The sequence below is a fragment of the Bacteroides sp. 519 genome (assembly GCF_010500955.1).
Lineage (GTDB): Bacteria > Bacteroidota > Bacteroidia > Bacteroidales > Bacteroidaceae > Bacteroides.
The window spans coordinates 115343-161030 of the sequence record NZ_QVMJ01000002.1 but is presented as its reverse complement, the minus strand read 5'-3'; the positions used below and the strand labels follow the sequence as shown (position 1 = coordinate 161030).

Below are 45688 nucleotides of genomic sequence, written 5' to 3'. Positions count from 1 at the left end.
GGTCGTTGTAGACTACAACGTTGATAGGACGCAGGTGTACGCACAGAGATGTGTTTAGCCGAGCGTTACTAATTGCCCGGTCACTTTTTTTATTGGTTGAGTGATACTTTTGGTTTAGTTGAGAGTTGAGAGTTGAGAGTTGAGAGTTATGCTCCCTACTTTAAACCCAAGATGATCAACAAAACGCTATTCTATTTATTTTTTGCTTTACTTCGTGTCTACCTTCTACGGTTGACTGGGTTAATTGTTTTGACTGTTTGTGAGTTTATAAAACTCTCAACTCTCAACTCTCAACTCTCAACTGGATGAATTTTAGGTGACTATAGCACAAGGGTTCCACCTCTTCCCATTCCGAACAGAGAAGTTAAGCCTTGTCACGCCGATGGTACTGCATAATAGTGGGAGAGTAGGTAGTTGCCGTTTTTAGCAAGTCCCCTTTTGATCGAAAGATTGAAAGGGGACTTTTTACGGTTATTGTAACGTGCGAAAAGATGTTTGTTACATTAATAAAGGATGAATTTTTACTTCTAGGGCTATCTTTGTGATAAAATAATAAATGAATTAGTCATGAGTATCAAACAATTTATCTCGCTTACTATCCTTTTTGTATCTGCTATTTTAAAAGCCCAGAATCCCATTATTCAAACTTCCTACACTCCCGATCCGGCACCTATGGTGCATAGTGACACATTGTTTGTCTACACCGGGTGTGATGCTGATACGGCCAGTTATTTTGATATGAATAAGTGGCAAGTTTTTTCGACTGTTGATATGGTGAATTGGACAGATCACGGATCTCCTCTTAGCTACGAAGATTTTAAGTGGACAACCCCGAAAACTGCTTGGGCAGCTCAGTGTATAGAACGTAATGGTAAATTCTATTGGTATGTATGTTGCGAATATCCAGGTAACTGGCATGTAATAGGGGTGGCGGTTGCCGATTCTCCTACCGGACCCTTTAAAGATCCATTAGGGAAACCGTTGGTTTATACCGGAAAGGCAGGAGATATAGATCCTACAGTATACATTGATAATAACGGTCAGGCATACCTCTATTGGGGAAACGGAAAAGTATGCTATGTGAAGTTAAACAACGACATGATTTCTTATGACAAAGAAATTGGTATTGTTGAATTAGAAATGAACAAAGAACAGTTTGAATACTTGGAACGTAATGACCCATATCGTGCCAACACCCTTTTCGAAGAAGGCCCATGGTTGTATAAACGCAACAACCAATATTATATGATTTATGCTGCTGGAGGAATCCCAGAGTATATAGCCTACTCAACAGCATCATCCATTACAGGACCGTGGAAATACAGAGGTGTAATAATGAATAAGGAACACGAAAACCTCGCATTCACCAATCATCCGGGAATCGTAGATTACAAAGGAAAATCGTATTTCTTCTATCACAATCAAAGTCTTTCGAATCACGGGTTTAGACGTTCAACCTGTGTCGAAGAATTTAATTTTAACGCCGACGGTACATTTCCCGAAATTAAACCTACTGGCAAAGGAGTGTCTCCGATAACCACTCTAAATCCCTACAAATTGACCGAAGCCGAAACTATTGCATGGAGCGAAGGGGTGAAAACCCAACAAACCGAAAAAGCCGGGAAAGTTTATGTAACCTCAATACACAACGGTGATTACATTAAGGTTCGTAACGTTGACTTCAAACAAGGTGCAAAAACAGTTGAAATTACTGCTGCTTCGCTTAGGGAAGGAAAAATAGAGATTTATCTTGATAGTTTAGGAGGTCCATTGTTAGGAATCTGTGAAATACGCAATACTGGAGGCTGGCTTAACTGGAATACTTTTTCGTCTGAGGTGGCTTCGAAAGGAGGTATTCATGATCTATTCTTTGTATTCAAAGGTGGAGAAGGAGAGTTATTTAATCTTGATAGTTGGTTGTTTACAGCTAGTAACACAGCCAATCTCACAATCAAAAAGAAATCTCACAACCCCGTGGTATGGGCCGACATACCCGACATTTCGATGATTCGCGTAGGCGAAACCTATTATATGAGTAGCACTACCATGCATATGAATCCGGGAGTTCCTATCATGAAATCGAAAAACCTCATAGATTGGGAAATTGTAAGTTATGCCTACAATACTTTGGGAGATATGGATGAATTTGAACTACAGAATGAAAAGAACGCATATGGAGGTGGTACTTGGGCAAGCAGTATGCGTTATCATGACGGACTTTTTTATGTTTCTACCTTCTCGAACAACAGTAATTTGAATTATCTTTTCTATACAGATGATCCTGAAAATACCCCATGGAAGATGAAGTCATATAAACCTAAAATTCATGATCATTCTCTATTTTTTGATGATGATAAAATTTATATGTTAAGTTGTGGTGGTAATGTTTCTATTAGAGAAGTAAAAGAAGATTTTACCGGAATCATAGAAGAAACAACCAGATTACTGATTGAAAATGCCGATATAATTACAGGTAAAGAGAGAGGACTTCCTGCCGAAGGTGCACAGATATTTAAAGTAGACGGAAGATATTATATATTTTTGATAAGTTGGCCAAAAGGTGGTATGCGTACTGTTTTATTGTATCGTGCCGACCATATTATGGGACCATATGAAGGGAAAGTAGTGCTCGAAAACAAAGGAATAGCTCAAGGTGGATTTATTGACACTCCGGATGGTAAATGGTATGGATATTTTTTTCGCGATCGTGGTGCTGTAGGACGCATACCTTATATTGTTCCTATGAAGTGGGAAGACGGTTGGCCGGTTTTTGGTGATAATGGTATTGTGCCCGATTTGTTGGATATTGAAGCACAACAACCTACAATCCCAGCTTGTGTAGCCTCTGATGAATTTTCAAGAAAACCAAACGAACCTGATTTGCCACTTGTGTGGCAGTGGAATCATAATCCGGATAATACTTATTGGTCTGTTAACGAGCGGCCTGGATATTTACGTTTGACCACCTTTCGTTTAGACAAAAACTTTACTGAAGCTAAAAACACTTTAACACAACGAACTTTTGGCCCTATGTGTTCAGGAGAAGTTTCTATGGATGTAAGTAAAATGAAAGATGGAGATTTTGCCGGTCTTGGTTTGTTACAGGAAAAATACGGAATTGTTGGAGTTAAAGTAAAGAATGGGCAAAAATATATTTTTGCAGGAAATACACAAAATAGTGATGTGACTTATGAAGAGTTGGAAACGGTTCCGTTCAACAGCAATGAGGTTTACTTTAAAGTACAAGCAAACTTCAAAGATCAAGCCGATAAGGCTAATTTTTATTATAGCTTGAATGGAAAGGAATGGATCAATATAGGAAATTCTTTACAGATGGTTTATACACTTTCGCATTTTATGGGTTATCGCTTTGCTTTATTTAATTATGCAACCGAACAAGCAGGTGGATCGGTAGATTTTAACTATTTCAGAGTTGAATAGTAGCTAATAATTTCCTGTTTTTGAGAAGTGGTCGTCGTTTTGTGTAAATAACAAAACGATGACCATTTTTTTGTTATACCATCCAGTAATAATACGTGTGTAAGTATTTGATTATTAATGTGTTTTTAATATTGAATGTAACGTATACAAAAATAAATGAAACATTTATTTAAAAGCTGTTGCCATAGAAAAGATATCTGTAACATGAATAAAATATATGTTCTTTTGGGGCGATTATCTTTGCAAGAAATGTTTTCCGGGGTGGAAAGCAGTATTTGCAAAAAGAAGAGAATATTTATTAATATCTTAAACTAATGGAAAATGGAAAATGGAAAAAAGCAAATTCTAAAAATTCCTTATTTGTTATTGCTGATGTTGTTTTGTTGTCAGGCAGCATTTGCACAGAAAGGGATAATTGTAAAAGGATTGGTTGTTGATGGTAATGGAGAATCTATTATTGGTGCATCCATAGTTGTAAAAGGCAATACTTCGATGGGAACAATTTCTGATTTCGATGGAAAATTTGAATTGGCCATACCCACTGAAGAGGCTATGCTTGTTGTTTCATACATTGGTATGGTACCACAGGAAATAAAAGCTAATTCTGAGAGTTTAATAAAGGTTGTTTTAAAAGACGACTCGCAACAATTGGAAGAAGTAGTAGTGGTAGGTTATGGGCAACAAAAGAAAGCCAGTGTGGTAGGAGCTATTACACAAACCACAGGTAAAGTACTTGAACGGGCAGCAGGTATCACCGACATCGGTGCTGCATTAACAGGTAATCTTCCAGGTGTTATCACTACACAATCATCGGGTATGCCGGGTGAAGAGGAACCACAAATCGTGATTCGTGGATCCAGTTCGTGGAATGGAAGTGACCCGTTAGTGCTTGTAGATGGTATAGAACGTCCAATGAGCAGTGTAGACATGGCTTCTGTACAGAGCCTCTCAGTATTGAAAGATGCCTCTGCAACTGCGGTTTATGGTGTGAAGGGTGCTAATGGTGTAATCCTTATTACAACCAAGCGGGGTGCCGAAGGTAAAGCACAAATTAATGTATCGGCAAATGCCATCATGAAGGTGCCATCAAAGTTGCCCAATAAACTCGATTCTTATGATGCCTACATGGCACGAAACATGGCGATAGAACATGAGTTAAGCCTTAATCCCAACTCATGGGATTACATTAGGTCGCAAGGATTCATCGAAAATTTTCGAAACCAAACCACATTGGAGCAAAGAGAACGTTATCCTAACGTGGATTGGCAGAAAGAGTTGTTTAAAGACTACACAATGTCGTACAATGCCAACGTAAACGTAAATGGTGGAACAAAATTTGTGAAATATTTTGCATCTATGGACTATGTGAAAGAGGGCGACTTGTTTCGTATATTCGACAACGGACGTGACTATAATTCTGGATATGGATACAACCGCGTAAACGTGCGTAGCAATCTAGATTTTCAGATTACAAAGACCACTGTGTTTAAAGTGAGCTTGTCTGGATCTAACGGACAACAGAAAACCCCTTATCTTAACTCTACCTACAACTCTTCATCAGACTGGGGGGTAGCTCAGCAATGGGCGGGTGCCTACAACATTGCACCCGATGTTTTTCTTCCACAATATAGTGATGGGTCATGGGGATATTTACCTGGTAGTACAAACGTAACAAACTCAGCACAAAATGTTTCCATTGGCGGTACTATGAAGTCTACCACCACCCGCGTCACTACCGACTTTGTGTTGGAACAAGATCTTAGCTTCATCACTAAAGGCCTTAACCTGCGTGGAATGATTGCATGGGACAACACCTTTGTAGAGTGGAAGCGTGGTATCAACGACCTTTATAATGACCCTCAGCTAAAATGGATTGATCCTATTACAGGCGAAGTGAGCTATAAACAAGCATATGAGGCAAACAACCGTTTCGACTTTATGCAAGGCGTGATGTGGAATGTGGAGGGCGGTGAAGTGAAAGATTGGGTTACTCAGCGCAACTTGAACTATCAAATGCAGCTCAACTGGGCGCGAACCTTTGGAAAACATAATGTTACAGGCATGGGATTGTTCAGCCGTCAAGAAACGGCTATCGGTAGCATGGTGCCCAACTATCGCGAAGACTGGGCTTTTCGTACCACCTACAACTTTTCCGATAAGTACTTTATAGAGTATAATGGCGCATACAATGGTTCCGAGAAGTTTAACTCAGAGAATCGCTTTGCTTTTTTCAACTCTGGTGCTGTAGGTTGGATGGTTAGTGAAGAGTCGTTCATGAAGTTCCTCACAGAACCTAGAATCCTGGATATGCTGAAACTGCGTGCTTCCTACGGTGAGATTGGCGATGATAATGTAAGCACTCGTTGGTTATATATGAACCAATGGGCATACGGTGGTAAATCTGCTCTCGATGTAAATAATGGAGAGAGCCCCTATACTTGGTATCGCGAAGCATCAGTGGGCAACAAAGATGTACATTGGGAAAAGGTGAAGAAGTTTAATTTCGGTCTCGACTACTCTTTCCTCGATGGTTTGCTTGCCGGTAGTATAGAGATATTTCGCGATAAGCGTACCGACATATTGGTAGGTGGTAGCAATCGCTCTGTTCCTTCTTACTTTGGCCAGGCTGCCGTGACCGCCAATCTGGGTAAAGTAAACACACGTGGGTATGAACTAGAACTCCGTTTTAACAAAACATTCAACAACGAGATGCGTGTATGGGCAAACTTCAACATGACTCATGCCCAAAACGAGATTTTGGTAAAAGATGATGCTCCGTTGTTACCCGGATATCGCAAAGAAGCAGGATATTCTATTGGTCAGAACCATTCTTATATAGATAAAGGTTTCTTAGGTTCATACGATGAAATATATGGTAGTCCTAAACATGATAGCAATGACAATCAGAAGTTGCCGGGTGATTACTACATTGTTGATTTTAATGGTGATGGTGTGGTAGATGCCAACGATTCGGCTCCTTATGGCTATTCAAGCACTCCTCAAAACACCTACAATGCTACCTTGGGATATGAATGGAAAGGATTCAGTTGCTTCGTTCAGTTTTATGGCGTGAACAATGTGACACGCGAAGTGACACTTACCAGTTTTGGCAATCAATTGAACACTGTTTATGATATGGGGTCATGGTGGTCCAAAGCCGGTAACTCTGCCGATGTGATTACTCCCCGCTGGTTGAGCACGCCCAATGGAACTTACAGCCGAGGTACGCAATACCTGTTTGATGGATCGTTCATCCGTTTGAAGAATGTCGAGGTGGCATATACCTTCAACAACGCTTTTACAAAACGCATGGGAATATCTAACCTGAAACTCTTTGTTAGTGGTAATAACTTGTGGGTATGGTCGCGTATGCCTGATGACCGCGAATCTAACTTCGCAGGTGCGGGTGGACAGGGTGCTTACCCCACCATGAAGCGTGTGAACTTTGGTATTAAATTCACTTTATAATTTAAAGAAGCAATGAAGAAAATATATAGAACTCTTATATACGGTGCGGTAGCAGCATGTTTGTCGCTAAGCTCTACTTCGTGTACCGACTATTTAGACAAAGAGGCAGACTCTACCGTATCGGAAGAAGAAGCATTCAAGAACTTCACCAACTTTCAAGGATTCATTGAGGAGATATACAATTGTATTCCCGATAAAGAGAAGAACAATTATTGTACTACCTTTAACTGGGGAGATGATGAGATTATGAATACAGGTATGGGAGATGGTCATCTAACGCATCAGATAGATTTAGGAAACTTCCGCGCTTGGTCTACCAACGGACAGTGTTGGTTATACCGTGATGGTAGTGACCCTACAGCAAAGGACAAGTTTAAACATTCTTTGTGGCCACACGCTTGGTATTGCATCCGCAAAGCCAACTTAGGACTTGCCAATCTGAGCCTTCTTAAAGAGGCTACTGAAGAAGAAAGAAAAATCATCGAAGGACAGCTTTACTTTTTCCGTGCTTGGTGGCACGAAGAGTTGATGCAATTCTTTGGAGGTTTACCTTATGTGGACAAAGTACTCTCTTCTACCGGTTCGCTCACCCTACCACGTCTTAGTTTCCAAGAGTGTGCTGATCGTTGTGCCGAAGACTTCCGCAAAGCAGCCAATTTATTGCCCATCAACTGGGATAATACCACTGTTGGTAAAAATACGCTGGGCAAGAACGACTTCCGCATCAATAAAATCATGGCATTGGGCTACCTGGGTAAAGTTTGCCTGTGGGCTGCTAGTCCGCTGATGGAACATGGCGCACAGTTGGGCGGAACTCAAACATATAACTACAATACTGATTATGCAAAGAAGGCTGCCGAAGCCCTGGGCGAATTGCTTGCGCTGGTCGAAAGCGGTCAAACCCAATATGCATTGGCAGAGTTTAAGTACGATGACATCTACAATCATGTGAAGTCTGCATCGGCATCTACTTGCTTCTCAGATATATTCTATACCTATCAGCAAGGATGGAAAATACCGGGCACATGCGAAGCCATCTTCCGTGGTCCTTCCGAAGACTATAATGGTAGTAACTGGAATTTCACCAAGCTGTGGGGCCCCAAGATTAATAACTTGGTAGAACACGATAACGTAATCCATCAACCTACGGCTAACTATGTAAACTTCTATGGCATGGCAAATGGCTTGCCATTGACGGATCCCAACTCTGGATTCGACCCATCGCAACCATTCAAAGATCGCGATCCACGCTTTTATCACGACATCGTTTTCGATGGATTCAAATATGTGAATACCACCATTGATGTGTCTAATGTAGATGCCCCTCTACAATATTGTACACTCTCTTCCGGAGGGCAGATGAGAAGTACTTCGCAAGCTAGTCGTACGGGATATTTCACTCAGAAACTGGTGCCTCACATAGCTAACAAATACGACTTGGCCTACAACTGGGGTGGCAATCTTCATGTTAACCTGCCCTATATGCGTTTGGCAGACATCTACTTGATGTATGCCGAAGCTGGTGCTGCTGCGGGTGGATCATCTTATAAATCGACTAATTTTGATAAAACCGCTGAAGAGGCAATCAATACACTGCGCCAACGTTGTGGTGTAGGTGCTGTAGATGCAGCTTACACAGTTAGTAAACAAAGCTTTATGGACGAAGTACGCCGCGAACGTGCTGTAGAACTGGCTTTCGAAGGTTTTCGATTCAACGACTTGCAACGCTGGTTGCTCTTAACCGAGTATCCTTACAACACGAAGACATCTCAAGAATTTACTCGCTTAGAGAACGATAGTTTCTTTAAGGAGAACGACCCAAGAGATGCACGCATTGCAGAATGGAAAGAAGAAGTTATTCTGAAAAGAGTGTTCGGCACGAAGCATTATTGGTTTCCATTGCTCGACAATGATGTGTATCTGTATCCGGAGTTTGCACAGAATCCGGGATGGTAATCTGAATGTCTAAAATATAAAATGATTGTACAATGAAACATATACAAAAAAGATTCCTGTTGTTTGCTGTTGCTGCCGTTTCTATTTTGCTGCCGGCAGTAGCTCAGAATCTGGAGGAACAAACAATAGACTCATTGGCCACCAGCAATGAAGAAGTACAAGTGGCTTTTCGCAAAGTAGCGGAAGGTAACATCTTGGGTGGCGTGTCGGTAGTGAATGTAGAAGAACTCACCAAGAAGAATTACAACACGTATAGCATAGACAATATGCAAGGATACATTGGCGGTTGGAACGGTAACTCGCTTTGGGCTATGGATGAGTATCTTGCTATGGTAGACGGTGTGCCACGCGATTTGAATAATGTGAAGCCCGACGAAATAGAAACCATTACTTTTTTGAAAGGTGCGCAAGCAGTAGTGCTCTATGGTAGCCGTGCCGCCAAAGGGGTGGTTTTAGTTACTACCAAACGAGGTAAAATCTCTCCATTAAAAGTAGATGTACGTGCCAATACAGGTTGGAGTGTGTTGAAGGCGTATCCCGAATATCTAGGTTCGGCCGAATACATGACGCTCTACAACGAAGCACTAGCCAATGATGGGTTGGCTGCTAAGTATAATGCCGAAGAGATATACAATTATGGATTAGGAACGAACTCCTATCGCTACTCTAATCTCAATTTCTACTCTTCCGATTTCATCAAGAAGGCCTACAATCGTTCGGATGTTACAGCAGAGATTTCGGGCGGAAATGAGCGTGCACGCTTTTATACCAACGTGAGCTACAACAATGAAGGGAGCCCATTGAATTTTGGCGAAGCCAAAAAGACTCGTGCCGATCGCTTTAATGTGCGTGGTAATGTAGATTTGAAGTTGAACGATTTCATTACTGCATATGTAAATGGTAATGTCTCTTTTTATAATGCAAATGCTTCAGCAGGTGGTAACTACTGGCAATTGGCCTCTACATTCCGCCCCAATCGTGTATCTCCATTGGTGCCGTTAAGTGCCATTGACTCTAATGCTACTGCTGCATGGGAACTGATTGCCAACTCTAATAACATTATTGATGGACAATACTTTTTGGGTGGTACGCAAGAGGACTTAACAAATGTATTTGCTGATTATTATGCCGCAGGAAAAACGAAATATACGAGCCGTCAGTTTCAGTTTGATGCTGGTGTGAACATTGATTTAGAGAAGGTGTTAAAAGGATTATCTTTCCACACTCAGTTTGCGGTAGATTACGCAACCTCCTACAACACCTCTTACGATAATGAGTATGCAACCTATATTCCTACGTGGTCTAACTACAACGGTCAGGATGTTATTGTGGGACTGAAGAAAAGCGATACAAACGATAAAAAGTCGGGTGTGCAGAATATTTCGGGAAGTGCAAGTAATCAAACAATTGCTTTCAATGCACATTTCGATTACAACCGTACCTTTAATAACTCTCACAATGTAAGTGCTATCTTTGTTGCCAATGGATATCAGCAATCTAAATCAAAAGAGTATCATAGCACAAGCAATGTAAACTTAGGTTTGCAAGCATCATACAATTATGAACAGAAGTACTTTGCAGAGTTTGGTGGATCGGTTATTCACTCGGCAAAACTTGCCGAAGGGCATCGTCAGGCTTTTTCTCCATCCATCAGCTTAGGCTGGAACATGGCTAAAGAATCCTTCATGGAAGATTCTGCTTTTGACAAACTGATGTTGAACGTAAGCGGTAGTATCCTACACACCGACTTGGGCATCAACGACTATTACATGTATGCCAAGTCATTTAACCAGTCTGATGGTTCTTGGTGGGGATGGTACGATGGTCAGTCTATTCATGCCACCAATTCCAAAAGAGGTGAAAACCTGGATTTAACTTTTTTGAAACGCAAAGAGTTTTCGGCCAACATAAAAGCTTCGCTTTGGAACAAGATGCTGACTGCTGATGCTTCTTTCTTTATGAACACCATCGAAGGAAAGCTTATTACTCCCAACAATCTGTTTCCAAGTTACTTCTTTACTTATTGGCCTGAGGCTACATTCCTTCCTCACATAAACTACGATAATGACAAACGTGTGGGTTTTGACTTTGCTCTTAACTACAACAAACGTTTTGGCGAAGTAGATTTCTCGGCAGGTGTAAGCGGTACCTACTACACCACCAAAGCTAGTAAGCGCGATGATAGCGGCTTTGCCGATGCTTATCAAAACCGTCAAGGAAAAGCTATCGATGGCATTTGGGGTTACGAGTGTTTGGGTTTCTTCGAAAGCCCTGAAGATGTGGCAAATTCACCCGAACAGAAATTGGGAGGAACAGTGAAACAAGGCGACTTGAAATATAAAGACCAGAATGGTGATGAAGTTATCGACTCCAAAGACCAAATTTATTTAGGTCGTGGAGGTTGGTATGGCAATCCGCTTACACTAGGCGTAAACCTTACAGCCAAATACAAAGGATTTACGTTGTTTGTATTGGGTACAGGCGGTTTTGGCGGCAAGGCCATCAAGAACGATGCTGAGGACACAAACTATTGGTGGATATCAGGTCAAGACAAATATTCTAAGGAGGTGCGCGGACGCTGGACACCCGCAACAGCCGCAACAGCCACTTATCCTCGCCTCACTACCGAAGGTGGTGCAAATAACTTCACAAACTCTGATTTTTGGATTTATTCAACCAATAGATTCAATCTTGCTAAAGTGCAACTCACTTATGACTTCCCAACTAAGATGTTAAGAAAAACCATCATCAATGGTCTCTCTGCATACATCAGTGGTTCTAACTTACTAACGATTGCGAAAGAACGCGAGATTTTGGAAATGAATGTAGGCACTGCTCCACAAACTCGTTTCTATAATCTAGGTGTTAAAGTAACTTTCTAATCTTATAATAAACGAATTGAAATATGAAAAAGATACTACTCAAATTATTGGCTTTCACCCCGTTATTGGTGGCTTGTGATGATTTGTTTTCGCCCGCTCCCGAAAATATTCGCGACATTGAGTCTATGTACGAAGAGCCAAGCTATGCACAAGGTTTCTTGGCGAATGCATATCTTTTACTTCCATATCAAGCTATGCCTGGCAGCGATTTGGCAACAGATGATGCAGTGACGAATGAAAACGATAACAATTACTTGAAGATGGCTACCGGAGCATGGGCTTCAAATAGCGATCCTATGAGCCAATGGCAAGGACGCTACAATGCCATTCAGTATGTAAACATTGTACTCGAAAGTTGCGATAAAATAGCTTGGGCTACCGAAGAACCACTCCGCACAATGTTCAACGATCACTTTAAAGGTGAGTGTTATGCTATGCGTGCCCTGCACATGTATTATTTGTTGCAGGCTCATGGTGGGCGTGATGCTAGCGGAGCTCTGCTAGGTGTACCCATTCACCTTACATCCGAAGATAAGAGCTCTGACTTCAATCAACCTCGCGAAACTTTTCAGAAGTGTGTAGAGCAGATTATGTTTGATATTGATAATGCATTGGAATTGTTGCCCTACGTATGCAATGATGTTGCTACGGATAGTGAAATTCCTGCAAAATACCAAGCCATGGGTGCAACAATGGCAGGATATAACAGAGCTTTCGGTAGCCACATGAAAGGTAAGATTGACGGACGTGTGGTAGAGGCTCTTCGTGCACAGGTATCATTGCTAGCTGCCAGCCCGGCCTATAACGACGCTTCGGGTGTGACGTGGGCGCAAGCTGCCGATAATGCAGCAACGGTACTCAACCGCATTGGAGGCATAGCAGGAATGGACCAAGATGGTTGGAAATGGTTTGCTAACACATCAGAGATAGGCAACCTAAATGCTGGTGCTAATCCTGCAGAAATAATTTGGCGTGGCAACATTACCGACGATAAAGATTGGGAAACGAGCAACTATCCCCCTTCTCTGTATGGTAATGGACGCGTTAATCCTACTCAAAATCTGGTAGATGCTTTCCCGATGGCCAATGGTTATCCTATTACCGATGTAGCTGCTGGATATAGCAGTGATGATCCTTATACAGGACGCGACCCAAGATTGGATGCATACATTGTGCTTAATGGTAGCAAAATGGGTTCAACTAATGGTGAAATTATAACAGGAACGTATGGAACAAATAGCGATGTAGTGAACAAAGAGGGTAATAAATCTACTCGTACTGGTTATTACATGCGCAAACTGCTTCGTCCTGATATTAACTTAAATCCGCAAAGTTCCACTACTCAGAAACATTATGTGGCCCGTATTCGCTATACTGAGATATTTTTGGCATATGCCGAGGCAGCTAACGAGGCTTGGGGACCAACAGGAACAGGCTCGCATGCTTATAGTGCCTACGATGTAATTAAGGCTATCCGTCAGCGTGCAGGCGTTGGAACAGACAATGATGATTCTTATCTTGAATCAATTAAGAATGATACCAACAAGATGCGCGAACTTATCCGCAACGAACGCCGCCTTGAACTTTGTTTTGAGAACTTCCGTTTCTGGGATTTGCGTCGTTGGAAGGTGGATTTGACCAAACTCAACGAAACTGCTCGTGGCATGCAAATTAGTAAAAATGCTGATGGTACGTTGAAGTATACCGAAATGCCGAAAGTAGAGGAACGTAGCTACAAAGATTATATGTATTATGGCCCTATACCTTACAGTGAAACACTGAAATGGAGCAAACTGCAACAAAATCAGGGTTGGTAAATATATTAAGATACAAACAAATGAAAGATATGAAACTGATTAAATTGTTATCTATATTATCGGCAGGAGTTGTGACTTTAATGAATACTTCCTGTGAAAATCAAGATATTTCGTTTCCCGACTATGAAGGTGGAACTTCGGTCTACTTTGCGTATCAATATCCCGTACGTACTATTGTGCTGGGCGAAGACGAGTACGATACAACGCTCGACAATCAGCATAAGTGCAAGATTTATGCAACAATGGGAGGATCGTACAATGGTGCTAAAATTAATGTAGACATCAAAGTAGATAATACACTTTGCGATCATCTATACTTCTCTGATGGAAGTTTGGTGCAAGCAATGCCTTCAAACTATTATTCATTGGTAAGCAACACGATTGCTTACAATGGTGATGTGAAGGGTGGGGTAGAAGTACAGCTCACTGATGCGTTTTTTGCAGATGAGGCTGCTTTGAAGAATACATACGTTATCCCTGTGGTAATGACCAATATGACCGGAGCCGACCATATTCTTACCGGCACTCCGCTGTTTGACGGTGATAATCCTTTGCGCACAAACACTGAGTATTGGAGTGTGAAGCCTATGGACTATGTGCTCTACTGCGTGAAGTATATCAATAAATATCATGCTTATTATTTGCGTAGAGGCGAAGATAAAATCACTGAGAACGGAACTACTACTACCGTTGTTCGCCAGCAACCAACGGTGGAAGAAGACGAAGTATGTGGCACTACTACTCATTCTTTAAACTCTGTAATATTTCCGGTAAGCACCATCCTTGCCGATGGTAAGAAGTTGACTTGTGATTTGATTTTAACATTCGGCGAAAATGATGAATGTACAATAACTTCGGGTACGCCGGGCTATATAGTAAGTGGAAGTGGCAAGTATGTAGAGAAAGCAGAGAAGAAGGCTTGGGGCAATAAAGACCGTGATGCACTTTATTTGGATTATAAGATTGACTTTGGTATGAAACAATACGAAACGAAAGACACACTTGTGTGGCAACGTCGTGGAGTTACATCAGAAGAGTTCTCTCCTACCTATAAGGAATAATATTAAAATCAGAAATGAACATGAAAAACTATATTGGAAAAATACTGTTGGCTTGGGCAATATTTGCACTGGCTGCTTGTGCCGATGATAATTTCGTCGAATATAAGACTGATAAACCTGAGAGTATAGCTCAGTATGAATATCTCAATGCCTACGATGCTTTGAAAACTTATATAGACCGCAGCGTCAATCCCAACTTTAAGTTGGGAGCTGGTGTTTCGGTGAGCGATTTTCTTAAGAAAGAGCAAGTATATGGCCTGACCCTCTCTAACTTCAACGAAGTGACCGCCGGCAATGCCATGAAGTATGCCTCGTGTGTGGCCGACAATGGTTCGATGGACTTCTCTGAGGTGAACAAATTTGTAGATGCAGCTCAATCGGCCGGATTAACCATTTATGGGCATACTTTGTTATGGCATGCCCAACAAAACAACACCTACCTTAATGGTCTTATTGCCAATAAGGAAATTGAAGTAGATCCCAATGATGCTAATAAGGCTCTGCACATCAATACACCAGAAGCAAAAGATAAACCTTGGGATTGGGAAATATATTATAATTTATCAACTCCTTTAACCGCAGGTGTTGAATACACTATAAGCATGCGTGCCAAAGCTTCTACCCCGGTAGAAATACCTTTTTGGCCGGGTGATGGAACAAACACACAATACTTGTCGCCTTTTATAATTGATACAGAGTGGAGCGAAACTTCTGTTACTTTTACGGCAGAGCATGCTTTGACTATTATGCGCTTTTGTTTCGGTACATTTGGAGGCGATTTGTTTTTTGACGATCTTTCTCTGAAAGCCACTGGAACTAACAATAATTTAATTGCAAATACATCTTTCGATGAAGAGACTTTAACCAATTGGAGCAAACCGGATTGGCTTTCTTTTACGTTTGCAATTGAAAGTATGGCTGCCGGACCATCTACTTGGTGGACAAACTTGCTCAGTAACAGCGATTGTGAGGGTGATGATGTTTCTTGTTTTTACGTAACCGAAAAAACGGTTGGTCCTAAAGCTGCCACGTTTGGCGTTGCTGGTACGGGGGCAGATGGCGTAGGAAGAGCCATTGTAGTGCAATCGGATGATAATCCGGTTAATGCTTGGGATACTCAGTTTTTCGTAAAAGTTCCTCTCACACTTCAGAAAGGAGATGCCTATCGTTTCAGTATGAAGGTCAGAGCTGAAAAAAATGCAACTTTAGAGTCGCAGGCACACAATAATCCGGGAGGATATTTGCATTGGTCAATGGTGGGCAGTCCTGATGTAACAACCCAATGGAAAGAATACACCAAAACAGGTGTTGTTAGTGGTGAACAAGACGGTATGAATACCATTGCGTTTAATCTTTCTATATTGCAAGAAGCCAATACATACTATTTTGATGATATCTCTTTTGAAATAGAAGAATCGGGAAATACTATTCCGTTGACTCCTGAAGAGAAATCCGAAGTACTTACCACTGCTTTGGAAACTTGGATTAAGGGTATGATGGAAGCATGTGGCGATTATGTTACTGCATGGGATGTAGTAAATGAGGCTGTTTCGGGAGGCGATTTTGATGGTGATGGTATATACGACTTGCAATCGGTTAAAAATGTATCGGAAGAAGATGCTAAAAACAATTTCTACTGGCAGGATTACCTTGGTAACGAGGAATTTGTTCGACTTGCCGTTAAGTTTACAAGACAGCATGGCCCGCAGAATATGCAACTTTTTGTTAACGACTATAATCTGGAGTCGGATTGGGACGACAATGGGAAACTGAAAAGTCTCATCAAGTGGATAGAACGTTGGGAAGCCGACGGAGTTACCCGAATTGATGGTATTGGTAGCCAAATGCATGTGTCTTGTTACATGAATCCGGATACTCAGCAAAGCAAAGAAAACCACATAGTGAAAATGTTTGAACTACTCAAAACATCGGGAAAACTGATAAAGATTTCCGAATTGGATATGGGACTTGTAGATGTTGAAGGTAACAATGTATTGACCGAAAATGTTACCGAAGAACAGCACAAGGCTATGGCCAACTTCTATAAGTTTATCATACAGAAGTATTTTGAGATTATACCATCAAGCCAACAATATGGTATTACTCAATGGGCTGTTACAGATAGTCCGGCCAACTCAGGTTGGAGAGGTGGAGAACCAATAGGACTTTGGGATTTAAATTACAGTCGCAAGCATACCTATGCTGGATTTGCTGATGGATTATCAGGAAAGTAATTAAAAAGTTATCAATCATAAGGTCACCCCGAAAGGGGTGATTGCTTATCAATCGTAACTGTTGACTATACTTTATATGGAAATACGGAATAAACAATAAAAACGAATTATGATAAGGTTTTTAAATATGCTATTAATGTGTGTTGTTTTATTTGCATCCTGCTCTGATGACAATGTACCACCCGTCGACCCCGATCCGCCCATTGATCCTGATCCGCCTACCGATGTAATAACATTACCCTTGTTAAGTGTAGAAGGTCGTTACCTGAAAAATACCAAAGGTGAGATTGTGAACCTACATGGCTTTACACAAACCTACAGCCCGTTTTTTAATAACAACGGATGGAACAACTATGATGTGCAAGGCTGTCTGAGTTACAATAAACGTATGGTCGACGGAATCCAGACAGCAGGTTGGAAGTTCAACTTCGTTCGTTTGCACATGGATCCCTACTGGACCGACGATCCCACTCAGACCTCTGTGCGTTACGAAGGTCACGAACGTTTCTCGGAGTCCCGTTTTCGTAAATATCTCGACGAAGTGTTTGTGCCTATGGCCGAATACTTCATTTCAAAAGGCATGTATGTGGTGTTGCGTCCGCCCGGAGTAGCACCTGCGCACGACCCTTATAAAGGGATAGAAGTGGGCGACACCTATCAACAATTTCTGCTGAAGGTGTGGGATATTGTGTCGCAGCACAAAACGTTAAAGAATAATTCGGGAATTATGTTCGAACTGGCCAACGAGCCGGTAAATATTAAAGGCACAGATGGCGTTTGGGGTAGCTCGAGCGATGCCTGCTTTGAGGCTGCGAAGATTTACTTTCAAGTCATTGTCGATAAAATACGCAGCAACTGCAACAACATCATTTGGGTGCCCGGGCTTGCATACCAATCGTCTTATGCAGGTTATGCCACTCACCGTATAGAAGGAAGCAACATAGGTTTTGCTGTACACTGCTATCCGGGATGGTTTGGCAGCGATGCCGAGCAAGACAGCGGCGAAGGAATAGGCACGTCGACAGGCAGTGGATACGAAGCTTTTCAGCGAGGATGGGATGCACAGGTAGGTCCCGTGGCGGCTTTTGCTCCTATCATGGTGACCGAGATAGATTGGGCACCGCTGAAGTACAATGCCACTTGGGGCAAGAGCATTACCGGAACAGCAGGAGCTGAGGGTTTTGGTGCCAACTTCAAATATATAGCCGACAATTCGGGCAATGTGTCTTGGTTGTTCTTTACAACAAGGTCGGATCAACTGGCAGCATTTAAAGATGTACCGGGCATCCCCGGAGCATATACCTTCTTGAACGACCCCGAAGCATGTCCGTGGGCCATGTATCACTGGTTTAAGGAATATGCCGATGGCGAGGTGATAAATGGCGAATTGGATAAAATAGAATTGGTGGGTATAACCGGCAATGAGATTTCCATACTTACAGGCGGCGACCGCTATCTGGTGGTAAAAGCCACTTATACCGACGGTTTCACCAAGCATGTTACCACCCAAGCCACAATCACCAGTTCCGACCCCGCAGTAGTACAGGTAGAGGCAAACGGAAGGATTATAGCTTTAAAAGATGGAAACAGTACACTGACCGTAGCTTACCGCTCGACCTCAGGGGTGAGCAAGGAAATGTCTTTAGGAGTCAAAGCCACTACCTTTCCGCTGACCAGTGGTACATTTAATCCTTCGATATGGGAAAAAGGAACATTCGATGAAGATACACGCACATTGATTACCGGTATGTACGGTTTTGGCGGTTGGCAATACAGTAACGGAGCCGATTTATCGGGCTACCACTATTTGATTGCAGAACTTGATAACGACAATCAAAGTGCTGTTTCGTTCCGCCTTTTCGACGAGAATAATTACTGGTTTCAGCCAGCCGAGTATGATTTCGGTAATTCGAGGCGAGTAGTAGTCGATCTCAATAATATGTACAAGAAAGTCAACGGTCAACAGGTAAAATTAAACCAGTCGCATATCTATATTATTGGTTTTTGGTCTACAGGCGGAAAACCAATTGTTGTTAAAGATGTTTATCTTTCAAACAATAGTACTAATTAAGGTAGAAAGAATCCTGCATTCTCTGTGAAGAGTGTGCAGGAACCATTCAGTGTCATCGAATCGGCACTCTTGTGCCACCAGCTTGGCACTGCTGTGCCATCGGCTTGGCACAAATGCATTGACAGAAGATAGTTTTTTTCTTCATAAGTAACATTCAAAAATAAAATATATATGTATAAAATTAAATCTTTACCTCTGCACATACAACAATCAGTTATTCTTTTAATCTGGTTTTCTCTCTCTTGTTCCCTCTCTGTGGTAGGAAAGAATAAACCAGTTTTTTCACAATTCACTTATCAAGGCAATGAACAGGTATATGCCAACAATCCTTTAAAACCCAATGAGTTCTATAACCCCATTTTACAAGGATGCTACCCCGACCCGGCTATTACCCGTAAGGGCGATGACTACTATTTGGTATGTTCTACATTCGCTATGTTTCCTGGGGTTCCTATCTTTCATTCTAAAGATCTCGTTAATTGGACACAAATAGGACATGTTCTTGACCGAAAATCCCAGTTGAAGGTTCATGATACACCAATTAACCTAGGTGTATTTGCACCTGATATTAAATACAATCCATACAACGATACATTTTATATGATTACCACTCAGTTTGCTGGAGGATTTGGTAACATTGTAGTAAAAACAAAAGATCCGTTGCAAGGATGGAGCGACCCATACAAATTGAATTTTAACGGAATAGATCCTTCAATTTTCTTTGATGATAATGGCAAAGCTTATGTAGCTCATAATGATGCTCCCGATCAGGGGAAAGAGCTATACGATGGTCATCGCGTAATTAAAGTATGGGAATACGACCTAGAAAAAGATCAAGTAATTGCCGGAACCGATCGTATTGTAGTGAATGGTGGTGTAGACCTTGTTCAGAAACCTATTTGGATCGAAGCTCCACATATCTACAAAAAAAATGGGAAATACTACCTGATGTGCGCCGAAGGCGGAACAGGCGGCTGGCACAGCGAAGTAATTTTTATAAGCGATCATGCACAAGGACCATATACGCCAGCCCCAAGCAATCCTATCCTTACACAACGCTATTTCCCAGAAAACCGCTCAAATAAAGTAAATTGGACCGGACATGCCGACCTGGTAGAAGGTCCCGATGGTAAGTACTATGGAGTATTTCTGGGTATTCGCCCCAACGAAAAAAATCGTGTAAACATTGGCCGGGAAACATTTATCTTACCTGTTGACTGGAGCGGTACTTTTCCGGTTTTCGAAAATGGTCTGGTACCAATGTCGCCTAAATTGAAAATGCCTGAAGGAGTAGAAAACAAAACCGGTAAAGACGGATTCTTCCCAAATGGAAACTTTACTTTTACAGATAACTTTACTGGTGGCAATTTGGATTTTCGTTGGATTGGACTAAGAGGCCCACGCGAAGATTTTATGGAAATCACCAACAGCGGAATCAAGATACATCCTTTTGCAACCAACATCAAAGAAGTAAAACCTACTTCCACTCTTTTCCTACGTCAGCAGCACCACACTTTTACCACCACAGTAACAATGGATTATACTCCCCGTTCAGAAAAAGAATTGGCGGGTTTGGTTTGCTACCAGAGCGAGATATTCAATTATGTATTTGGCATTACCAAAACCGGGAAAGAATATTATATTGTACTTCAACGAACAGAAGGCGAGGGGAGAGGCCCCAGTAAAAAGGCTGTTTCTACCATTATTGCTTCAGAAAAGATTGATATCAGCAAACCCGTAAAGCTACAAGTTACAGCCGAGGGAGATGACTATCGATTCAACTATGCCGCAAACGGTGGCGATTTTAAGAATCTGGGTGGCACTGTATCGGGAGATATACTTTCAACCGATGTTGCCGGAGGATTTACTGGAACATTAATTGGTTTACACGCTACCTTATCTAATGATATTCACCCCAATGCATACACCACACCTCTGGGTTTCGATGCCCGGAAAGCAGATGTTTCCTATGGCGTGATGGAGCAAATCACTTATTATTCAACGGTTTCGGAAGATGAGAGGAATGCTAATGTTATTCTGCCCCCTAACTACACCAAAAGTAGAAAGTATCCTGTATTATATCTGCTTCATGGTATTGGAGGCAATGAATACGAATGGTTGGGTGGAAACCCCAACGAAGTAGTAAACAATCTGGTAGCCGAAGGCAAGGCCAAAGAAATGATTATTGTAATCCCTAACATCCGTGTTCGTCATAAAAATGTAACAGCAGCTCCGGAATTCTTCTCAGTAGAACATTTCCGCGAGTTCGACAAGTTTCTTCCTGAACTGCGCGATAATCTGAAACCCTATATCGAAAAGCATTATTCAGTAATGTCTGGGCGAGAAAATCAGGCTGTAGCTGGCTTGTCAATGGGTGGGCGCTCTGCATTACATGTAGGCATAAACCTGATAGAAGACTTTGCCTATATCGGAGCACTTACCCCGGCAATAGGAGTTTTACCTTATGATATGGAAGAAGGACTATTTACAAAAAGCACATTAAAAATACCTGCCAAATATAAAAAGAATACACTGATTATGATCCAAAAAGGAGGCAATGATGGTGTTGTAAAAGAATGGCCATTGGAGTATAGCAAGACATTACAGAAAAATGGTATTGAGCATATTTATTACACAACTGCCGGTGGGCACGATTTTAATGTATGGAAGAAAGGGTTGTATAATTTTGTAGAGAGGATATTTTAGGTTGACTAAAAAGAACGTCATTCTGAACGAAGTGAAGAATCTGTAAGAGCTACCGTAGCCCTTGAAGATTCTTCACTTCGTTCAGAATGACTTTTTTCAGTGAGCCTTGATATCGTTAATTTATTCTTTTGATTAGGATATTATTTAAGTTTTGTTTTCTTTTGTACTACGAAAACACTGATGAAAAACATGAGAAATGCGTTAACCTTTTTATTTATCCTTTTTTCCCTGTTTTGCAAAGGACAAGCTCATAAGCTTTTTACTACAGACATGGAGTTATCCAGTAGCTTGATTAATCAACTGTATCAGGATCAGAACGGATTTATTTGGATTGCAACCGAAGATGGACTGAACCGTTACGATGGAGCTAAATTTACCATATATAAAAACGAACCGGATAACGAACACTCACTCTCGCATAATTACGTTCGTGTAATGTTCGAAGACAGCAAAGGACATTTATACATTGGAACATACATTGGTATACAAATGTATAATCCGGATACGGATAACTTTACCCCACTGGCCCGATGGGATAATGGAGAAATATTTGAAAGTAATATAATGGACATTATAGAACGGCAAGATGGGAGTGTATGGGTATCGGGCAATAATCTTTGTACACTCACAATTAAAGGTAATGAACTTATTGTTACAAGGGTAGATATACCAGTTCAGATTTCCAGAGATATGATTGAAGATAAATCCCTCAATGTTTGGATAACAATGGGAGAAGAGGGAGTTTACAAACTCGATACCAATAATAACTTATCAAAATACCTACCCAAAGACAACGGATCTATTTCTTGTATTTGCGAAGACGCAGAAGGCGAGGTTTATGTAGGAAGTCTGGGAAAAGGCTTACTCAAATACGATAAAGAAACAGATGATTTTGTTCCTGTCTATGCTAAGAATAAAAAGCTACCCATTAAAACGCTCTATCCCGATGGGCAAAATGAATTACTGATAGGTACCGACGGGCAGGGAATGGCTGTATATAATGATAAAAGAAAAGAAATATCGGAATATCACTTCGATAGTGGTTATTTCGATCCTAAAAACTCGAAAATACATGGCATATTAAAAGATAATGCAGGCAATCTGTGGCTGGCAGTTTACCAAAAAGGAGTATTTATGATTCCTCCGAAGGCTAATAGTTTTAAATATATGGGACATAAATCTATTAACCGGAATATAATAGGCTCTAACTGTATTACATCACTTTGCAAAGACCATAATAATATATTATGGGTTGGAACAGATAACGATGGAATTTATGGAATCACTGAACAAGGCCGGCAATTGCATCATTATTCTTATTCGGAAAACCCAAACTCGGTTCCTCCAACTATTATAAAACTGTATGAAGATTCTGAGCAGAATTTATGGCTCGGATCGTTTATAAACGGTATGGGTAAGCTAGACAGGAAAACAGGAAACTGCACATACCAACATGATTTAGTAGATAAAAACGGTAATAACATTCAACGGGTGTACGATTTTGCCGAAGATAAGAATAAACGCCTCTGGATAGCTACCATGGGAGCTGGCTTGTTTTACTACGACTTAGCAAAAAAACAATTTGTATATAGCGATGCAGCCAATACAAATGTAAATTCCTGGATATGTTGTTTGTTTTACTCTAACGACAATAAACTATATGTAGGTAGTTACGATGGAGTAAACTGTATTGATTTGGATACATATGATTTTAAAAACCTGAAATTATTTTCCAGTCACCTTATTTATTCTATTTACGAAGACAAGGATGGAGTTATCTGGATGGGGAGTGCTCAGGGATTATGTAAATGGGATAAAACAACCGGAGAAACTACCAAATTTACTACAGCCAACGGATTACCAAGTAATACCATATATGCAATAGAAGAAAGCGACGATGATTTTTTATGGCTCAGCACCAATGCCGGACTTTCTATGTTACGGAAAAAAAACAACCAGTTTGTGAATTATTATGTTGGTGACGGATTGCAAGGAAACGAATTCTATAAAAATGCTTCTCTCAAAGATTCTAAAGGGATAATCTGGTTTGGTGGAACAAATGGAATAACCTACTTTAACCCCCGCGAAATTACCAATCCGGCAAAGAAGTGGGATGTACGCATTACAGAATTCTTTTTGCACAACAGGCCGGTTCGGAAAGGAATGAAATCGGGAAAATACAATATAATTGATAGTCCGGTTTTCAATGCCGATGAGTTTCATTTATCACACAACGACAATGTATTTACCATTGAGTTTGCTCCTGTAGAATTGAATGCCCCTGAACGCATTACCTATCAATACTCTATGAATGGAGATCAGTGGATAAGTCTGCCCAAAGGAAGTAATCGCATATCTTTCAGTGATCTGGTGCCCGGCACTTACGACTTCAGGATAAAAGCCAAGGATTATACAATGGATTCTGATATTAAAAAAGTACTCATACACATTTATCCGGCATGGTATGCTTCCTGGTGGGCAAAAGTTATCTACTTTTTAATCTTGGTAACAATTATACTGGTGGTTATTTTACAAATACGGCACCGATACAGAATGAAGCATGAAATGTTGCAACACATACACGCCGAGCAGATAAATGAAGCAAAACTACAATTCTTTATAAACATATCGCACGAAATACGTACTCCAATGTCGCTTATTATCAGTCCGTTACAAAAACTGATTAAAACAGATGATGATGGTGACCGGCAGAAAACGTATAATATCATATACCGCAATGCCGAACGTATATTGCATCTGGTTAATCAACTCATGGATATGCGTAAAATAGATAAAGGACAAATGACATTGAAATTCAGGGAAACCAACATCATTCCTTTTATAGAAGATTTGTGTCAAACCTTTGCCCAACCAGCTGTAAACAAGAACATAGAGTTGCAGTTTCATCATGAAATGCAAAAACTGGATATGTGGGTAGATCCTGATAACTTCGATAAAATAATACTCAATATACTCTCTAACGCGCTAAAGTTCACTCCGAATGGAGGGAAAATAGATATTGATTTGCAAAAGGGCAAGGACCAAACTATTGAAATTATTGTTTCGGATACCGGACCCGGTATTGACAACAGTGAGAAAGAACACATATTTGAACGTTTCTATCAGGTTTTAAATAACAAGCAAAATGCTAAAGGAGGTACAGGAATAGGGCTTCACCTTACTCGTTCGCTGGTCGAGTTGCATCATGGAGAAATTGTAGTTGAAAACAATGATGAAGGTCCGGGATGTCGTTTCATTATCCGGTTGCCGTCCGGAAAACAACATTTACGCCCCGAAGAGCTGGACAATGCCCAGAATAGGGTGCCCGATTACATTGTTGAAACACCAGTTTTGCCAGTAGTTAATGTAGATGTTGACAGCGAAAAAAAGAAAGTAAAGGCAAAAAACAAGAGTCGGATATTGGTGGTTGAAGATGACGAAGAAATCCGTCAATACATTTGTCGGGAGTTTGCTAGCCTGTTTCATGTAATGGAATGCTGTAATGGTAAAGAAGCACTATCTGTAATATTTAAGAAAAAAATCGATCTGGTTATCAGCGATATTATGATGCCCGAAATGGATGGATTGACTCTGTGTAAAAAGATAAAGCAGAATGTAAACCTGAATCATATACCGGTTATCCTCCTGACGGCCAGAAGCAGAGAAGAAGATAATATAGAAGGATTAGACATCGGAGCCGATGCTTATATAACCAAACCGTTTAATATTGATATTTTGCAAAAAACAGCAGAGAACCTTATCAATACGCGGAATAAACTACGGCAGGTATACAGCGGACAGCAGTTGCAGGAAGATAAGATACAGAAAATAGAAGTTAAATCGCCCGATGAAAAACTGTTGGAACGGGTTATGAAAGTGATAAATGAAAATATAGGTAATCCTGGCCTCACTGTTGAAATGATAACAGAAAAAGTGGGGATAAGTCGTGTACATCTGCATCGTAAGCTAAAAGAATTAACCAATCAATCTACGCGTGATTTTATTCGTAACATACGTTTAAAAGAAGCTGCCCGGTTGTTATCGGAAAAACAACACACCATTGGCGAAATAGCAGAGCTAACAGGGTTTGCCGATCCCAATAATTTTTCAACTTCATTCAAGGAGTTATATGGTATACCACCAACTGTGTATATGAAAGAACAATTGGATAAAAATGAATCTTAATTATACTTATTTTAAGTTTATTTTATACCTTTGCACCGCACTTATATCTATAATTTAAAGCAAATTGATTATGAAAATGAAATTATTCTTGGCAGCAGTGGCTGTGGTATTCTCTATGACAGTTGTATCTTGTGGTGGAAATACTCAAAAAGCAGCAACTACAGAGACAGAAACAAGAACAGAACAAGCACCTTGCGCTAAAGATTCAAAAGAATGTTGCAAGGCAGACTCTACAGAATGCAGCAAAGCAGATTCTACTGCATGTTGCAAAAACGACTCAACTGCTTGCACAAAGGAAGCTGCTTGCTCAAAAAAAGAAGCTAAAGAATGTTGCGCAGAAAAAACAGCTGAATAACATTAATCTTTAGATTAAGAAAAAGGGGAATAATGCTATAAAAAGTATTATTCCCTTTATTTTTTATCGTTTATTGAAATATATTCTATTCTTCTGTAACAATACTCAATAATCAACGTCTTAGAAATATAATCGAAGACTGATCAAACATTTATGGATGCTGAAACATTTAAAAGAACGTTTCTACCTTTTCACCGGAAGCTTTATTTCGTGGCCTATAGGTTACTCGAAAACGAAGCCGATGCCGAAGATCTGGTGCAGGAAGCCTATCTGAAGATGTGGAATAAACGAGATGGATTAACCATCATCAGCAATCCGGAAGCATTTACCATACGATTGGTGAAAAACATGTGTTATGATATTCTTCGTTCCGGAAAATCAATACTGAACCGGCAAACGGTTGAGTTAGGAGAAGTAAACGAAATCACAAATTCTGATACACTTGAATCGCGTGATGAAGTAAGGATAGTAAAGAATATAATAGCAGAATTACCAGATAAACAGCAAAAAATAGTGATTTTGCGTGATATCAAAGAATGCTCATACGAAGAAATAGAACAGATCACCGGACTGAGTTCCGTAAATGTGCGGGTATTACTATCAAGAGCCAGAAAAAAAATAAGAGAAGAATATAATAAACTTAGTAGTTATGAAAGTCGGGGAAATTGAAAAATTGCTGGAAGAGTTTTACGAAGGTAAAACTACAGAAGAACAAGAAGAGGCGCTGAGAGAATACTTCGAAACAGAAGAAGTTCCCGAACAATTTAAGCTTGACCAAAAGATATTTGTTGATTACGGAAAAGTAACCAAAGTAGATGTACCTCTCGGACTGGAAAGCAAACTCATTAAGTTGATTGATGAAAAGGCAGCAGAAGAAAAACGGTTTATGGTTAAAAACAAAACCGTATTTAATTGGAAAAGAGTTGGTAGCATAGCAGCAGGTGTACTGTTGATTGTTGGGTTGGCCTATGGTATTATGCATCTTCGCAATGGGCATCCTAAAGATACCTTTACCAATCCGCAGGACGCATACGAAGCAATGCAGGCTGCTTTATACGAAATCTCCTCTAACCTGAACGATGGCATGGCCCAGTTGATAGAAGTACGTCAGGATGTGAACAATATAAGTCAGGAAATAATAGAAGAAATACAATAATTAATCAGGTTATGAAAAAAAACATACTCATTTTATTTGCTTTAGCTGTTCTTTGCCCCTTACTGGCGAAGGCACAAAGCAATATTTTTGATAAATACAATGATAAGTCTAATGTATCTTCAGTGTACATATCAAAAACAATGCTCGAAATGCAACCTAAAATTTATACCAAAGATGTAAATATAAGCAAGGTTGCCGGACAGTTGGAAGCAGTTTATATTGTTTCTACTATGGACAATGTTGTAAGGCGCGGCATGCGGAGCGATCTCGACGATTTTGTAAAGAAGGGTAAATATGAAGTTCTCATGAAACAAAAAGGAATCCACTCTTCTTCCTCCTTCTATGTGAAGAAGAAAGGCGATAAAGTAAAAGAACTCATCATGATTACCGATGCTACTAACAAACTAAGTTATGTTCACCTGGTAGGTGATATGACTCTCAAAGATATTCAGCAGCTAACCAGCTCTCAAAGAATAAGCTATCACCTATCCACACCTTACTATGAAGATATTCTAAATAACGTTCAAAACTTAGACCTGTCATGGATTGATGATCTTGGAAATGAGATTATGAACCAGGTGAGTATGAAACTCGCCGGAGTGAGTATCACATTCTAAATTTCATCTCCTTTAATACCAAGAGCTTGCATCAATGGAAAGGCCAACACCTCCCATTGGTGCTTTTTTATTGCTTCGGGTTTGTTCATTCCAAACAAAACAACCTCTTTTTTACAATTCTCTAAAGCAGCCAGCACTTCATTACTATATTGGTTTTCGAAAGGAATAAGAACGATTTTCCGAACATCTTGCGAATCGCAAATAAGTTCCAGCAGATTCATAAAAAGTTCTTCCTGGGTAACAACCCCTTCCGGCGAAATACTTGTAAACTGAAACTCGCCCAAGTTGTTCTTAAATGCCACATTGTTAAGTTCGTTCTTGAAATGCGAAGGATTACAGTGCACAAGTTTCTGTGTATTGTTATCGTGAGTCAGAATAACCATAATCTCTTTCTCGCCATCCGCAATGGAAGCATCTAAAGCTAGGAAAGTTATAAACTGGTCCAGATTAATATCAGGCAATTCCCGGTTTAGTTGTTTACCAAAATAAGCTTTGATATCAGTAAGCACATGATTCAGGAAATCACTGTCGATAAGAAATACGGTTTCCGGGAATTTAATTTTCTCTTCCATTGTTATAGTTAAATTTGAGCTTCAAAGATACAAGTCTTTTTCCAATTCTGTCTAAAATAATGACTTTTTGTCTTCTTTTTTATAGTTATATCTGTTAATTTGTCCGCAATTTCCAAATGGCAAATCTTTTGAGCCTGTTATATTGTTAATATAATAATTAAATAGAATCAGATATGAACTTTAACAATTTTACAATTAAATCACAAGAAGCCGTACAGGAAGCTATCAATCTTGCTCAAACCAGAGGTCAGCAAGCTATTGAAACCGCACATGTACTGTATGGTGTAATGAAAGTTGGCGAAAATGTAACTAACTTTATTTTTCAGAAATTAGGCATGAATGCCAATCAGATTTCTGTTGTACTTGATAAGCAGATTGATTCATTCCCTAAAGTATCGGGAGATGGAAGCCCGTATTTAACACGTGAAACCAACGACGTTTTTCAGAAAGCAAATCAGTATGCAAAAGAAATGGGCGACGAATATGTATCGCTCGAACATTTGTTGCTGGCATTGCTCACTGTAAAGAGTACAGTATCAACCATACTGAAAGATGCCGGGATGAACGAAAAAGAGCTTCGTGCTGCCATTACCGAATTAAGAAAGGGTGAAAAAGTAACCTCACAATCCAGTGAAGATACCTATCAAAGTTTGGAGAAATATGCCGTTAATCTGAATGAGTCTGCCCGCACAGGCAAACTCGATCCGGTAATAGGTCGTGATGAAGAAATACGCCGGGTGTTACAGATATTGAGTCGCCGTACCAAAAACAACCCTATCTTAATAGGCGAACCAGGTACTGGTAAAACAGCAATTGTAGAGGGACTTGCTCATCGTATTCTGCGTGGTGATGTACCCGAAAATCTGAAAAACAAGCAAATATATTCTTTGGATATGGGTGCTTTGGTAGCCGGTGCCAAATATAAAGGCGAGTTTGAGGAGCGATTGAAGTCTGTTATCAACGAGGTGCAAAAGTCTGATGGACATATCATTTTATTTATCGACGAAATACATACTTTGGTAGGAGCCGGAAAAGGTGAAGGTGCAATGGATGCCGCTAACATATTGAAACCTGCATTGGCACGCGGAGAACTGCGGGCTATTGGGGCTACAACGTTAGACGAGTATCAAAAGTATTTTGAAAAAGACAAAGCACTTGAACGTCGTTTCCAAGCAGTTATGGTGAACGAGCCCGACACAATGAGCACCATCTCTATATTGCGTGGACTGAAGGAGAGATACGAAACTCACCATAAAGTACGTATCAAAGACGATGCTATTATTGCAGCTGTAGAGTTGAGTAACCGTTATATTACCGATCGGTTTTTGCCGGATAAAGCCATCGACCTGATGGATGAGGCTGCTGCCAAACTGCGTATGGAAGTAGACTCCGTTCCCGAAGGCTTGGATGAAATAACGCGTAAAATAACTCAGCTGGAAATTGAACGCGAAGCCATTAAAAGAGAAAAGGATGAAGTAAAACTTCAGCAACTCAATAAAGAAATAGCTGAGTTGAAGGAGCAGGAAAACTCATTGAAAGCCAAATGGCAGAGTGAGAAAACCTTGGTTAATAAGATTCAGCAGAATAAGAGTGAAATTGAAAACCTCAAGTTCGAAGCCGAAAAAGCCGAACGCGAAGGCGATTATGGAAAAGTAGCCGAAATTCGTTATGGTAAGTTGCAGCAATTAGATCAGGAAATAGACCAAACCCAACAGGAGTTATATGCGCTTCAGGGAGATGCTGCTATGATAAAAGAAGAAGTAGATGCCGAAGATATTGCCGACGTGGTATCTCGCTGGACGGGTATTCCGGTAAACAAGATGCTTCAAAGTGAGAAAGATAAGCTTTTGAATCTTGAAGAGGAATTGCACAGAAGAGTAATCGGTCAGGATGAAGCCATTGAAGCTGTATCCGATGCGGTGCGTCGTAGTCGTGCCGGTTTGCAAGATCCTAAACGTCCTATCGGCTCGTTTATCTTTCTGGGAACCACCGGAGTTGGTAAAACCGAGTTAGCTAAGGCATTGGCCGAATTCTTGTTTGACGACGAAACCATGATGACGCGTATCGACATGAGTGAATATCAGGAGAAACATTCCGTATCGCGTCTTGTTGGAGCACCTCCGGGATATGTAGGTTACGATGAAGGGGGACAGTTGACGGAAGCAATCCGCAGGAAACCTTACTCGGTTGTTTTGTTCGATGAAATAGAAAAGGCACATCCGGATGTGTTTAATATCCTCTTGCAAGTGTTAGACGATGGAAGGCTGACTGATAACAAGGGGCGTGTAGTAAATTTCAAGAATACAATTATCATCATGACCTCTAATATGGGAAGTTCCTATATCCAGAGCCAGATGGAAAAACTAAATGGTGCAAACAAAGAGGAAATCATTGAAGAAACCAAGAATGAAGTGATGAATATGTTGAAGAAAACCATTCGTCCCGAATTCTTGAACCGTATTGATGAAACCATCATGTTTTTGCCATTAACAGAAACAGATATCCGTAAGATTGTGGTTCTTCAGATTGAAGGAGTACAGCAAATGTTGGCAAATAATGGAGTTGTACTTGAGTTAACCGATGCTGCTATTGAGTTTATTTCAAAGGCAGGTTACGATCCGGAATTTGGAGCCCGTCCGGTTAAGAGGGCCATACAGAGATATCTGTTGAATGATTTATCGAAAAAACTTCTTGCACAGGAAGTAGATAGGAATAAACCGATTGTGGTAGATGCAACAGAAGATAATTTGGTTTTCAAAAATTGATAGAAGGGTAAAATAATTCAAAACAAAAGAATTTTATTCTTAGCTTTGCAGTAAACTCTGCCAGTCTTAAAAAAGAGTGGCAGAGTTTTTTCTTACCAATAAGAAAACGATAATAAATGAAACACATACTTATCTTATTTTTTGTCTGTATGACGAGTTGTAATCTATTGTGTGCACAAGGAAGTGACGATCTTTTGAAATTGGGTTTTGTAAAACCAGTCAGTTATCTTATTAATGGAGTAGAATGTGTTCAATTCATACAAAGTATGTTTTTAGATTTGCCTTATCGTGCTATTAACAAAAAGTCTAACGCACTTGATGATTTATATCACATCAACATAAATTATATAAATAACAATGAGATTCATTACTACAGATTTGCTATGAGTGTTGAAAAAAAGGCAAAGAGAATAGTTGAAGGGAAATTGGATAATATTGATATAGGATTTAGTAATGTTAGCGAAAGGTTTTTGGATATTGAAAATTCGACTGGAGATATAAAAATAGGACTCAAAAATAACATAATAACAGCCAACTTCATATTCTCTGGAGGAGAATACTCAGGAAATCATAAGATTATTTGGGAAAACTATAAACTAAATCACCAAGTGTTTTTGAAAGTTGGCGAACAATGGGAAATTCAGATTAGAAATAACGAGAACAACGATGAATGTATGTTCGATGTTTTTCCGGATAAAGGTTTTACACTCGTTCAAAAAAATAGAGTTGAAACATTTGCCAAAAACCGTGATGTTATTCCAGAAACAGATAATTCATTGCCAATATATACAGAGACAGCATTTACATTTATCACTGAAAAAGCAGGAAAATACAAATTGAATATAAACAATGGCATTGAATTATTTACTACCGAGATAACAGTAGTGGAATAATTCTAACTTCCTAAAACTTCCAAGATTTCCTAACTTTGGTTATCACACAGAAAATGTTTTTTCGCGATTTTGCTGTCACTGCTATCACTAGTGTGTTTAATCTACTGTAAATTAGTTGTTTATACTAGTGATAGATGCAGTGATAGTAAAATTTATCTACCACTGCTATCACTAACTGGATATTTGTAATTAGCTATCAATGAGGTTGTTGCAAAATTGTCTTGATGAATTTTGTTAGTTGCAATTTCTAAGTATGCCGCATGGTTCAACCGGAACGGTTGTTAATCTTGGTAGCCCGTTGCTTTAGCTTCGGGATCACAAGATCGCATAAATGCATGCCGAAGGTATGTTATCTTGAAGTTCGTGCTATATAGACCGAGTGTCCATTGCTATATAGACTGAGGGACCATTGCTATATAGACCAAGGTTGCCCTACTATATAGCACCGATTAAACTAGATTATTCTGTAGAAAACTCTGGACTATCTGACCGAAGAGTATAGACTATTCTACCGAAAAGTACCCTCTATTATCGAAAGCAATTTTATCCCGGTAGGATAACGGTTTTGTCCCGGTAGGATGAAGCCTTTATCCCGGTAGGAGAAACCGTTTATCCCGGTAGGACAAAGCCTCTATCCCGGTAGGATAAATTCTGTTTTGAATAAAAAAATAGCCACGGATTGCACGAATGACGCGGATTTTAAAACGGATAAATTAATAAATCCGTGTTTTAAAATCCGCGTCATCCGCGCAATCCGTGGCTAAAAAATATAAACCGAATACTTATTCAGCTGTTTTTTCTTCTTCTTTTACCTCTTCTTCTTTCGTTTCGAAATCAGTAATTCCGTTTGTAATTAGGATATTATACCAGGAGATAAGTTTCTTGATATCAGTAGGATAAACTTTATCGCGATCAAAATTAGGTAGCACCTCTGCTAAATAAGCGCGGAGTTGATCGGGTGTGGATTTCTTTACATCAAGAGAAATCAGTTCTCCGTTTTCTTTTTCTTTAATAGAATTCAGCACATCTTTCAAAGGCACTTCATCCTCTTCGGTGTACATAGCAATATCTCCTAACGAAATAATTTTTTCATGGCTGTAAGCAGGAAAACGTTTTTTTTCGGATGATATTGATTCAACAATAAGCATATTCTTTCCTTGCGAAACGAGCTTATACAATCCCGGTTTACCGGAAATAGACAAAATAGTCTTCAGCATAGTGTGTTTAATTTAATTTTATTCAATTTCGGGGGCAAAAGTAACATTAGCTATTCAATCGTGCAATGTAAAACGACCAAAAATTACTTTCTTAAACAATAATTAAAGTCTTTAGTAAATTAAGTATCTGCGGAATAAGTGGAGTTTTGTTATCATTTACAATAACATAGTCGGCCATTTTTCTTTTTTCTTCATCATCCATTTGCGACTTAATACGTTGTATAACAGCCTCTTTGTTTGCCGAATCTCTTTTCATTGCACGTTCAACACGAATGTCGAGAGGGGCATAAACCATAACAATCTTATCAACTTCGTTAGCAAATCCTGCTTCGATAAGAATAGCTGCTTCCATGGCAATAACCGGATGGGCGGATAACCTTTTTGCCCAATGACGAAAATCTTCCTTTACCTGCGGATGAATAATTCCATTAATTATGTGGGCATGCTCCCGATTGCCGAACAGGTAATTTGCCAACAAAGGCTTATTTAATTCGTTGTTAATATAAATATCTTTTCCAAGTAAAGATGTAAGCTGGCTGCGTATGTTAGCATCACTAACTGTTAATCTTTTAGCTTCAATATCAGATATATATACAGGTACACCCATATTATTCAGAAGCTTTGAAACAATAGTCTTTCCGCTTCCTATACCGCCGGTAATACCTAGTTTAATGCTCATTATTTTGATACCTGTTCAATTAGGAAGTCAATTTGTGGAGGAGTTATGCGGATAACGCTTAACCCTTCGGGCAGATTATTCAACTCAACAGTATATTTATCAGTTCCCAGTTGAATAAGGTCTTTGTAGGAGATATTAATTGATAGGAAATCGCCGGTAACCTCTTTATACCGACTGATACCAAGTTTGAAAGTAACCTGTACTTTCGAAGGAAAAGTCCGGAGTACTTTATCGGCTGGGAAATTAATTCCATAAATAGGTACTTCTACAGTTTTTTCTGTATATATATCCACCGGTAAGGTAAGTTTGGTTGTGTTTGGAAGAAATTTGGCTCCATGTATCGAAATAAGCGGTGCATCTGTTTTCAGTGTATCTGATATATCTTCCAGAAACACCTCTTCTATATAAGCAGCTTTAATTGTATCTAATATAGAAGATGGAGCATATACTATAACCGAATCAGGCGAAAAAATAGTATCGGTAATATAATACTCTCTTCCTGCAACAGCCCTACCGTTGAATTTTACAGGTACCGATTTAGCAATTCCTGTTGCGTAAATATATTCAAGTGTATCCGGATTTATTGATAACAGCCGGGTCGATGCATTTAATTGCCGTTGTATCTCTCTCTCGTATTCGGGCGCCAACACACGTACGCGGTTGTTTGTGCCACGGTAATCATTGTAATCAAGAGTAACAGGAAAGAAATTTTTGCTTAATCTATAGTTTAATAATACTGTACCTTTATCTTTTACTTTTATGTGCAGTTCTGATGTGGGTTCGGAGGTTATTACTATATTGTCGGGTACATTTTTCAGTTGCACAGGAACAGTAATTTCTGTTTCGTATTCATCATTAAGGGTCTGTAGTAACCAGAAGGCCCCGGCTACAAAGAAGAAAAACAGAAAAATTAAAAACTCCCTGCCTTTTGTACTTTCCAGGGAGTCCTTAATGTTTTGATATACATTTCTAAGTGTATATATAACTTTCCTACGATCAATCATAGGGACATATTTTTATTATTTTCCAGCTGGTGTTGAGGGTGTGTCGGTACTAGCTAAAATTGAGCTTTTTTCAATCTTAATACGAACATTGTCAGCTATTTCAAGAATAACAAAATCTTCTTTTATATCTTTAATCTTTCCATGAATGCCACCGGCAGTTACTACTTTTTGGTTAACTTCGAGTGATTTACGGAAATTTGCGATTTCTTTTTGCTTCTTGTTTTGTGGACGAATCATGAAGAAATACATAATTGCAAACATCGCAATTAACATTATCCACATCATACTTCCTCCTCCTGGAGCAGGTTGTGCACCTGTTTGTAAAAGTACCGTTAATAGATTCATAATTTTAAATTTTAAATTAATTTTTTGTTAGTTTGCCTTCTTTTTTGAGCTGATTTACAATACCATCTAAGGTGCCATTTATAAAGCCACCGCTTTTTGCTGTGCTATAAAGCTTTGCTATCTCAACATACTCATTTAACGAAACGCTAATCGGAATGTTTGGAAAACTCAGGATTTCGGCCAAGGCACATTGCATAATAACAACATCCATAAATGCAATTCTGTCCAGATCCCAGTTTTTAGTATTTTCAGCAATCAGGTGTCGGTAATAATCCGAGTTCAGGATAGATCGACGGAATAACCGGCGAGCAAATTCTTTATCTTCATCGTCTTTAAATTCGGGTAACAAAGGTTGGTTTGCTCCTTTTTTCTGTTCAAATTTCTTTATTGTTTTAAGCACAAAGGTATCAACAATCTCTTTATCGTCGTTCCAATATAAACTCTGATCTTCTAAAAGTTGGTCGAGCGATTCGTTATTAAAGATTATAGTTTTATATAGCTTTCTCCAAAGTTCTCTGTCGTCGGCATAGCTAGATTCCGGCGAATCCATATATTCTTTATATATATCGGAGTCGATAATCTTTTCGTAGGTTTCTTTTATAAAGTCTTGGTTGTTATCCCAACTTTTCTTTTGATTGGTAATAAACTCGTCCAGTTGCTTATTAACTTCCAGTTGCGCAATGAACTTGTTTTCGATAAATTTCATGTTGGGAGATAACTCTTCTTTAGTGGGTGCGAGTTTAGCCTTTGCCGTTTCGATGCGTTTTTGGGCATAATTTGTGATGGTAATCATCAACATGAGTAAATAGTTGTAGAGGTCGTAGGCTTTCGAGAGGCTGAAGAATAATTCTTTTTCTGCAGAATCCAGATTTTTACTTCCATTTTGATAGTAAGCATACACTATTTGTATGATCTTAAGACGAATAAGAACTCGGTTAATCATAATCCTGAATAAAACTGTTATAATCTGGCACAAAAGTAGGTATTTTAAATGATTTTCAAGGAATAAATCACATTTTTTATGTCACATTTTCAATATCTTTCTTTTTTCTTTTGACAGTTTAAAAAAAATATCCAAATTTGAGGCCGATTTATCAAACAAACCAATCGATATGGAAGATTTTAAGAAGAAAAATGGAATAGACGCAGCTGATAAAGAAATCGTGTTTTCCAAATCAATTAAGGCCGGCAAGCGTATTTATTACCTGGATGTGAAAAAAAACCGCAAGGATGAATTGTTTTTGGCCATCACCGAAAGCAAGAAAATAGTGTCGGGCGAAGGAGAAACATCACAGGTAAGCTTTGAAAAACACAAGATTTTTTTGTATAAAGAAGACTTTGAGAAATTTGTGAACGGGTTAAATGAAACAATTGCTTTTATTTCAGAAAAACAGCCAATGAGTAATGATTTCAGGGAAAAAGAACAAGAAGCATTGGCAGTTGCACTTGCCGGGGTAGAAAGTGAAAGCGTTTTGAAAAACGAAATAGATATTGATATAGATTTTGAATAGAATCAAGAATAAAGTAGTAAGAATTAAGAAGTAAGAATTATACGCGTTTTAACTACTAGCTACTAACTTCTAACTACTAACTACTAAAAAAACTTTGATAATATAAAAGAAAGCGGTACCTTTGTGCCGCTTTTTTGCAACATGGCGATGAATACCGCATCGTGTGATGGTGAATTAAGCAAAACTTAATTTAGAGTAACACAAAAAATTAAAAAATGAAATCAATTGAAGTTAAAGGAACTGCAAGAACTATTGCAGAACGTTCTTCGGAACAAGCAAGAGCATTGAAATCTATCCGTAAAGAGAAAAGTGTACCTTGTGTAATTTATGGTGGAAAAGAAAATATCCACTTCACTGTAACAAACGATAATCTTCGTAACCTTATTTACACTCCGGATATTTATCTTGTAAACTTGGATATTGATGGCAAAAAAATAACTGCTATCCTTAAAGATATTCAGTTCCACCCAGTGAAAGATACTATTTTGCATGTAGACTTCCTTGAAGTTTTCGATAATAAACCAATCGTAATTGAAGTACCTGTTAAATTAGAAGGTTTGGCAGAAGGTGTGAAAGCAGGGGGTAAATTAACACTGCAATCGCGTAAGCTAAAAGTAAAAGCTTTATATGCTCACGTTCCTGAACAATTAACTGTTAATGTAGCAAGCTTGGGCTTAGGTAAATCAATTCAAGTTAAAGAACTTTCTTTCGATAACCTGGAACTTTTGAATGCTAAAGACAGTGTAGTATGTACAGTTAAGTTGACTCGTGCTGCTAGAGGTCTTGCTGCTGCCGCTGCCGCTGCTAAGAAATAATAGTATAGAATTTAGAATTAAGTAGTAAGAAATAAGTATCTATGCAGATTATGCTAGATGGAATTATTACTGACTTTTTAATTCTGACTCTTTAAAAAAATATGAAATACTTGATTGTTGGATTGGGTAATATTGGTCCGGAGTACCATGAAACCCGTCACAATATAGGATTTATGGTATTGGACGCCCTTGCAAAGGCGTCCAATATTGTTTTTAGCGATAAACGTTATGGCTTTGTTGCCGATATGCCTTTAAAAGGCCGACGGCTAATTTTGCTGAAACCATCAACGTTTATGAACCTCAGTGGAAACGCTGTACGCTATTATATGCAAAAGGAGCAAATACCTTTAGAAAATGTATTAGTTATTGTAGATGATATAGCTTTGCCTTTTGGACGGTTACAACTAAAACCCAGAGGTAGTGATGCCGGACATAACGGCTTGAAACACATCGCTGCAATTTTAGGAACACAAGAATATTCCCGGTTGCGTTTTGGTATTGGGAGTGATTATCCGAGAGGTTTTCAGGTGCAATATGTATTGAGCCCTTTTGAAATAGAAGAACAGAAGTCAATGCCCGAACGTTTGGAAACTGCTGGCGAAATTATCAAGAGTTTCTGTTTGGCAGGGATTGATATAACAATGAATAAGTATAACAAGAAATAGTATTGAGTTATGAGTTATGAGTTTTGAGTTGCCATGCGGCATCGTAAACTCATAACTCATAACTCAATACTCATAACTCAATACTTTTATGGAAGCAAGAATAGATAAATGGCTATGGGCAGCACGTATTTTTAAAACCCGTACAATAGCTGCCGAAGCTTGCAAGAAAGGACGAATATCTCTTAACGGTATGCAGGTAAAGCCTGCACGTATGATAAAAGTAGATGATATAATTCAAGTTAAAAAGCCACCTATTACCTATTCATTTAAAGTACTTCAAGCTATTGAGAAGAGGGTAGGAGCAAAGCTTGTTCCTGAAGTAATGGAAAATGTTACTCCTCCCGATCAATACGAATTACTAGAAATGAGTAAAGTAAGCGGATTTGTAGATCGTGCCCGTGGAATGGGACGTCCTACTAAAAAAGATCGCAGGGAACTCGAAGATTTTACATCTCCGGAATTTATGGATGATTTTAACTTCGAATTCGACTTTGAGGAGTAAGTAATGAGTAATGAGTAATGAGTTATGAGTTTTGAGTAATGAGTTTTGAGTTGCCCTGCGGCATCGTAACTCAAAACTCACCACTCACTACTCAAAACTCACTACTCATTACTCACAACTCACTACTTATTTTTTCGATCATCTCTTGGTATTCTGTGTCGGTAAGATAAACTTTACCGGGATTCATTTGGAAGGTGCCACCATAATCAGGACCATCTACATATTTAGGCACAAGATGAAAATGAAGGTGTGACAGCTTGTCCGAATATGCTCCATAGTTTATCTTTTCCGGATTGAAGACCTTGCTCATAGCACGTGTAACCTTAACCACATCTGCCATAAATGCATTACGATCATCGTCGCTAAGTTCATTTAAATCGTTTACATGTTCATTGTAAGCAACCAGGCAGCGGCCGTAATAAGTTTGTTCTTTAAAGATAAATACTCTTGAAACATTAAGTTTAGCAACTTCAATCATCAGATTGTGAAGATTGTCATTATTCTGACAATATAGGCATTCTTTCGGATCACTTTTCATAATACTTGTTTTTTAAATAATTGTGGAACAAAGATATCTTTTTATTGCAGACAATGGTGTGTAATTTTTGTTCATTTTAGGCAAAAGATTATTCTTTCAACTGCCGTTCTGTCACTTTTAGTCGGTTCCGACTGTCAATACCCCACTTTTTTTATAAAATTAATTGTTGGCACAAGGTTTGTTTTTCTATGGTCGTCTGTATGAACTTAAATAAAAACCAAGTGTTATTTAATACAGACACAATTCGGAATTTAAATAAAACAAAATAATAAATATAAAGAAAAATTATGGGAAAAATAATTGGAATTGACTTAGGAACTACAAACTCTTGTGTTTCTGTATTCGAAGGTAACGAACCTGTAGTTATTGCCAATAGCGAAGGTAAACGTACAACTCCTTCAATCGTAGCTTTTGTGGATGGTGGCGAACGTAAAGTAGGTGATCCTGCTAAACGTCAGGCTATTACTAATCCAACCAGAACAATCTTTTCTATCAAACGTTTCATGGGCGAAAACTGGCAACAGGTACAAAAAGAAGTATCCCGTGTTCCTTACAAGGTAGTAGAACAAAATAACATGCCTCGTGTAGATATCGACGGACGTTTATATACTCCACAAGAAATTTCTGCAATGATTCTTCAAAAAATGAAGAAAACTGCCGAAGATTATCTTGGACAGGAAGTTACAGAAGCAGTAATTACTGTACCTGCATACTTCTCCGATTCACAGCGTCAGGCAACAAAAGAAGCCGGTCAGATTGCCGGATTGGAAGTAAAACGTATTGTAAACGAACCAACAGCAGCAGCTTTGGCTTATGGTCTTGATAAAGCCCATAAAGATATGAAGATTGCTGTATTCGACCTTGGTGGTGGTACATTCGATATTTCTATTCTTGAATTTGGTGGCGGTGTGTTCGAAGTTCTTTCTACTAATGGTGATACTCACCTTGGTGGTGACGACTTTGACCAGGTGATTATCAACTGGTTGGCAGAAGAATTCAAAAACGACGAAGGTGCTGATCTAACTAAAGATCCTATGGCATTGCAACGTTTGAAAGAAGCTGCCGAAAAAGCTAAGATTGAGCTTTCTTCTTCAACAACAACAGAAATCAACTTGCCATACATTATGCCGGTTGACGGTGTGCCAAAGCACTTGGTTAAAACATTAACTCGTGCAAAATTCGAATCATTGTCTCACAGTTTGATTCAGGCTTGTCTTGAACCATGTAAAAAAGCAATGAGCGATGCTGGATTAGGCAACTCAGATATCGACGAAGTTATTCTTGTAGGTGGTTCTTCACGTATACCTGCTGTACAGAAATTAGTTGAAGATTTCTTTGGTAAAGCTCCTTCAAAAGGTGTAAATCCAGACGAAGTGGTTGCAGTTGGTGCTGCCGTTCAGGGTGCTGTTTTAACAGACGAAATTAAAGGTGTAGTTCTTCTTGATGTTACTCCACTTTCAATGGGTATTGAAACTTTGGGTGGTGTAATGACTAAGATGATTGATGCTAACACTACAATTCCTGCTCGTAAAACTGAAACATTCTCAACTGCTGCCGATAATCAGTCGGAGGTAACAATTCATGTTCTTCAGGGTGAGCGTCCGATGGCAAGCCAGAATAAATCAATTGGTCAGTTCAACTTATCAGGTATTGCTCCGGCACGTCGTGGTGTTCCTCAAATTGAAGTTGCTTTCGATATTGATGCCAATGGTATCTTGAAAGTATCGGCAAAAGATAAAGCTACTGGTAAAGAACAAACAATTCGTATCGAAGCTTCAAGCGGTTTAAGCAAAGAAGAAATCGAAAAGATGAAAGCCGAAGCCGAAGCAAATGCCGAAGCAGATAAGAAAGAACGCGAAAAAATTGATAAGCTGAATCAAGCTGATAGCGTGATATTCCAAACAGAAACTCAATTGAATGAACTGGGTGATAAATTATCAGCTGACAAAAAAGCTCCGATTGAAGCTGCTTTGAATAAACTGAAAGATGCTCATAAAGCTCAGGATATTGCTGCTGTTGATACTGCTATGGCAGAGGTAAATGCTGCATTTCAAGCTGCAAGTGCTGAAATGTATGCACAAAGCGGTGCTCAAGGTGGTGCACAAGCAGGTCCGGATATGAATGCTGGCGCTCAAGGTGGAAGTACAGGTGCTAATGAGGGCGAGAATATTCAGGATGCGGATTTCGAAGAAGTCAAATAAGGTGGGTAATTATCGATAAGTAACGATAGCTATAAATAAATAAATGGGGTGTAACTCAATGAGTTATGCCCCATTTTCTGTTTTATATATTTTGTTATATGTATTGTTATATTCGCATATTTCGCTTATATTTGTACCTTATTTGTATCTGTACGAAAAGAGTGATAATATTGTACAATATGATACGTATCTCCAGATATGTGCATAATTAGACTAAAGTAATGATGATATGGCCAAAGCTAAATTTCAAATAGAAAGACGTTGTGAGGTGTGCGGAATGCCATTTCTTGCAAAGACGATAGAGTCCAGGTATTGCTGCAATAAGTGTACTCAGAAAGCTTATAAACGCCGTAAAGCGGAAGTGTTGAAGAATGAAGTCTTAAGCAAAATAGCAGAGAATGTAGATGATGCACGTGAGTATATTACGGTCAAAGAAGCTATGGCTATATATTTGGTTGGAAGAACATCCCTTTACCAATATATACGTAGTGGAAAGATACCGAGCATTAATTTAGGAAAGCATCTTATTAGGATTAGACGACAAGAATTAGATGAGTGTTTTCCTAAGCGGAATTTTGCAAACAATGATGTAAAGCGATTACCGAAACTTTATAATATGGAGCCGGAAAATTGCTATACTATTGGTGAGATTGCAGAGAAGTTCCATATGGATGATAGTACCGTTTATCTGCATATTCGCAAGTATAGCATTCCTACTCGTCAGATAGGAAACTATGTATATGTGCCAAAATCTGAAATTGATGACTTATATAAATAATGTAGGATATGAAAAAAGCATTTGATCACACTCGTGTTTCTGTCAAGCTTCGTAAGTCTGCGAACTATGAAGTGTGGCATCTGTATCTTGAAGCTTACCCCGTGTATGAACAAGGTAGCAAAAAGCCTGCACGTATTCGTGAATATATCAATCGATCCATATCTACTCCTTTATGGAATAAAAGCAGGAAAGCTCGTACTGGTTCTGACGGTACAGTTTCTTATAAACCGAAGCGTGATGTGAATGGTATTATTCAGTGTAAGTCAAACGTAGACCAGCAAACTTGTGTATATGCTGACAAAATCAGAGATATCCGCCAAAGAGAATATGACAATGCTTTTCTTTTTACAGACGCTGAAGCTGCTCAGGCGGAACAAAACGAACGTTTTCAGTGTAACTTCATCGAGTATTTTAAACAAGAAAGTACTCGGCGACACAAGACGAGCTCTGAATCCATTGTCGTAAACTGGGAAAGGGTTTATGAACTGCTTAAGATTTTTATCCAAGGTGATGCTATACTTTTTGCCCAAATGGATATTCATTTGATTGAAGAATTCAAAAGATTCCTTATCACTGCACCACAGGGTGGAAATAAGAGTGGAATCATTTCTTTAAATACGGCTTCTACTTACTTTTCTATTTTTAAAGCTGCCTTGAAACAGGCGTTTGTTGATGGTTATCTGACGATAGATTTGGCATCTAAGTCAAAAGGTATAAGAGGGCAAGAAAGTCGACGCGAATACTTGACGGCAGAGGAATTGAATAGGCTGGCGATTACTCCGTGTGATAAGCTTGTTATGAAACGAGCTGCACTGTTTTCTGCACTTACCGGTCTTCGCCATTGCGATATTCAAAAACTGAAATGGGAAGAAATACAAAAAGATGGTGAAGAGTATAGGTTGAATTTTACGCAACAGAAGACTAAAGGTGTGGAATATATGCCGATATCAGAACAGGCTTATAAATTATGTGGTGAGCCACGAAAGCCGGAGTATCTGGTCTTCTCAGATTTGCCGGATCCGTCCTGGATTTCCAGACCTTTGAAACAATGGATCAAATCTGCTGGTATCACAAGGAACATTACTTTTCATTGCTTTCGACATACTTATGCTACTTTGCAATTGGCAGGAGGCACAGATATTTATACACTCAGTAAGATGTTGGGGCATACTAATGTGAAAACTACTCAGATTTACGGTAAGGTTGTTGACGAAAAGAAAAACAAAGCAACAGAGGCAATCCATTTAAATGTGGATGTAGATAAAATAAAAGACTGAAGAATATAGATTTTAATTTAAAATAGAGCCATTCATACTTAAAGTTGTGAATGGCTTTTTTTATTAGCTTTTTCTATCCTTGTTTATCTATCGTGATAATGAAAATACGATGAAAGGCTAATGGCGGCTTATGATATAAATCATTATAGTGCGCCATTAATAGATTTAACATTTTAAATATTCGTTGGATATTAATGTTTTAAAAAAAATAGAGGTGATGATTCGAATATGCTAACGATGTTGGTATTAATCAGTAGCAAATCAGCATTACTCTTTTGTGTTCTTTTGCGGTGAAATCAAGATAATCAACGATAATTATAGCAATGAAAATCTATACAGTCATGGATGAAGAAGATATTAAATTTGAGGATTTGCCAAGAGCAATATCATGGATGATGAACAAACTAACAGAACTGAGTCAGAAAATTGACGGCATGAGGAATCAGCATGTGACTCCAACTCAAGAGTCGGACAAGTGGCTTAATTTGCAAGACTTGTGTGCCTATCTACCTAATCATCCAGCTGAGCAGACGGTATATGGATGGACCAGTACAATGAAAATTCCTTTTCATAAAAACGGGAAGCATATTCGATTTCTTAAATCAGAGATTGATGCATGGCTTTTGGGCGATAAGAATAAATCGGATAAAGAACTTAATGAAGATGTGAAGCAGTATATTCTGTCTAAAAAAATAGCAAAGAAGTCATTATATAATAAAGGAAACCCCTGATAGTATGCTTGATAATAGCTAAGTATCAATGTTGATCTTGTAATCTTTATTTGATAGTGTTTTAATTTTGCCCTTCGTAACCGGTCACCATATAACAAAGATTAAATCAATTAAAAAATAACAACAGATGGAACAAATAGAACCAATGAGAGATCCAGATTCTATAAATATGATTCAGCTTAGGCTTACAGAACGTGTAAAGCAATTGGAGGATATAATAGGACAACTGGGTTCCATAGAGATTCTTCTAAAACGGATAAAATATATAGAGGATCACCTTTTTATGACAAAGGAAATTCTTTCATTGAATGAAGCCAGTGACTTTCTTAATGCTTCCAAAAGTCAACTTTATAAGTTGACCAGGACCTTGGCTATACCTCACTATAAACCAGGTGGAAAGGCTATCTATTTTTATAGGAGTGAGCTTCTGGAATGGGTAAAACAGAATCCTGCCAAGGTAACGGTAAACAAAGGGATATGAATAGATAAAGAATTTATTTTTTAACAGTTTATCAATGAGCAGTGTGCATTATACAAACGATATAGAACAAATACATGAGTCCTTAATAATGGTGGTATCTTACTTACCATATCTATTGATGGGTGTGCTTTTGCTGATTATCGGCTCGCTTTTATTTCATCTTTATGAAATGAATTTTTCTAAAGAAGAAAATGTATTTCGTTTTATAAGATCATTTTTGGGAGATTGTATATTCCTGATGCTGGTATTGATGCTTTTATTATTCCTTTATTAATGGCATAATCAAAAAAAAGAATTTAAGTAGTAGCAATGAAAAAGAAAAATGTGGAAGAGGTCGGAGATTCTACTGTATGCTCCACCTGCTTATTAAAGCTAAGTTATATTATTACACGAATGGAAAAAATAGAGAATGCTCTCTATTGCATTAAAGATACACTCAATTTTAAGGAAGCGCGTGAGTATCTTTCCTTGTCTAATAGCCAGCTTTACAAGTTGACAAGAAGTGGTGGCATACCCTATTATAAACCAACGGGAAAGCTGATTTATTTCAGTAAACAGGAGCTGGATGAATGGATGTGTCAGAACCCTTTAGAAAATGGAAGCGAGGAAGAAGGCGTAATGGACTTCAAAACATAAATAAGAGATGAACACATGGATTATATTATTCTAACTGAATCTCTGATAGAGTTAAAGGTCGGATATAATGCAATTAAAAATAAACGATTGATTCAAAAAGAAAAGGCTGCAAAATATGATTGAGAACAA

General features: G+C 39.0%; 34 protein-coding genes, 2 rRNA genes and 1 pseudogene (1 of these 37 only partly in view). 30 read left to right on the top strand and 7 right to left on the bottom strand.

All coding sequences use genetic code 11. From position 1 onward, the window contains the following. The 17 genes and pseudogenes from D0T85_RS03130 to D0T85_RS03055 all read left to right on the top strand — a co-directional run. Window positions 1–93, top strand: a 23S ribosomal RNA gene (locus D0T85_RS03130); the annotation flags it as partial. 219 nt (window positions 94–312) lie between these two features. Beyond that, window positions 313–423 (top strand): 5S ribosomal RNA (gene rrf / locus D0T85_RS03125). Between the two features lie 144 nt (window positions 424–567). Then, entirely contained in the window at window positions 568–3441 is a 2874-nt protein-coding gene (locus tag D0T85_RS03120; protein ID WP_163210152.1) for a family 43 glycosylhydrolase, read from the top strand. 321 nt (window positions 3442–3762) lie between these two features. After that, complete coding sequence (locus D0T85_RS03115) at window positions 3763–6909, top strand: TonB-dependent receptor (protein WP_163210150.1); 3147 nt, start codon at window positions 3763–3765, stop codon at window positions 6907–6909. 12 nt (window positions 6910–6921) lie between these two features. Beyond that, window positions 6922–8865: a RagB/SusD family nutrient uptake outer membrane protein gene (locus D0T85_RS03110; protein WP_163210148.1), complete on the top strand. Its 1944-nt coding sequence runs from the start codon at window positions 6922–6924 to the stop codon at window positions 8863–8865. Between the two features lie 32 nt (window positions 8866–8897). Further along, window positions 8898–11747 (top strand): SusC/RagA family TonB-linked outer membrane protein, encoded by a 2850-nt coding sequence (locus D0T85_RS03105; protein WP_163210146.1) that lies wholly within the window; start codon window positions 8898–8900, stop codon window positions 11745–11747. A gap of 23 nt (window positions 11748–11770) precedes the next feature. After that, complete coding sequence (locus D0T85_RS03100; RefSeq protein ID WP_163210144.1) at window positions 11771–13564, top strand: RagB/SusD family nutrient uptake outer membrane protein; 1794 nt, start codon at window positions 11771–11773, stop codon at window positions 13562–13564. Between the two features lie 29 nt (window positions 13565–13593). After that, on the top strand, window positions 13594–14625 hold the full coding sequence (locus D0T85_RS03095; protein ID WP_163210142.1) for a DUF5627 domain-containing protein: 1032 nt from the start codon (window positions 13594–13596) through the stop codon (window positions 14623–14625). A 20-nt stretch (window positions 14626–14645) separates the two neighbouring features. Next, complete coding sequence (locus tag D0T85_RS03090; protein WP_163210140.1) at window positions 14646–16859, top strand: endo-1,4-beta-xylanase; 2214 nt, start codon at window positions 14646–14648, stop codon at window positions 16857–16859. A gap of 109 nt (window positions 16860–16968) precedes the next feature. Then, window positions 16969–18930 (top strand): glycoside hydrolase family 5 protein, encoded by a 1962-nt coding sequence (locus D0T85_RS03085; protein ID WP_163210138.1) that lies wholly within the window; start codon window positions 16969–16971, stop codon window positions 18928–18930. Window positions 18931–19101: 171 nt separating this feature from the next. Continuing rightward, window positions 19102–20826, top strand: a pseudogene (locus tag D0T85_RS03080) (glycoside hydrolase family 43 protein); the annotation flags it as partial. A gap of 81 nt (window positions 20827–20907) precedes the next feature. Beyond that, window positions 20908–21636: an esterase family protein gene (locus tag D0T85_RS22695; RefSeq protein ID WP_239060629.1), complete on the top strand. Its 729-nt coding sequence runs from the start codon at window positions 20908–20910 to the stop codon at window positions 21634–21636. A gap of 189 nt (window positions 21637–21825) precedes the next feature. After that, window positions 21826–25821 carry a two-component regulator propeller domain-containing protein gene (locus D0T85_RS03075; RefSeq protein ID WP_163210168.1) on the top strand — a complete coding sequence of 1332 codons (3996 nt, stop codon included), beginning with the start codon at window positions 21826–21828 and terminating at the stop codon, window positions 25819–25821. 70 nt (window positions 25822–25891) lie between these two features. Continuing rightward, on the top strand, window positions 25892–26176 hold the full coding sequence (locus D0T85_RS03070; protein ID WP_163210133.1) for a hypothetical protein: 285 nt from the start codon (window positions 25892–25894) through the stop codon (window positions 26174–26176). Between the two features lie 153 nt (window positions 26177–26329). Further along, window positions 26330–26845, top strand: coding sequence for an RNA polymerase sigma factor (locus D0T85_RS03065; protein WP_163210131.1), 516 nt, complete (start codon window positions 26330–26332; stop codon window positions 26843–26845). After that, entirely contained in the window at window positions 26826–27332 is a 507-nt protein-coding gene (locus tag D0T85_RS03060) for a hypothetical protein (RefSeq protein WP_163210129.1), read from the top strand. Before D0T85_RS03065 ends, D0T85_RS03060 begins: the two co-directional genes overlap by 20 nt. 11 nt (window positions 27333–27343) lie before the next feature. Beyond that, the gene (locus tag D0T85_RS03055; RefSeq protein WP_163210127.1) at window positions 27344–27949 is read left to right on the top strand and encodes a DUF4252 domain-containing protein; all 606 of its coding nucleotides are present in this window, start codon (window positions 27344–27346) and stop codon (window positions 27947–27949) included. Here the strand turns inward: D0T85_RS03055 and D0T85_RS03050 are convergent. Beyond that, entirely contained in the window at window positions 27946–28521 is a 576-nt protein-coding gene (locus D0T85_RS03050) for a DUF6621 family protein (RefSeq protein WP_163210125.1), read from the bottom strand. The two genes, D0T85_RS03055 and D0T85_RS03050, sit on opposite strands and share 4 nt — an antisense overlap. A 173-nt stretch (window positions 28522–28694) precedes the next feature. On the opposite strand from D0T85_RS03050, the gene clpB reads away from it, so the two are divergent. Together clpB and D0T85_RS03040 are read left to right on the top strand one after the other, a co-directional pair. After that, the gene (gene clpB / locus D0T85_RS03045) at window positions 28695–31286 is read left to right on the top strand and encodes an ATP-dependent chaperone ClpB (RefSeq protein WP_163210123.1); all 2592 of its coding nucleotides are present in this window, start codon (window positions 28695–28697) and stop codon (window positions 31284–31286) included. Between the two features lie 116 nt (window positions 31287–31402). Then, window positions 31403–32179: a hypothetical protein gene (locus D0T85_RS03040; RefSeq protein ID WP_163210121.1), complete on the top strand. Its 777-nt coding sequence runs from the start codon at window positions 31403–31405 to the stop codon at window positions 32177–32179. Window positions 32180–32961: 782 nt separating this feature from the next. On the opposite strand, the gene D0T85_RS03035 is transcribed toward D0T85_RS03040, so the two are convergent. The 5 genes from D0T85_RS03035 to nusB all read right to left on the bottom strand — a co-directional run bounded on the left by D0T85_RS03035 (window position 32962) and on the right by nusB (window position 36367). Continuing rightward, complete coding sequence (locus tag D0T85_RS03035) at window positions 32962–33396, bottom strand: DUF5606 domain-containing protein (RefSeq protein ID WP_163210119.1); 435 nt, start codon at window positions 33394–33396, stop codon at window positions 32962–32964. A 91-nt stretch (window positions 33397–33487) separates the two neighbouring features. Then, on the bottom strand, window positions 33488–34075 hold the full coding sequence (gene coaE / locus D0T85_RS03030; protein ID WP_163210117.1) for a dephospho-CoA kinase: 588 nt from the start codon (window positions 34073–34075) through the stop codon (window positions 33488–33490). After that, window positions 34075–35079, bottom strand: a complete 1005-nt coding sequence (locus D0T85_RS03025; RefSeq protein ID WP_163210115.1) for a CdaR family protein — start codon at window positions 35077–35079, stop codon at window positions 34075–34077. Before D0T85_RS03025 ends, coaE begins: the two co-directional genes overlap by 1 nt. A gap of 15 nt (window positions 35080–35094) precedes the next feature. Next, window positions 35095–35424, bottom strand: coding sequence for a preprotein translocase subunit YajC (yajC, locus tag D0T85_RS03020; protein WP_163210112.1), 330 nt, complete (start codon window positions 35422–35424; stop codon window positions 35095–35097). 16 nt (window positions 35425–35440) lie between these two features. After that, window positions 35441–36367 carry a transcription antitermination factor NusB gene (gene nusB / locus D0T85_RS03015; protein ID WP_163210110.1) on the bottom strand — a complete coding sequence of 309 codons (927 nt, stop codon included), beginning with the start codon at window positions 36365–36367 and terminating at the stop codon, window positions 35441–35443. Between the two features lie 169 nt (window positions 36368–36536). On the opposite strand from nusB, the gene D0T85_RS03010 reads away from it, so the two are divergent. From D0T85_RS03010 to D0T85_RS02995, 4 genes are all read left to right on the top strand, one after another. Next, a complete protein-coding gene (locus D0T85_RS03010) occupies window positions 36537–36935 on the top strand; it encodes a DUF3276 family protein (RefSeq protein WP_163210108.1) in 399 nt (132 codons plus the stop codon). A gap of 215 nt (window positions 36936–37150) precedes the next feature. Then, window positions 37151–37750: a 50S ribosomal protein L25/general stress protein Ctc gene (locus D0T85_RS03005; RefSeq protein WP_163210106.1), complete on the top strand. Its 600-nt coding sequence runs from the start codon at window positions 37151–37153 to the stop codon at window positions 37748–37750. 101 nt (window positions 37751–37851) lie between these two features. Then, on the top strand, window positions 37852–38415 hold the full coding sequence (pth, locus tag D0T85_RS03000; protein ID WP_163210104.1) for an aminoacyl-tRNA hydrolase: 564 nt from the start codon (window positions 37852–37854) through the stop codon (window positions 38413–38415). 88 nt (window positions 38416–38503) lie between these two features. Then, window positions 38504–38917, top strand: coding sequence for an RNA-binding S4 domain-containing protein (locus D0T85_RS02995; protein WP_163210102.1), 414 nt, complete (start codon window positions 38504–38506; stop codon window positions 38915–38917). 112 nt (window positions 38918–39029) lie between these two features. Here D0T85_RS02995 and D0T85_RS02990 read toward each other — a convergent pair whose 3' ends face one another. Then, on the bottom strand, window positions 39030–39455 hold the full coding sequence (locus D0T85_RS02990) for an HIT family protein (protein WP_163210100.1): 426 nt from the start codon (window positions 39453–39455) through the stop codon (window positions 39030–39032). Between the two features lie 287 nt (window positions 39456–39742). Between D0T85_RS02990 and dnaK the strand changes: the two genes are divergently transcribed. The 7 genes from dnaK to D0T85_RS02955 all read left to right on the top strand — a co-directional run. Next, window positions 39743–41656, top strand: a complete 1914-nt coding sequence (dnaK, locus tag D0T85_RS02985; protein WP_163210098.1) for a molecular chaperone DnaK — start codon at window positions 39743–39745, stop codon at window positions 41654–41656. Window positions 41657–41885: 229 nt separating this feature from the next. After that, complete coding sequence (locus D0T85_RS02980; RefSeq protein WP_163210096.1) at window positions 41886–42434, top strand: helix-turn-helix domain-containing protein; 549 nt, start codon at window positions 41886–41888, stop codon at window positions 42432–42434. Between the two features lie 8 nt (window positions 42435–42442). Continuing rightward, complete coding sequence (locus tag D0T85_RS02975) at window positions 42443–43711, top strand: site-specific integrase (protein ID WP_163210094.1); 1269 nt, start codon at window positions 42443–42445, stop codon at window positions 43709–43711. 341 nt (window positions 43712–44052) lie between these two features. After that, the gene (locus tag D0T85_RS02970; protein WP_163210092.1) at window positions 44053–44442 is read left to right on the top strand and encodes a helix-turn-helix domain-containing protein; all 390 of its coding nucleotides are present in this window, start codon (window positions 44053–44055) and stop codon (window positions 44440–44442) included. Window positions 44443–44569: 127 nt separating this feature from the next. Then, entirely contained in the window at window positions 44570–44923 is a 354-nt protein-coding gene (locus D0T85_RS02965) for an AlpA family transcriptional regulator (protein ID WP_239060627.1), read from the top strand. Window positions 44924–45232: 309 nt separating this feature from the next. Beyond that, complete coding sequence (locus D0T85_RS02960; RefSeq protein ID WP_163210090.1) at window positions 45233–45559, top strand: helix-turn-helix domain-containing protein; 327 nt, start codon at window positions 45233–45235, stop codon at window positions 45557–45559. Window positions 45560–45674: 115 nt separating this feature from the next. After that, window positions 45675–45688 carry the 5' end (the start) of an AAA family ATPase gene (locus D0T85_RS02955; RefSeq protein WP_163210088.1) on the top strand. It continues 1054 nt past the right edge of the window, so only the first 14 of its 1068 coding nucleotides appear in the window; its start codon is at window positions 45675–45677; its stop codon lies beyond the right edge, outside the window.

What these genes read in the sequence shown, in the direction of transcription:
- D0T85_RS03010 (WP_163210108.1), top strand. Translation starts at nt 36,537, where the DNA reads ATGGAAGATTTTAAGAAGAAAAATGGAATAGACGCAGCTGATAAAGAA.
- D0T85_RS02995 (WP_163210102.1), top strand. Translation starts at nt 38,504, where the DNA reads ATGGAAGCAAGAATAGATAAATGGCTATGGGCAGCACGTATTTTTAAA.
- clpB (WP_163210123.1), top strand. Translation starts at nt 28,695, where the DNA reads ATGAACTTTAACAATTTTACAATTAAATCACAAGAAGCCGTACAGGAA.
- D0T85_RS03050 (WP_163210125.1), bottom strand. Translation starts at nt 28,521, where the DNA reads ATGGAAGAGAAAATTAAATTCCCGGAAACCGTATTTCTTATCGACAGT.
- D0T85_RS03105 (WP_163210146.1), top strand. Translation starts at nt 8,898, where the DNA reads ATGAAACATATACAAAAAAGATTCCTGTTGTTTGCTGTTGCTGCCGTT.
- D0T85_RS02980 (WP_163210096.1), top strand. Translation starts at nt 41,886, where the DNA reads ATGGCCAAAGCTAAATTTCAAATAGAAAGACGTTGTGAGGTGTGCGGA.
- D0T85_RS03040 (WP_163210121.1), top strand. Translation starts at nt 31,403, where the DNA reads ATGAAACACATACTTATCTTATTTTTTGTCTGTATGACGAGTTGTAAT.
- D0T85_RS03085 (WP_163210138.1), top strand. Translation starts at nt 16,969, where the DNA reads ATGATAAGGTTTTTAAATATGCTATTAATGTGTGTTGTTTTATTTGCA.
- D0T85_RS02960 (WP_163210090.1), top strand. Translation starts at nt 45,233, where the DNA reads ATGAAAAAGAAAAATGTGGAAGAGGTCGGAGATTCTACTGTATGCTCC.
- D0T85_RS03110 (WP_163210148.1), top strand. Translation starts at nt 6,922, where the DNA reads ATGAAGAAAATATATAGAACTCTTATATACGGTGCGGTAGCAGCATGT.
- D0T85_RS03095 (WP_163210142.1), top strand. Translation starts at nt 13,594, where the DNA reads ATGAAACTGATTAAATTGTTATCTATATTATCGGCAGGAGTTGTGACT.
- D0T85_RS03060 (WP_163210129.1), top strand. Translation starts at nt 26,826, where the DNA reads ATGAAAGTCGGGGAAATTGAAAAATTGCTGGAAGAGTTTTACGAAGGT.
- D0T85_RS03070 (WP_163210133.1), top strand. Translation starts at nt 25,892, where the DNA reads ATGAAAATGAAATTATTCTTGGCAGCAGTGGCTGTGGTATTCTCTATG.
- pth (WP_163210104.1), top strand. Translation starts at nt 37,852, where the DNA reads ATGAAATACTTGATTGTTGGATTGGGTAATATTGGTCCGGAGTACCAT.
- D0T85_RS03075 (WP_163210168.1), top strand. Translation starts at nt 21,826, where the DNA reads ATGAGAAATGCGTTAACCTTTTTATTTATCCTTTTTTCCCTGTTTTGC.
- dnaK (WP_163210098.1), top strand. Translation starts at nt 39,743, where the DNA reads ATGGGAAAAATAATTGGAATTGACTTAGGAACTACAAACTCTTGTGTT.
- D0T85_RS03055 (WP_163210127.1), top strand. Translation starts at nt 27,344, where the DNA reads ATGAAAAAAAACATACTCATTTTATTTGCTTTAGCTGTTCTTTGCCCC.
- D0T85_RS03005 (WP_163210106.1), top strand. Translation starts at nt 37,151, where the DNA reads ATGAAATCAATTGAAGTTAAAGGAACTGCAAGAACTATTGCAGAACGT.
- D0T85_RS03120 (WP_163210152.1), top strand. Translation starts at nt 568, where the DNA reads ATGAGTATCAAACAATTTATCTCGCTTACTATCCTTTTTGTATCTGCT.
- D0T85_RS02970 (WP_163210092.1), top strand. Translation starts at nt 44,053, where the DNA reads ATGGATGAAGAAGATATTAAATTTGAGGATTTGCCAAGAGCAATATCA.
- D0T85_RS03100 (WP_163210144.1), top strand. Translation starts at nt 11,771, where the DNA reads ATGAAAAAGATACTACTCAAATTATTGGCTTTCACCCCGTTATTGGTG.
- D0T85_RS02990 (WP_163210100.1), bottom strand. Translation starts at nt 39,455, where the DNA reads ATGAAAAGTGATCCGAAAGAATGCCTATATTGTCAGAATAATGACAAT.
- coaE (WP_163210117.1), bottom strand. Translation starts at nt 34,075, where the DNA reads ATGAGCATTAAACTAGGTATTACCGGCGGTATAGGAAGCGGAAAGACT.
- D0T85_RS02975 (WP_163210094.1), top strand. Translation starts at nt 42,443, where the DNA reads ATGAAAAAAGCATTTGATCACACTCGTGTTTCTGTCAAGCTTCGTAAG.
- nusB (WP_163210110.1), bottom strand. Translation starts at nt 36,367, where the DNA reads ATGATTAACCGAGTTCTTATTCGTCTTAAGATCATACAAATAGTGTAT.
- D0T85_RS03115 (WP_163210150.1), top strand. Translation starts at nt 3,763, where the DNA reads ATGGAAAATGGAAAAAAGCAAATTCTAAAAATTCCTTATTTGTTATTG.
- yajC (WP_163210112.1), bottom strand. Translation starts at nt 35,424, where the DNA reads ATGAATCTATTAACGGTACTTTTACAAACAGGTGCACAACCTGCTCCA.
- D0T85_RS03065 (WP_163210131.1), top strand. Translation starts at nt 26,330, where the DNA reads ATGGATGCTGAAACATTTAAAAGAACGTTTCTACCTTTTCACCGGAAG.
- D0T85_RS03035 (WP_163210119.1), bottom strand. Translation starts at nt 33,396, where the DNA reads ATGCTGAAGACTATTTTGTCTATTTCCGGTAAACCGGGATTGTATAAG.
- D0T85_RS02965 (WP_239060627.1), top strand. Translation starts at nt 44,570, where the DNA reads ATGGAACAAATAGAACCAATGAGAGATCCAGATTCTATAAATATGATT.
- D0T85_RS03090 (WP_163210140.1), top strand. Translation starts at nt 14,646, where the DNA reads ATGAAAAACTATATTGGAAAAATACTGTTGGCTTGGGCAATATTTGCA.
- D0T85_RS03025 (WP_163210115.1), bottom strand. Translation starts at nt 35,079, where the DNA reads ATGATTGATCGTAGGAAAGTTATATATACACTTAGAAATGTATATCAA.
- D0T85_RS22695 (WP_239060629.1), top strand. Translation starts at nt 20,908, where the DNA reads ATGGAGCAAATCACTTATTATTCAACGGTTTCGGAAGATGAGAGGAAT.